The 57671-nt window shown below is 69.9% G+C and carries 51 protein-coding genes and 1 pseudogene (2 of these 52 running past the window's edge); 28 read left to right on the plus strand and 24 right to left on the minus strand.

The features are described 5' to 3' along the window. Positions 1–1330 carry the 5' portion of a peptidylprolyl isomerase gene (locus tag BM145_RS01110; RefSeq protein ID WP_093330198.1) on the minus strand. The gene continues 59 nt to the left of window position 1, outside the view, so 1330 of the gene's 1389 nt are visible here — the first part of the coding sequence; the start codon lies at positions 1328–1330; its stop codon lies beyond the left edge, outside the window. A gap of 40 nt (positions 1331–1370) precedes the next feature. Continuing rightward, a complete protein-coding gene (locus BM145_RS01115; RefSeq protein WP_093330199.1) occupies positions 1371–3599 on the minus strand; it encodes an LPS-assembly protein LptD in 2229 nt (742 codons plus the stop codon). 154 nt (positions 3600–3753) lie between these two features. Here BM145_RS01115 and BM145_RS01120 point away from each other — a divergent pair, with 154 nt between their 5' ends. From BM145_RS01120 to BM145_RS01135, 4 genes are all read left to right on the plus strand, one after another. Next, positions 3754–5223 (plus strand): leucyl aminopeptidase, encoded by a 1470-nt coding sequence (locus tag BM145_RS01120; RefSeq protein WP_093330201.1) that lies wholly within the window; start codon positions 3754–3756, stop codon positions 5221–5223. A 195-nt stretch (positions 5224–5418) separates the two neighbouring features. Beyond that, entirely contained in the window at positions 5419–5859 is a 441-nt protein-coding gene (locus BM145_RS01125; protein ID WP_093330203.1) for a DNA polymerase III subunit chi, read from the plus strand. A gap of 74 nt (positions 5860–5933) precedes the next feature. Next, positions 5934–6356 (plus strand): nucleoside-diphosphate kinase, encoded by a 423-nt coding sequence (gene ndk, locus BM145_RS01130; protein WP_093330206.1) that lies wholly within the window; start codon positions 5934–5936, stop codon positions 6354–6356. Continuing rightward, a complete protein-coding gene (locus BM145_RS01135) occupies positions 6356–6874 on the plus strand; it encodes a GNAT family N-acetyltransferase (RefSeq protein WP_177200041.1) in 519 nt (172 codons plus the stop codon). Before ndk ends, BM145_RS01135 begins: the two co-directional genes overlap by 1 nt. Positions 6875–7024: 150 nt before the next feature. Here the strand turns inward: BM145_RS01135 and BM145_RS01140 are convergent, their stop codons facing one another. The 3 genes from BM145_RS01140 to purM all read right to left on the minus strand — a co-directional run bounded on the left by BM145_RS01140 (position 7025) and on the right by purM (position 9717). Beyond that, positions 7025–7609 (minus strand): hypothetical protein, encoded by a 585-nt coding sequence (locus tag BM145_RS01140; protein ID WP_093330212.1) that lies wholly within the window; start codon positions 7607–7609, stop codon positions 7025–7027. Further along, entirely contained in the window at positions 7606–8400 is a 795-nt protein-coding gene (purN, locus tag BM145_RS16280; RefSeq protein ID WP_425441070.1) for a phosphoribosylglycinamide formyltransferase, read from the minus strand. The genes BM145_RS01140 and purN overlap by 4 nt, the downstream gene beginning before the upstream one ends. 207 nt (positions 8401–8607) lie before the next feature. Further along, complete coding sequence (purM, locus tag BM145_RS01150; RefSeq protein WP_093330216.1) at positions 8608–9717, minus strand: phosphoribosylformylglycinamidine cyclo-ligase; 1110 nt, start codon at positions 9715–9717, stop codon at positions 8608–8610. 61 nt (positions 9718–9778) lie between these two features. Between purM and BM145_RS01155 the strand changes: the two genes are divergently transcribed. From BM145_RS01155 to BM145_RS01230, 16 genes are all read left to right on the plus strand, one after another. Then, a complete protein-coding gene (locus BM145_RS01155; protein WP_093330218.1) occupies positions 9779–10999 on the plus strand; it encodes a hypothetical protein in 1221 nt (406 codons plus the stop codon). Continuing rightward, positions 10999–11619, plus strand: a complete 621-nt coding sequence (locus tag BM145_RS01160; protein WP_093330221.1) for a P-loop NTPase family protein — start codon at positions 10999–11001, stop codon at positions 11617–11619. The genes BM145_RS01155 and BM145_RS01160 overlap by 1 nt, the downstream gene beginning before the upstream one ends. Further along, entirely contained in the window at positions 11616–13772 is a 2157-nt protein-coding gene (locus BM145_RS01165; protein WP_093330224.1) for an RNA degradosome polyphosphate kinase, read from the plus strand. The genes BM145_RS01160 and BM145_RS01165 overlap by 4 nt, the downstream gene beginning before the upstream one ends. A 2-nt stretch (positions 13773–13774) precedes the next feature. Further along, the gene (locus BM145_RS01170; protein WP_093330809.1) at positions 13775–15247 is read left to right on the plus strand and encodes a Ppx/GppA phosphatase family protein; all 1473 of its coding nucleotides are present in this window, start codon (positions 13775–13777) and stop codon (positions 15245–15247) included. A 118-nt stretch (positions 15248–15365) separates the two neighbouring features. Next, positions 15366–15848, plus strand: a complete 483-nt coding sequence (gene smpB / locus BM145_RS01175) for an SsrA-binding protein SmpB (protein WP_093330226.1) — start codon at positions 15366–15368, stop codon at positions 15846–15848. Continuing rightward, positions 15848–16423, plus strand: coding sequence for a DUF2062 domain-containing protein (locus BM145_RS01180; RefSeq protein WP_093330229.1), 576 nt, complete (start codon positions 15848–15850; stop codon positions 16421–16423). The genes smpB and BM145_RS01180 overlap by 1 nt, the downstream gene beginning before the upstream one ends. A 63-nt stretch (positions 16424–16486) precedes the next feature. Then, the gene (locus BM145_RS01185; protein ID WP_093330231.1) at positions 16487–18571 is read left to right on the plus strand and encodes a M13 family metallopeptidase; all 2085 of its coding nucleotides are present in this window, start codon (positions 16487–16489) and stop codon (positions 18569–18571) included. Between the two features lie 65 nt (positions 18572–18636). Further along, positions 18637–20709, plus strand: coding sequence for a M13 family metallopeptidase (locus tag BM145_RS01190; RefSeq protein WP_093330234.1), 2073 nt, complete (start codon positions 18637–18639; stop codon positions 20707–20709). Positions 20710–20960: 251 nt separating this feature from the next. Beyond that, positions 20961–23327, plus strand: coding sequence for a hybrid sensor histidine kinase/response regulator (locus BM145_RS01195; RefSeq protein ID WP_093330811.1), 2367 nt, complete (start codon positions 20961–20963; stop codon positions 23325–23327). Between the two features lie 45 nt (positions 23328–23372). Then, a complete protein-coding gene (locus tag BM145_RS01200) occupies positions 23373–23723 on the plus strand; it encodes a response regulator (RefSeq protein WP_093330237.1) in 351 nt (116 codons plus the stop codon). 26 nt (positions 23724–23749) lie between these two features. Continuing rightward, positions 23750–23983 carry a hypothetical protein gene (locus tag BM145_RS01205; RefSeq protein ID WP_093330239.1) on the plus strand — a complete coding sequence of 78 codons (234 nt, stop codon included), beginning with the start codon at positions 23750–23752 and terminating at the stop codon, positions 23981–23983. A 64-nt stretch (positions 23984–24047) separates the two neighbouring features. Next, on the plus strand, positions 24048–24842 hold the full coding sequence (locus tag BM145_RS01210) for an SDR family NAD(P)-dependent oxidoreductase (RefSeq protein WP_093330812.1): 795 nt from the start codon (positions 24048–24050) through the stop codon (positions 24840–24842). A 9-nt stretch (positions 24843–24851) separates the two neighbouring features. Then, on the plus strand, positions 24852–25766 hold the full coding sequence (locus BM145_RS01215) for a glycoside hydrolase family protein (RefSeq protein ID WP_093330242.1): 915 nt from the start codon (positions 24852–24854) through the stop codon (positions 25764–25766). A 43-nt stretch (positions 25767–25809) separates the two neighbouring features. Continuing rightward, positions 25810–27528, plus strand: a complete 1719-nt coding sequence (ilvD, locus tag BM145_RS01220) for a dihydroxy-acid dehydratase (RefSeq protein WP_093330244.1) — start codon at positions 25810–25812, stop codon at positions 27526–27528. 12 nt (positions 27529–27540) lie between these two features. Continuing rightward, positions 27541–28896 carry an NAD(P)H-hydrate dehydratase gene (locus tag BM145_RS01225; protein WP_093330247.1) on the plus strand — a complete coding sequence of 452 codons (1356 nt, stop codon included), beginning with the start codon at positions 27541–27543 and terminating at the stop codon, positions 28894–28896. Then, positions 28893–30059 carry a class I SAM-dependent RNA methyltransferase gene (locus BM145_RS01230; protein WP_093330249.1) on the plus strand — a complete coding sequence of 389 codons (1167 nt, stop codon included), beginning with the start codon at positions 28893–28895 and terminating at the stop codon, positions 30057–30059. Before BM145_RS01225 ends, BM145_RS01230 begins: the two co-directional genes overlap by 4 nt. 450 nt (positions 30060–30509) lie before the next feature. Here the strand turns inward: BM145_RS01230 and truA are convergent, their stop codons facing one another. Beyond that, positions 30510–31256: a tRNA pseudouridine(38-40) synthase TruA gene (gene truA, locus BM145_RS01235; protein ID WP_093330252.1), complete on the minus strand. Its 747-nt coding sequence runs from the start codon at positions 31254–31256 to the stop codon at positions 30510–30512. Continuing rightward, complete coding sequence (fmt, locus tag BM145_RS01240) at positions 31253–32164, minus strand: methionyl-tRNA formyltransferase (protein ID WP_093330255.1); 912 nt, start codon at positions 32162–32164, stop codon at positions 31253–31255. Before fmt ends, truA begins: the two co-directional genes overlap by 4 nt. Positions 32165–32312: 148 nt before the next feature. Here fmt and recR point away from each other — a divergent pair, with 148 nt between their 5' ends. The 3 genes from recR (at position 32313) to BM145_RS01255 (ending at position 35217) form a co-directional block, all read left to right on the plus strand. Continuing rightward, positions 32313–32909 (plus strand): recombination mediator RecR, encoded by a 597-nt coding sequence (recR, locus tag BM145_RS01245; protein ID WP_093330257.1) that lies wholly within the window; start codon positions 32313–32315, stop codon positions 32907–32909. A 71-nt stretch (positions 32910–32980) separates the two neighbouring features. Next, positions 32981–33505 carry a peptide deformylase gene (def, locus tag BM145_RS01250; protein ID WP_093330260.1) on the plus strand — a complete coding sequence of 175 codons (525 nt, stop codon included), beginning with the start codon at positions 32981–32983 and terminating at the stop codon, positions 33503–33505. A gap of 281 nt (positions 33506–33786) precedes the next feature. Continuing rightward, entirely contained in the window at positions 33787–35217 is a 1431-nt protein-coding gene (locus tag BM145_RS01255; protein WP_093330262.1) for a DNA recombination protein RmuC, read from the plus strand. Positions 35218–35655: 438 nt separating this feature from the next. Here BM145_RS01255 and BM145_RS01260 read toward each other — a convergent pair whose 3' ends face one another. From BM145_RS01260 to BM145_RS01300, 9 genes are all read right to left on the minus strand, one after another. Then, positions 35656–36528 carry a DMT family transporter gene (locus tag BM145_RS01260; protein WP_093330265.1) on the minus strand — a complete coding sequence of 291 codons (873 nt, stop codon included), beginning with the start codon at positions 36526–36528 and terminating at the stop codon, positions 35656–35658. A 375-nt stretch (positions 36529–36903) separates the two neighbouring features. Then, positions 36904–37287 (minus strand): hypothetical protein, encoded by a 384-nt coding sequence (locus BM145_RS01265; RefSeq protein WP_093330268.1) that lies wholly within the window; start codon positions 37285–37287, stop codon positions 36904–36906. 10 nt (positions 37288–37297) lie between these two features. Next, positions 37298–38098 carry a TrmH family RNA methyltransferase gene (locus BM145_RS01270; RefSeq protein WP_093330270.1) on the minus strand — a complete coding sequence of 267 codons (801 nt, stop codon included), beginning with the start codon at positions 38096–38098 and terminating at the stop codon, positions 37298–37300. 4 nt (positions 38099–38102) lie between these two features. Further along, positions 38103–38372 carry an HPr family phosphocarrier protein gene (locus BM145_RS01275; RefSeq protein WP_093330273.1) on the minus strand — a complete coding sequence of 90 codons (270 nt, stop codon included), beginning with the start codon at positions 38370–38372 and terminating at the stop codon, positions 38103–38105. Continuing rightward, positions 38369–38776, minus strand: coding sequence for a PTS sugar transporter subunit IIA (locus tag BM145_RS01280; RefSeq protein WP_093330275.1), 408 nt, complete (start codon positions 38774–38776; stop codon positions 38369–38371). The genes BM145_RS01275 and BM145_RS01280 overlap by 4 nt, the downstream gene beginning before the upstream one ends. Positions 38777–38794: 18 nt before the next feature. Beyond that, positions 38795–39709: an RNase adapter RapZ gene (rapZ, locus tag BM145_RS01285; RefSeq protein ID WP_093330277.1), complete on the minus strand. Its 915-nt coding sequence runs from the start codon at positions 39707–39709 to the stop codon at positions 38795–38797. Next, on the minus strand, positions 39706–40134 hold the full coding sequence (locus tag BM145_RS01290) for an HPr kinase/phosphorylase (RefSeq protein ID WP_093330280.1): 429 nt from the start codon (positions 40132–40134) through the stop codon (positions 39706–39708). Before BM145_RS01290 ends, rapZ begins: the two co-directional genes overlap by 4 nt. After that, a complete protein-coding gene (locus BM145_RS01295) occupies positions 40134–41690 on the minus strand; it encodes a sensor histidine kinase (RefSeq protein ID WP_245738992.1) in 1557 nt (518 codons plus the stop codon). Before BM145_RS01295 ends, BM145_RS01290 begins: the two co-directional genes overlap by 1 nt. A gap of 4 nt (positions 41691–41694) precedes the next feature. Then, the gene (locus tag BM145_RS01300) at positions 41695–42396 is read right to left on the minus strand and encodes a response regulator transcription factor (protein WP_093330284.1); all 702 of its coding nucleotides are present in this window, start codon (positions 42394–42396) and stop codon (positions 41695–41697) included. A gap of 158 nt (positions 42397–42554) precedes the next feature. On the opposite strand from BM145_RS01300, the gene BM145_RS01305 reads away from it, so the two are divergent. Genes BM145_RS01305 through BM145_RS01315 form a run of 3 tightly spaced genes read left to right on the plus strand, consistent with a single transcriptional unit; the run spans position 42555 to position 46825 of the window. Further along, positions 42555–44162: a phosphoenolpyruvate carboxykinase gene (locus BM145_RS01305; protein ID WP_093330287.1), complete on the plus strand. Its 1608-nt coding sequence runs from the start codon at positions 42555–42557 to the stop codon at positions 44160–44162. Between the two features lie 19 nt (positions 44163–44181). Then, on the plus strand, positions 44182–44940 hold the full coding sequence (locus BM145_RS01310; protein ID WP_093330290.1) for an alpha/beta fold hydrolase: 759 nt from the start codon (positions 44182–44184) through the stop codon (positions 44938–44940). Between the two features lie 52 nt (positions 44941–44992). Beyond that, the gene (locus BM145_RS01315) at positions 44993–46825 is read left to right on the plus strand and encodes a M2 family metallopeptidase (RefSeq protein ID WP_093330292.1); all 1833 of its coding nucleotides are present in this window, start codon (positions 44993–44995) and stop codon (positions 46823–46825) included. Between the two features lie 126 nt (positions 46826–46951). Here BM145_RS01315 and BM145_RS01320 read toward each other — a convergent pair whose 3' ends face one another. The 4 genes and pseudogenes from BM145_RS01320 to BM145_RS01335 all read right to left on the minus strand — a co-directional run bounded on the left by BM145_RS01320 (position 46952) and on the right by BM145_RS01335 (position 51149). Further along, entirely contained in the window at positions 46952–47401 is a 450-nt protein-coding gene (locus tag BM145_RS01320; RefSeq protein WP_093330295.1) for a hypothetical protein, read from the minus strand. 59 nt (positions 47402–47460) lie between these two features. After that, complete coding sequence (locus BM145_RS01325) at positions 47461–48291, minus strand: NYN domain-containing protein (protein ID WP_093330297.1); 831 nt, start codon at positions 48289–48291, stop codon at positions 47461–47463. Positions 48292–48639: 348 nt separating this feature from the next. Next, a pseudogene (gene greB, locus BM145_RS01330) lies at positions 48640–49116 on the minus strand (transcription elongation factor GreB); the annotation flags it as partial. Next, the gene (locus tag BM145_RS01335) at positions 49116–51149 is read right to left on the minus strand and encodes a lytic transglycosylase domain-containing protein (protein WP_177200042.1); all 2034 of its coding nucleotides are present in this window, start codon (positions 51147–51149) and stop codon (positions 49116–49118) included. The pseudogene greB and the gene BM145_RS01335, both read right to left, overlap by 1 nt. Positions 51150–51223: 74 nt before the next feature. Between BM145_RS01335 and dapA the strand changes: the two genes are divergently transcribed. Continuing rightward, a complete protein-coding gene (dapA, locus tag BM145_RS01340; protein ID WP_093330299.1) occupies positions 51224–52108 on the plus strand; it encodes a 4-hydroxy-tetrahydrodipicolinate synthase in 885 nt (294 codons plus the stop codon). 113 nt (positions 52109–52221) lie between these two features. After that, the gene (locus BM145_RS01345) at positions 52222–53256 is read left to right on the plus strand and encodes a winged helix-turn-helix domain-containing protein (protein ID WP_281244337.1); all 1035 of its coding nucleotides are present in this window, start codon (positions 52222–52224) and stop codon (positions 53254–53256) included. A 13-nt stretch (positions 53257–53269) separates the two neighbouring features. Here BM145_RS01345 and BM145_RS01350 read toward each other — a convergent pair whose 3' ends face one another. The 4 genes from BM145_RS01350 to BM145_RS01365 form a co-directional block, all read right to left on the minus strand. Further along, entirely contained in the window at positions 53270–54655 is a 1386-nt protein-coding gene (locus BM145_RS01350) for an alpha,alpha-trehalose-phosphate synthase (UDP-forming) (protein ID WP_177200043.1), read from the minus strand. Continuing rightward, positions 54652–56445, minus strand: coding sequence for a glycoside hydrolase family 15 protein (locus BM145_RS01355; RefSeq protein WP_177200044.1), 1794 nt, complete (start codon positions 56443–56445; stop codon positions 54652–54654). The genes BM145_RS01350 and BM145_RS01355 overlap by 4 nt, the downstream gene beginning before the upstream one ends. Further along, the gene (otsB, locus tag BM145_RS01360) at positions 56442–57194 is read right to left on the minus strand and encodes a trehalose-phosphatase (protein WP_093330302.1); all 753 of its coding nucleotides are present in this window, start codon (positions 57192–57194) and stop codon (positions 56442–56444) included. The genes BM145_RS01355 and otsB overlap by 4 nt, the downstream gene beginning before the upstream one ends. Positions 57195–57288: 94 nt before the next feature. Further along, positions 57289–57671: the 3' portion of a Gfo/Idh/MocA family protein gene (locus tag BM145_RS01365; RefSeq protein WP_093330305.1), read on the minus strand. Its footprint extends 895 nt past the window's final position; the window shows 383 of its 1278 coding nt (coding positions 896–1278); its start codon lies off the right edge, out of view — the gene reads right to left on this strand; the stop codon is at positions 57289–57291.

A 57671-nucleotide genomic window follows, 5' to 3' on the forward strand; every position in this document is an offset into this window, starting at 1 on the left:
GGTTGACGCGCTGCTGCTGAAGCTGGTTCTCCACCTGATCGGTGGTCGGCAGCTGCCCCGACTTCGGATCGTCGCGGCCGCACAGCACCAGCGCGCGGACGCCTGAATCGGGCGAGCCAAAGGGCGGCGTCGCCTGACCGACCTGGAGCTGGCCAACGATCTCGGCGAGCGGCCCCGGCAAATCGCGGATGCGCACGGTATCGTTGTCGACCACGTCGGCGCCCAGGCCGGCAGCGACCTTCTCCACCGTGCCGCAGCCCTGGATGCCCTTCACCGCCTCGCCGAACGCGGCGGCGCGGATGTTGGCCTGCGCCTGCGTGGTGCCGGCGGGGAAGCGCAGCGTCAGCTGCTTCAGGCTGAGCCGCGCGTCGCGCGGATCGGCGGTCAGCACCTGGCGCTTGTCGGTGAGGTACAGGATGGAGAAGCCGCCCGACACCGCGATTGGCCCAGCCACCTGCCCGACCTGCATCTGCTGCGCCGCCTCCGCCAGTTCCCCCGGCAGCTGCGCTGCCCGCACCCAGCCGAGGTCGCCGTCGACGCCGCGGGTCGGCGAATCGGAATATTGCCGCGCGAAGAAGCCGAAGGGTTGCTGGCCCTTCTGCAACTCGCCGATGATGCGGCGCGCTTCGGCGACCACCTGTCCCTGCGTCGCGTCGTTCGCCGACAGATAGATCTCGCGCAGGTTGAACTCCTCGGTTCCCTTGGCTGCCTCCAGCCGGTCGAGGATCGCCTTCACCTCGGTGTCGCCGATGTTGACGAAGGGTTCGACGCGCCGGCGCAGGTAACGCTGCCAGGCGAGTTCGCCCTCGATCTGGCGGCGCAGCGACCGCTCCGACGATCCCGACTCGCGCAGGTACGCCGCCATTTGCGCGGGCGATCGGTTGAATTGCTGGGCGACGCGGTTGTAGCTGGCGTTGATCTCGCCCGGCGTGATCGTGATGTCGGCGGTCTTCGCCTCCTGGATCTGCAGCGTCTCGTCGATCAGCTGGCGCAGCACCTGGAGCTTCAGCCGGTCGCGGTCGGCGTCGCTGATCTTCTGCCCGCCGTTCGCCGCGAGGATCAGCGCGACGCGCTGGTCGACGTCGGTGCCGGTCAGCACGGTATCGTTGACGATCGCGGTCGGCTTGCGGACGTTGGGGTCGAGCTTGCCGAAGATCTGGAGGTTGTCGGGCAGGTCCAGCCCGCCGCTATCCGGCACGGCGCGGTCCTCCACCGTCTGCGCGATCCCCGCCGCGACGGGGGCGACACCCGCCGCCGCGAGCGACAGGAGACCGGCAACAGTTCGAAGGTGCTTCACGTATCGGCAATCCCATGACGCGGTGGAAGGCATGCAGGTGCCCGGAGCTACCCCCCGGCAGCTGAACCCGCGCTTAGCGCCCGAGGTTCTTGAACGCCAGCGACAAGAGGAAGTTGTTGCCCTGCCGCGCGTCGCCGATCTGGCGATAGTCGCGCCGCCAAGTCAGCCCCAGGCGAAGGCAGTCGTCCTCATACTGCACGCCCAGCCGGTGGCGGATCGGATCGAAACCGTCGGCGACCGACAACGGGTCCTCGGCCCGGTTGGTGAGGTCGACGACGGTGGAGCCGTACAGCGACCAGAAGCGGGCAAAGGCGACGCGGCCGGCGAGGCGGATCTCCTCGCGGTCGCGCAGATCCTCGACCAGGTCGATGTCGCGGTTGAGCTTCAGATAGCCGATCAACGCATAGGTGCTGCGCGATCCCACCGTGGCGTCGATCTCGTTGCGGCGGATCTGGAAGCTGTCCTTGTCGAGCCGGTAGCGGTGGACCACCGACACGAAGTCGCGGAAACGCAGCTCGGTCCGGCCGACATAATCGGAGAAGCGGTCGGTCAGCCCGGTGCCTTCCGGGAAAATGCCCGGCCGGTCGTCCAGGCGATAGCTCTGGCCGATCACCGCGTTGAGCGCGATCCCCGGCAGGTCGAGCGCCCATTCGGCACCGTAGGTCGCGCGCGATGAATCCTCGAACCGGTCGTAGCCGGAGAAGCGGTTAAGCGCGAACAGGTTGGTGTCGTCCAGGTCGATCGAGCGTGAATCCTCGTTGGGGATCGACAGGTTCTTGATCCGCGGCGCCGCGACCAGCTGCAACCGCGGGGTCAGCCGCTGCGTGCCGCCGAAGATGCCGCCGATCAGCGGCCAGCGCAGCTCCGCCGCCAGCGCGCCGATCGCCCGACCCTGGAACCCCTCGTCGCCGCGATAGCTCGCCACCGCGGTCGCCAGCGTGTCGTTGGTATTGTACACATCGCCGCGCGCGAAGGCGGTGAGGAGCAGCTCCTGCCCCCAGCTGGTGACGCGGCGCAGGTCCCAGCGCGCGCTGGCGAAGGCGCGCTGCGTGTCCTGCCCGTCGCGCCGCGACAGCGCCAGCGAGTTGAGCTGCACCTCCAGCCGGTCGCCGATGCCGAGCAGGTCGGCGACCCGGCGACGATAATCGATCTCGGGCAGGGCGATCGGCTGCATGCCCTGCCGGTCGTTGACGCGCAGCGTCTGCACCGCCCAGCCGGTGATCGCGAAATAGCTGTTCGCGTCGATCCGCTGGAGCTGCGCGGTGTTGCGCAGCCGGTCGTCGCGCGAAATGTCGTAGCGGCGCAGGAAGGTGCGGTCGGTGGTGACCCTGAGCGAGCCGCTGGCGCTCCATTCCGGCGTGAACTGGTAGCGCGCGATCCCGTCCAGGTAGCCGCGCAGCGCCCGGCTGGTGTCGGTCGGGTCCAGCGTGTTGAGGTCGTCCGACCGCCGACTCTCCGTCAGGTAGCCGCGCACGCGAAAGGCGCCGCGCGTGCCGAGTTGCTCGTACTGAGCCTCCGCCATCGGCAGCACGCTGGAATAGACGTGCGGCGTCAGCGTCAGCCCGCGATTGGGCGCGAGCCGCATATAGTAGGGCAGCGCAAATTCGAGCCCGTTGACCCGGCTGTACTGGATGTTCGGGCTGAGGAAGCCTGAATCGCTCGATCCGCCGACCGGGTGGGAGAAGCGCGGCAGCGGCAGCGTCGGCAGGCCGAAGAGGTTGAGGCGCGCCCCGTCGTAATAGACGCGTCCGCGCTCCGGCCGGTAGGTCACCTTGACCGCGGTGATCTTCCAGGTCGGCTCCTTGGGGCAGCCCTCCGCATCGGCGACGGCACACGGCGTGTAGGCGGCGCGGTCAAGCGTCACCGTGCCGTCGGGCAAGCGCGTGCCGCGATCGGCGGCCAGGCGACCGCCCTGTTCCAGCACCACCAGCATATTGTCGACCACGCCGTCCTTCAGCGTATCGGTCAGTTCGATTCGGTCGCCGTACGCCACGTCGCCTTGCGGGTTGGTGACGGCGATATCGCCGGTGGCGACGACCTTGCCGGTCTTGCGGTTCCACTCGACCTTGTCGGCGCGCAGCCGCTCGCCCTCGCGGAACATCCGCACGTCGGTGGTGGCGGTGACGATGTCGGCGTCGCTGTCATATTCCAGCGCGCCGGCGCTGAACCGGATCTGCCCGTCGGCGGGGGGCGCGGCGGGGGCGGCGGGGGGAGCGACCGGACGATCGGCCAGCTCTTGCGCCGCGGCGGGCGCGGCGACCGACAGCAGGGCGCATCCGGCGAGCAGGCGGCAACGCGACACGATGATGCTTCAACCCTTTGCGTCTCGCACGCCGCTTGCCCAGCGGTCGCGCCTTCGATCCCCCGCGCCTATCGCAGCCGGGCTGCGGGAGCAACGGCGCTTGGCGCTCGGTCCCGGCATCCCTAGATGAACCGATCCACAGCAAAGGCGTATCATGCACATCTCCTTCGTCCCCGCCGCAGACGACGCGGCCATCCTGATCCTGCCGGTGGAGAAGGACGGCCTCCCCGGCCTGCGCTGGTCGGACCTCGGCGAGGGCGCGCAGGCGATCGGCACCGCCGCGGCGGACGCGGCGCGCTTCGCGGGTGAGGCCGGGTCGCTGGTCGAGTTGTTCCTGCCCGCCGCCACCGGCACCCGCCGCGTGCTGCTGGTCGGGGTCGGCGCGGGCACGGAGGCGGACTGGACCAAGGCGGGCGGCGCGGTCACCGCCAAGCTGCTCACCTCCGGCGCGACGGAGGCGACCGCCGACCTGTCCGGCGTGGCCGCGACCCCGGCCGCCGCCGCGCGCTTCGCCGCCGCCGCCGTGCAGCGCGCGTGGCGCCACGACGTGTACCGCACCAAGCTGGCCGACACCGCCAAGCCGACCTTCGCCGCGCTGGCGATCGCGGGCGCGCCGGACGGCGCGGAGGCGGCCTGGGCGACGCAGAAGGCGGTGACAGAAGGGCTGGCGCTGACCCGCACGCTGGTCGCCGAGCCCGCCAACATCCTCTACCCCGAGAGTTTCGTGGAGCGCGTCCGCGCCGACGTGGACGGCCTGGGGCTGGAGATCACCGTCCTTGACGAGAACGAGATGCGCGAACTCGGCATGGGATCGCTGCTCGCCGTCAGCCTGGGCTCGGCGCGCGAGGCGCGGCTGCTGGCGCTGCGCTGGCAGGGCGCGGGCGAAGGCGATCCCGCCCTGGCGCTGGTCGGCAAGGGCGTGACCTTCGATACCGGCGGCATCTCGATCAAGCCCGCGGCCGGCATGGAAGACATGAAGTGGGACATGGGCGGCGCTGGCGCCGTCGTCGGCACGATGAAGGCTCTCGCCGGTCGCAAGGCGAAGGCCAACGTCGTCGGCGTGGTGGGCCTCGTCGAGAACATGCCCGACGGCATGGCGACGCGGCCGGGCGACATCGTAACCTCCATGTCCGGCCAGACGATCGAGGTGCTCAACACCGATGCCGAGGGGCGGCTGGTGCTCGCCGACGCGATCACCTGGACGCAGAAGACGTTCCGCCCGGGGACGATCGTCGATCTCGCCACGCTGACCGGCGCGATGATCGTCGCGCTGGGCAACGAGCATGGCGGCCTGTTCTCGAACGACGACGGCCTGGCCGACCAGCTGCTGGCGGCCGGCCTCGCCTCCGACGACAAGTTGTGGCGCTTCCCGCTGTCGGAGACGTACAACAAGCTGATCGATTCGCCGATCGCCGACATGAAGAATGTCGGTCCGCGCGGCGCCGGATCGATCACCGCGGCGCAGTTCCTGCAGCGCTTCGTCGACGACGGCGTGCGCTGGGCGCATCTCGACGTCGCCGGCATGGTCTGGTCCGACAAGGCCGCGGCGACCTACGACAAGGGCGCGACCGGGTACGGCGTCAAGCTGCTCGACCGCTTCGTCGCGGACAATTTCGAGCGGTAGGACGCGAGTGACTGTTACCCCGGCCTTGTGCCGGGGTCGAGGGCCAAGCAGCGGCATCGGTCTTGGCTCTGGATGCCGGGACGAGGCTCTCCTGAGCTTCGCCGAAGGGCCCGGCATGACGGTGTTGCATCGTTCGAAGCCAAGATCTCCGACCACTCGCAGTGACGGTTGGAGGCGAAGGGGAGGGGAGCAGTAATGCAGGTCGACTTCTACCACCTGACCGCCACCCCGCTCGACCGCGCGCTGCCGCAGATTGCCGAGAAGGTGGTGGCCTCCGGCGCCCGCCTGCTGATCGTCAGCGCCGGCGAGGCGCAGCGCGCCACGCTCGACCGGCTGCTCTGGGCCTACGCGCCCGAAAGCTTCCTGCCCCACGCGCAGGCCGGTGCCGGCGACGATGCCTCGCAGCCCATCCTGATCGCGGGCGAGGTCACGGCCGCCAACGCCGCCCGCCACGTCGCGCTGGTCGACGGCGCGTGGCGCGACGAGGCGCTGGGCTTCGACCGCGCCTTCCACTTCTTCGACGACGAGGCGATCCCGGCGGCGCGGCTCGCCTGGAAGGGGCTGGGGGGACAGGACGGCGTCGAGCGCCGCTACTGGAAACAGAACGACGCCGGCCGCTGGGAGCAAGTGGCGTAGTTGCCATCCGACGACGCCGCCTCTAGGGGCGGCGCGACTTCCAACCCCTTCAGAAACAGGAGCCCGTGACCGTCATGGCCGCGACCCGTACCTTCTCGATCATCAAGCCCGACGCGACGCGCCGCAACCTGACCGGCGCCGTCACCAAGATGCTGGAGGATGCGGGGCTCCGCGTCGTCGCCTCCAAGCGCATCCAGATGACGCGCGAGCAGGCCGAGGGCTTCTACGCCGTCCACCGGGAGCGGCCCTTCTTCGGCGAGCTGGTCGATTTCATGATCTCCGGCCCGGTCGTCGTCCAGGTGCTGGAAGGCGAGAACGCCATGCAGCGCAACCGCGACGTGATGGGCGCGACCAACCCGGCCAATGCCGGGCCGGGCACGATCCGCAAGGAACTGGCCGAGTCGATCGAGGCCAACACCGTCCACGGCTCGGATTCCGACGAGAACGCCGCGACCGAGATCGCGTATTTCTTCAAGCCGGAAGAGATCGTCGGCTGATGCAGTTCCGCCTGCGACGGGCAGGGCAGGGCGACGCCCCTGCGGCCTCGCTCGTCGCGGGCGCGACTTTCTTCCAGACTTTCGCCGGCATCCTGGCCGGCGCCGACATCATAGCGCATGTCGCGATCAAGAGCAGCGTCGCCACCTTCGCCGCCTGGATCGCCGATCCGGCTAGTGTCGTGACCCTCGCCGAGCATCCCGACGGCGACGCGCCGATCGGCTACACCGTCCTTACCACCCCCGACGCGGTCGGCACCACTGGACCGGGCGACGTCGAGCTTCGCCGCATCTACACCCTGTCGCTCGCCCGCGGGACCGGCCTCGGCGCCGCGTTGATGGCGCGGGCGATCGACGACGCGCGTGCCCTGGGCGCGCGCCGCCTCGTGCTCGGCGTTTACGCGGGCAACCACGTCGCGCGCGCCTTCTACGAGCGACAGGGTTTCGCCGTCACCGAGAAGCGCCGCTTCAAGGTGGGCGCCACCTGGCACGACGACCGCGTCTACGCGCGGCCGATCTGAGCGGGGTTCAGGGCGGACACCCTGACAACCCGTCACCCCGGACTTGATCCGGGGTCCATGGTTCCGCACACACGCGGGCCGTTGCTCTCGCGGTGGGATCGACCCCGGATCAAGTCCGGGGTGACGAGGAAGGAGAGGACCCGTCCAGCCCTACGCCCCCGGCTTCTCCCGCGCCCAGATCGCGTCCAGCCGCGCCTGACCACCACCGCGCTCGCGCAGGCGCAGGCCCTCCAGGCTCAGCGTCCGTCCGCGCAGCATCCGCCCCTCGGTCCGCCAGATCACGTCGTAGATGCCGGTCGCCGTCCGCGCCGCGTCGCCGTCCCAGTAACGCACTGTCAGCAGCACCGGCAGCCGTCCGGTCCGCGCGTCGGCGCCGCCGTCGGTCAGCTTGAGCAGCGGCGCGGCGATCCAGTCCGCGTCGATCGCCGTCTCCGCCGGCCGCTGCGTCGCCACGCCGAGCGCGCGGGGGAAGGCGACGGTCAGCTCCGACAGGTCGTGCCGTTCGTCGGTCAGCGCCAGCGCGGTGCCGCCGTCCTCCACCGCCGCCTTCAGGTCGACGCGCGACCGGTCGCGCGCGCTGTTCGCCGTCTCCGCTTGGCGGGCGGCCTCGTCCGCGCGGCGGTCCGACCAGCCGAGATAGAGCGTCAGCGCGGCGATCAGCACGCCCGCCACCGCCACCAGCTCGGCCAGCGTGATCCAGCGCCGGCGCGTCGCCTGCTCCGCCGTCTCCTTCACCGGCCGCCCGCCTCCAGCAGCCCGGCGGGCGCGACGAGTTCCCAGCCGCGTGCGACCCGGTCCTCGACCGCCGGCCAGTCGACCTCGCCACCGAGCGCCACGTCGGCCCATCCATCGTCGTCCCGCACGCGCAGCACGTCGCCCTCCACGGCGGCGAAACGCTCGCCCGCCACGAAGAAGCCGTCGGCTCGCTCCTCGGCCTCGGGCAATTGCAGCGCCACGGCGCGCACATGGTCGAGTGGGGTCATCACGAACTCCGCTAAAATCCGGGGGTACAACGCGTGTTCGGCGACCAGGACCCGCGCGGCGAGCGTGTCGGCCGTGTCGCCGGGCTGGACGGCGACGCGCGCCTGGCCGAGCACCGTGCCGCCGTCCAGCTCCTCGGTGACGAGGTGGACCGAGCAGCCGCCGTGCCCGTCGCCCGCCGCGATCGCGCGCGCGTGCGTGTCGAGCCCCTTGTAGAGCGGCAGCAGCGACGGGTGGATGTTGACGATCCGGCCCCGCCACCGGGCGACGAACGCGTCCGACAGCAGCCGCATGTAGCCGGCGAGTGCGATCACCTCCACGCCCGCATCGCGCAGCGCCGCGTCGAGCGCGTCTTCGTAGGCGGCCTTGCCGATCCCCTTGGGCGACAGCGCGAACGTCGCCAGCCCATGCTCCCGCGCCCAGGCGAGCCCGGCGGCGTCCGGCTTGTCGGAGGCGACGAGTGCTACGGTGTAGCCACGCGCCTGCTCGACCAGCGCCATCATGTTCGACCCGCGGCCGGACAAGAGAATGCCGACCTTCCTCAAACGCCGTCGCCCCGGCCTTGAGTGACACCGGGGAACGTCGCGGCGTTTGCACCTTGTTTCGTCATGCCGGGCTCGTCCCGGCATCCAGAGCCACGAACGGCGCGCTGCTTGATCCTGGATGCCGGGACGAGCCCGGCATGACGGTGCTTAGCGAATACCTCGACCAAGGTCGCTGTGACGATGGGAAAAGACGGCGGCTGCCTCACGTCACCCCTCATGCGTCGCCGACCAGTCGTCACGCGCGCTCCACGTCTCCGCCGAGCCGCGCACCGTGCAGCCGCGTGACCCCTTCTCGATCGCGCCGATCCGGAACACCGTCTCGCCAGCCGCCGCCAGCGCCGCCGCCACCGCGTCCGCCTCGTCGGCGGCGACCACCACCGCCATGCCGATGCCGCAGTTGAACGTCCGCGCCAGCTCCTCCGGCTCGATCCGCCCCTGCGCCTGGAGAAACGCCATCAGCCGCGGCAGCGGCCACTCGTCGGCGTCGATCACCGCGTGCGCGTCGTCCGGCAGCACGCGCGGAATGTTCTCCAGCAGGCCGCCGCCGGTGATGTGCGCCAACCCCTTGATCCGCCCCTCGCGCAAGCTCGGCAGCAGGCTGGCGACGTAGATGCGCGTCGGCGCCATCAGCGCGTCGATCAGCAGCCGGTCCTGGTCGAACAGCGCCGGCCGGTCGAGCTTCCATCCCTTGTCGGCGGCGAGCCGGCGGACCAGGCTGAACCCGTTGGAGTGCACGCCCGACGAGGCGAGCCCCAGGATCACGTCGCCCGCGCCGATCCCGCGCCCGGTCAGCAGCCGATCGCGCTCCACCGCGCCGACGCAGAAGCCCGCCAGGTCATAGTCGCCCTCCGCGTACATCCCCGGCATCTCCGCCGTCTCGCCGCCGATCAGCGCGCAGCCCGCCTGGCGGCAACCTTCGGCGATCGAGGCGATCACCCGCTCGGCCACGCCCTCGTCCAGCCGGCCGCTGGCGTAATAGTCGAGGAAGAACAGCGGCTCGGCACCCTGGACGATCAGGTCGTTGACGCACATCGCGACCAGGTCGACGCCGACGCCCTCGTGCCGGTCCCACTCGATCGCCAGTTTCAGCTTGGTGCCGACGCCGTCGTTGGCGGCGACCAGCAGCGGATCGACGAAGCCGGCCGCCTTCAGGTCGAACAGCCCGCCGAACCCGCCCAGGTCGGCGTCCGCCCCCGGACGCCTGGTCGCGCGGGCGAGCGGTGCGATGGCGCGGACCAGCGCGTTGCCCGCGGCGATCGAGACACCCGCATCGGCATAGGTGTAGGAGGCATCGGCGGAGGGCGTCTCGTCGGTCATACCCGCCGCCTAGCCATATCGCGCTTGGATTTCCACGCCCGCTTGTCCAAAAGGCGGGCGCATGCGCCGCCCCGCCATCCTCCTTGCCGCCGCGGCGCTTCTTCTCGGCAGCGCCGTGGTCGCGCAGATCGAGGGGACGCGCGGCCTCGCGCCCGTCGACGCCGGCGGCGCGTTCGAGGTGTCGGGCGTCACTGTCGACGTCGCGGCCCCCAGCGCGGAGGCGGCGCGGCTCGGCGGCTGGCGGCTGGCCCAGCGCAAGGCCTGGGTGCAGCTGTCGCGCCGCCTCGGTGGCGGCGGCGGACTGGTGTCGGACGGCACGCTCGACCAGCTCGTGTCCGGCATCATCGTCGAGAACGAGCAGATCGGGCCCCAGCGCTACATCGCGCGACTGGGCGTGCTGTTCGATCGCGCGCGCGCCGGATCGGTGCTCGGCGTCGCCGTCTACGCCGATCGGTCGACGCCCATGCTGGTGATGCCGGTCGAGTGGTCGGCGGGCGTCGGCCAGGTGTTCGAGGGGCGCTCCGCCTGGCAGGCTGCCTGGGCGCGCTTCCGCACCGGCAACAGCAGCATCGATTACGTCCGCCCGGCCGGCACCGGCCCCGATTCGCTGCTCCTCAACACGGGGCAGGCGGGGCGGCCGGGGCGCGGGTGGTGGCGGACGATCCTCGACCAGTACGGCGCGTCCGACGTATTGATCCCGACCGTCCGGCTTTATCGTCAATGGCCCGGCGGCCCGGTGATCGGCGCGTTCGAGGCGCGGCACGGGCCGGACAACACGCTGATCGGCGCCTTCACCCTGCGCGTCGGCACGGCGGAAGGATTGCCGCGGCTGCTCGATACCGGGGTTCAGCGGCTCGACGCGCTCTATGCCCGCGCACTGCGCGACGGTGCGCTCCGCCCCGACATCGCGCTGCTGCCGCCCCCCACGCCGACGCCCACCGCCACGCCGACGCCGGAGACGCTGGACCAGCTGATCGACAGCCTCGCCCCCGCCAGTGCGGGCACGGCGCTGACGCTCCAGTACGACACGCCCGGCACCGCCAGCGTCGCCAATGTCGAGGCGCTGATCCGCGGCATTCCCGGTGTCCGCTCCGCCGCGACCACCAGCCTGGCGCTCGGCGGCGTGTCGCTGATGCGCGTGGTGGTGGAGGATCAGCCCGCGTTCGTCGCGGCCATGCAGTCGCGCGATTACCAACTGCTGGGGCAGGGGGCGACGCTGCGCCTGCGCCGCGCCGCGCCGCCCGCCTCGCCCGCCTCGCCGGAAAGCCAGACGGGCGGCTGATGACCCAGATGGCGCTGCCGCTGGCCTGGCCGGCGGACCCTCGCGACGACGCGTTCCTGGTCACCCCTTCCAACCAGCAGGCGACGCGGGTGCTGGAGGGCTGGGCGAGTTGGCCCGTCCGCACCGCGATCCTCACCGGCCCGCGCCGTTCCGGCCGCAGCCTGCTCGCCCGCATCTTCGCCGCCAAGAGCGGCGGCGCGATCGTTGACGATGCCGAGCGGCTGGGGGAGGCGGAACTGTTCCACGCCTGGAACCGCGCGCAGGAGGAAGCGCGCCCGCTGGTGATCGTCGCCGACGCCGCGCCGCCCGCCTGGACGGTGCGCCTGCCTGATCTCCGCTCGCGCCTCGCCCTTAGTCCTCACGCTGTCATCGAAATGCCCGATGACGCGCTGGTGCGCGCGCTGCTCGACCATCTCTTCGCCAGGCGCGGCCTCGACGCGCGGCCCGACCTGATCGACTGGATCGCCGCCCGGATCGAGCGCAGCCACCTGTGCGTGGAACGGGCAGTGGACGCCATCGACCAGGCGGCGATGGAACGGCGCGCCCGCCCGACCATTCCGCTGGCACGCACCGTGCTCGCCGCGTCCGCGCTGATCGCCGGCTCTCCGGAGGAACCATGACCCGTCCCGCCCATGTCGCGCACCTGCCGGAGCCGGACGACGATCCGTTCACGCCCGAGCCGAACGACCGTTATTTCAACCGCGAACTCTCCTGGCTCGCCTTCAATCGCCGCGTGCTGGAGGAGGCGTGCAACCCCGCGCACCCGCTGCTGGAGCGGCTGCGCTTCCTGTCGATCTGCGGCTCCAACCTGGACGAATTCTTCATGGTTCGCGTCGCCGGCCTGAAAGGGCAGCAGGCGCAGGCGGTCGAGCGCCGCTCCGCCGACGGCCTGACGCCGGGGCAGCAGCTCGGCGCGATCATCGACGAGGCGGATCGGCTGATGGAGAGCCAGCAGGCGGTGTGGGGCGATCTGCGCACGCTGCTCGACGAGGCGGCCTTCCACATCCTGCGCCGCGACGCGATCGACGGCGAGCACGATGCCTGGCTGGAACAGCATTTTCGCGATCAGGTGTCGCCGATCCTGACCCCGCAGGCGCTCGACCCGGCGCACCCGTTCCCCTTCATCCCCAACCGCGGCCTGTCGGTGATCTTCGACCTGGAGCGCGTGTCCGACGGCGAGCCGATCCGCGAGCTGGTGATGCTGCCCGGCACCATCCCCCGCTTCGTGCGCCTGCCCGGCGACGAGGTCCGCTACCTGTCCGTGGAGGCACTGGTGAAGCGGTTCGCGCCGCTCATCTTCCCCGGCTACATCGTCCACGGCGCCGCCGCCTTTCGGGTGCTGCGCGACAGCGACATCGAGATCGAGGAGGAGGCGGAGGACCTCGTCCGCTACTTCAAGAACGCGATCAAGCGCCGCCGCCGCGGCCGCGTCATCCGGCTGGAGCTGGAGACGGGCATGCCCGACGCGCTCGCCGCCGTCCTCAAGTCCGAACTGGGCGGTGCCGAGACGATCATCACCGAGAGCGGCCACCTCCTCGGCATCACCGACCTCGACAAGCTCACCGACGAGGATCGACCCGACCTCAAATTCGTGCCCTTCACCCCGCGTTTCCCCGAGCGGATCCGCGAGTTCGACGGCGACTGCTTCGCCGCGATCGCCGCCAAGGACATCGTCGTCCACCATCCGTACGAGACGTTCGAGGTGGTGCTTGCCTTCCTGAAACAGGCCGCCGCCGATCCCGACGTGGTGGCGATCAAGCAGACGCTCTACCGTGCCGGCAAACAGTCCGCCGTCATCGCCGCGCTGATCGCCGCGGCGGAAGCGGGCAAGTCCGTCACCGCCGTCGTCGAGCTCAAGGCGCGCTTCGACGAGGAACAGAACCTCCACTGGGCCTCCGCGCTGGAGCGCGCGGGCGTGCAGGTCGTCTACGGCTTCATCGACTGGAAGACGCACGCCAAGATCGCGCTGGTCGTGCGGCGCGAGAATGGCAGTTTCCGCACCTACTGCCATTTCGGCACCGGCAATTACCACCCGGTCACCGCGCGGGTCTATACCGACCTCAGCTACTTCACCGCCGACGCGGCGATCGGGCGCGACGCGGCGCAGCTGTTCAACTACGTCACCGGCTATGTCGAGCCGCACGGGTTGAACTGCATCAGCCTGTCGCCGCTCGACCTGCGCCGGCACCTGACCCGGCTGATCAACGACGAGATCGCTCATGCGCGCGCCGGCCGTCCCGCGGCGATGTGGGCCAAGATGAACAGCTTGGTCGACCCGGCGATCATCGACAAATTGTACGAGGCGTCGGACGCGGGCGTGGAGATCGATCTGGTCATCCGCGGCATCTGCTGCCTGCGCCCGCAGGTGCCCGGCCTGTCGGACAACGTCCGGGTCAAGTCAGTCATCGGCCGTTTCCTGGAACACAGCCGCATCTGGGCGTTCGGCGCGGGCAAGGGGTTGCCGGGCGACGGCGCCAAGGTGTTCATCTCCTCGGCCGACTGGATGCCCCGCAATTTCGACCGCCGGGTCGAATACATGCTGCCGATCACCAATCCCACCGTCCACGACCAGATCCTCGATCAGGTCATGGTCGCCAACCTGCTCGACGACGAGCAGAGCTGGGTGCTCGGTCCCGACGGCCAGTACGACCGCGTCACGCCGGGCGACAAGCCGTTCAACCTCCACCGCTATTTCATGACCAACCCCTCGCTCTCGGGCCGCGGCGCGGCGCTGGAGAAGGTGCCGACGCTGTCGCTCCGGGCCTCGGCGTGAGCATCGCCGACGCGCTGTTCGGGCGCCGCAGGAGCGATGCGGGCCGCCAGGCGATTATCGACATCGGCTCCAACTCGGTCCGCCTCGTCGTCTATCAGGGGCCTGCGCGCATCCCGGCGGTGCTGTTCAACGAGAAGGTGCTCGCCGGTCTCGGTCGCGGCCTCGCCGATACCAGCCGGATGGACGAGGAGGCGCTGGCGCTCGCCCGCACCGCGCTCGCCCGCTTCGCCGCCGTCGCACGCGAGATGGACGCGGAGGTGCGCACCGTCGCCACCGCCGCCGTGCGCGACGCCGCCAACGGCCCGGATTTCATCGCCGCCGCGGCCGCGCTCGGCCTGACGGTCGAACTGCTGACGGGCGAGCAGGAGGCGACCGCCGCCGGCATGGGGGTGCTGTCCGGCATTCCGCAGGCCGACGGTATCGTCGGCGATCTGGGCGGCGGCAGCCTCGAACTGGTCCGCGTCAGGGACGGCGCGGTCGCGGAGCGGGTGTCGTTCCCGCTCGGCGTGCTGCGCATCGCCGGCAAGCGCGGCAAGCCGCTCGACGCGCTGGTCACCCGCCTGATCGAGCAGGCCGGCTGGGCCGGAAAGGGAAAAGGCCTGCCCCTGTACCTGGTCGGCGGATCGTGGCGCGCGCTCGCCCGGCTCGATATGTCGCTGACCGACTATCCGCTGCCGATCGCCCATCAATATTGCATGTCGGCCGAGACGATCGCGCGGATCAGCCGATCGGTGGCGCAGCTCGGCAAGCCGCGGTTGCGCGCGGTACCGGGCCTGTCCTCGGGCCGCAGCGCGACCCTCGCCGATGCCGCCGCGCTGCTCGCGGTGCTGCTGCGCCGGCTCGGCTCGACCACCACGATCGTCTCCGCCTTCGGTCTGCGCGAAGGACTGTTGTTCGGCGAACTGGCGGAGCAGGATCGTGCGCTCGACCCGCTGATCGTCGCCGCGCGCGAGGAGGGCAGGGTGCTCGGCCGCTTTCCGGAACACGGCGACCTGCTCGACCGCTGGATCGCGCCGCTGTTCGCCGACCATCCGGCCGCCGAGGCACGCATCCGCCACGCCGCCTGCCTGCTCGCCGATGTCGGCTGGCGCGCGAACCCCGAGTTCCGGGCGGAACGCGGCCTGGAAACCGCACTGCACGGTGCCTGGGTGGCGATCGAGTCCGCCGAGCGCGCGCAGCTCGCCCAGGCGCTGTTCACCAGCCTGGGCGGCGGCACCGCCATGCCCGATCCGCTGTCGCGCCTCGCCGATGTCGAGCGTCTGCTCCGCGCCACGGTCTGGGGTTTGGCCGCGAGGCTCGGCCAGCGCCTCAGCGGCGGCCTGGCGGGCCCGCTCCAGCGTTCGTCCGTCTCGATCGACGACGGCAAGGTCGTTCTTCACCTCCGCGACGGCGACCGCGCGCTCTACGGCGAGACCGCCGAGAAGCGCCACGCCGCACTGGCGACGGCGCTCGGGCTGAAACCAGCGCTGGCCTAGCCGTCATGCCGGGACGGGGCCCGGCATGACGAAAGAGGATGGGGCGGGAATTACATCCGCCCGCCCGCCACCATCCCCGCTTCCCACGCGCCCCACTCGCGCCTACATCACCGCCACGATGTCCCGCCCCAAACCCGCCACGTTCGACAAGAAGAAGGTCGTCGCCGAGAACCGCCGCGCGCGCTTCGAATACGAGATCGACACCGTCTACGAGGCCGGCATCGCCCTCACCGGCACCGAGGTGAAGTCGCTCCGCTTCGGCGAGGGCTCGATCGCCGAGAGCTACGCCGAGGTGAAGGGCAGCGAGGTCTGGCTCGTCAATTCCAACGTGCCCGAGTTCAGCCACGGCAACCGCTTCAACCACGAGGCGAAGCGCCCGAGGAAGTTGCTGCTGCACGAGCGCGAGATCAACAAGCTTCACGGCGCCGTCGCGCGCGAGGGGATGACGCTGATCGCGCTGTCGGTCTATTTCAACGGTCAGGGCCGCGCCAAGGTCGAACTCGCGCTCGCCAAGGGCCGCAAGGATCATGACAAGCGCGCCCACATCAAGGAACGCGAGTGGAAGCGCGAGGCCGGCCGGATCATGCGCGAACGCGGCTGATGGCCAGCATGCCGCCGACCCTCTGGCAGCGATCGCTGTCCTGGTGCCGGCGCAACATGCCGACCCGCGACTCGATGGAGCGCAGCCGCCTGCTCCGCCCCGTCGCGCACCGCGTGCTCGCGCCCGAGCTGTGGCGCTTCACCCGCCGCTCGGTGCCGCGCGGCGTCGCGCTCGGCATGGTCGCGGGCTTCCTTTTTCCCGTCGCGCAGATCGCCATCGCCGCCATCTTCGCGCTGCCGTTCCGCGCCAACGTGCCGGTAGCGGCGCTGACCACCTTCATCACCAACCCGCTGACGACACCGATCCTGTGGTATCTCGCCTACCGCATCGGCGCGTGGCTGATCCGCACCGACATGGCCGTGGTGACCGCGCCGGTGGCGGAGCAGGCGACCGGCTGGCTGCAATGGGCGACCAGCGGCCTCCACTGGCTGTGGGACAAGGGGCCGGCGTTCGGGCTCGGCCTGCTCGTCCTCACCGGCGGCTGCGCGGTGGTCGGCTACGCGCTCGCCGCCTTGTCATGGCGCGCGTGGATAACCCACAAGTGGCGCAATCGGCATCAGCGACAGCATGATTGACGAACCGCTTTAGTCGGATACAACACGCCGCATCACGTTACTCCTGATACCAAAGGATGATCGATGCGCCTGACGTTCGCCGCCCTTCTGCTCGCCTCCGTCGCGCCCGCCACCGTGGCGGTCGCCGGCCCGGGCCAGGCCAGCCCGCCGGCCAATGCCCGCGCGACCGACGCGGCCGCCGCCGCGGGCAAGCCGAAGCTGGGCGATTTCGGCGTCGCGCTCGACAACATGGACACCTCGGTCAAGCCGGGCGACGACTTCTACAAATACGTCAACGGCAAGTGGCAGGAGCGGACGGAGATCCCCGCCGACCGTGCCAGCTGGGGCGGCTTCGCGATCCTGCGCGACCTGTCCGACCAGCGCACCCGCACGCTGATCGAGCAGGCCGCCGCCAAGCAGAACGCGCCCGGCAGCATCCCCGACAAGATCGGCACCACCTATGCCAGCTTCATGGACGCCGCCGCGATCGAGGCGGCCGGTGCCAAGCCGCTCGCACCCTACATGGCGAAGGTCGCGGCGGTGAAGACCCCCGCCGACCTCGCCCGCTATTTCGCCGACGCGACCAAGCGCGGTATCGACGTGCCGATCGGTCTCGGCGTCCAGCAGGACCTGAAGGACAACAGCCAGTACGCCGTCTACGCGGGGCAGGGCGGCCTCGGCCTGCCCGACCGCGACTATTACCTGGTCGACAATCCCAAATTCGCCGAGGCGCGCACCAAGTACGTCGCGCACATCGCCACCATGCTGCGCCTCGCCAACTATCCCGATCCGCAAGCCGCCGCGCAGCGCATCTTCGACCTGGAGAAGAAGATCGCCGCCGTCCACTGGACCCGCGCCGAGCAGCGCCAGGTGGAAAAGGCGTACAACCCCGTCGCCACCGCACAGCTCGCCGCGCAGATGCCCGGCTTCGACTGGGCGACTACCGTTCAGGAGGCGGGGCTCGCCGGCCAGCCGCGCGTGATCGTCGGCCAGCCGTCGGCGCTCAAGGGCACCGCCGCGATCATCGCCGCCACACCGATGGCGACGTGGCGCGACTATCTCGCCTTCCGCGAGATCAGCCACGCCGCGCGCTTCCTGTCGTCGCCCTTCGTCAACGAGAATTTCGCCTTCTACGGCACCACCCTGTCGGGCACGCCGCAGCTCAAGGACCGGTGGAAACGCGGCGTCGACCTCGTCAACGGCTCGCTGGGCGAGGCGGTGGGCCAAGTCTACGTCCAGCAGTATTTCCCGCCCGAATCGAAGGCGAAGATGGACGAGCTCGTCCGCAACCTGATCGCCGCCTACGACGTGCGTCTGTCCAAGCTCGACTGGATGGCGCCCGAGACCAAGGCGAAGGCCCGCCAGAAGCTCGCCGCCTTCACCCCCAAGATCGGCTATCCCGACAAGTGGAAGGATTATTCGTCGCTCAAGGTGGTGAAGGGCGACGTGCTCGGCAACGCCGATCGCGCCAACCTGTTCGAGTATAACCGCCAGCTCGCCAAGATCGGCAAGCCCGTCGACCGCAGCGAATGGTTCATGACTCCGCAAACGGTCAACGCCTATGCCAACCCGCTGATGAACGAGATCGTGTTCCCGGCCGCGATCCTGCAGCCGCCGTTCTTCGATCCCAACGCCGATCCGGCGGTCAATTACGGCGCGATCGGCGCGGTGATCGGCCATGAGATCAGCCACCATTTCGACGACCAGGGCCGCAAGTTCGACATGCGCGGCAACCTCACCGACTGGTGGACGCCGCAGGACGTCCAGCGCTTCAAGGCCTATACCGACAAGGTCGTCGCGCAGTACGCCGCCTACGAGCCGCTGCCCGGCGCGCACGTCAACGGCGAGCTGACGCTGGGCGAGAACATCGCCGACCTGGCCGGCGCCACCGTCGCCTACGACGCCTATCGCCTGTCGTTGAAGGGCAAGCCCGCGCCGGTCATCGACGGCTTCTCGGGCGACCAGCGCTTCTTCCTCGGCTTCGGCCAGGTCTGGCAGACCAAGGCGCGCGACGCCGCCGTCCGCCAGCAGCTGACCACCGATCCGCACACGCCCGGCAACTGGCGCGCCTACGTCGTCCGCAACCTCGACCCCTGGTACGCGTCGTTCAAGGTCGAGCCGGGCACGAAATACTATCTGGCGCCCGCCGATCGCATCAAGGTCTGGTGATCCCCTCCGCCCGCCGGTCCCAGCGACCGGCGGGTTCTTCTTTCCTCAGCGAACAAGGCCCGTCCATGAAGCTCGTTCATTCCGCCTCGCTCCTCGCCGTCACCGCCGCGATCGCCACGGCCGCCTGGTCGCAGACCGCCGAAACGCGTATCACCCAGGGCCAGGCCGCGGTCGGGCCGGTCGCGCCGCGCAAGGCGGAAGGGCCGCAATACGGCACGTTCGGCTTCGACGAGGCGGGCATGAACCGCCAGGTCGCACCGGGTGACGATTTCTACGCCTTCGTCAACGGCACCTGGGCGAAGAACACGCCGATCCCCAGCGACAAGTCGAGCTACGGCTCGTTCAACATCCTGTCCGACCTGTCGGAAGAGCGCACCCGCGGCATCCTGGAAGAGGCGGCGAAGGACAAGGGCTCCAAGATCGGCCGCGCCTACGCCACCTATGCCGACACCGCCGCGATCGAGGCCAAGGGACTGGCTCCGATCAAGCCCTGGCTCGCGCGGATCAAGGGGCTGAAGGACCGTGCCGCCTATCCCGCGCTGGTTGCCGAGGCGACGCGCGCCGGCATCGGGGGACCCTTCGCGGGCTATGTAGGCCAGGACGACAAGCAGCCCGAGGTCTACGCGCTGACGCTCGCCCAGTCGGGCCTCGGCATGCCCGACCGCGACTATTATCTGAAGCCAGACGCCAAGCTCGCGGAGACCAAGGCCGCCTATCAGGCGCACATCGCGCGCCAGCTGGCGAGCGCGGGGGAGCCCAACGCCGCCGCCCGCGCCGCCGCGCTGGTCGATTACGAGACAAGGATCGCGCAGGTCAGCTGGACGCGCGTCGACAGCCGCGACGCCACCAAGACCTACAACAAGATGTCCGCCGCCGATCTCCAGCGCATGGCCCCCGGCTTCGACTTCTCCACCTATTTCAAGGGTATCGGCGCGCCGGTCGACACGGTGATCGTGTCGCAGCCCACGGCCGTCGCGGGCATCGCCAAGCTGGTCGCCGCGGCCCCGCTCCAGGTCCTGCAGGACCAGTTGCTCGTCCGCTCGCTCGACGGTTACGCCGACGTGCTGCCGAGCGAGTTCGATCGCGAGCAGTTCGCCTTCTACGGCACCGTGCTGTCGGGCACGCCCGAGCAGGAGGCACGGTGGAAGCGTGCCGTCGCCTTCACCTCCGGCGCGCTCGACGACGAGGTGTCGAAGATCTACGTCCAGCGCTATTTCCCGCCGGAAACCAAGGCTGCGGCCGACAAGCTGGTCAGGAACGTCATCGCCGCGATGGACGCGCGCATCGACAAGCTGGAATGGATGACGCCCGCCACCAAGGTGAAGGCGCATGCGAAACTCGCCGCCTTCACGCCCAAGATCGGCTATCCCGATCGCTGGAAGGATTATTCCGGCCTCCAGATCAATTCGGGCGACGCCTTCGGCAACCAGTGGCGCGCCAACAATTGGCAGCAGGCGTATAACGTCCAACATCTCGGCAAGCCGCTCCAGCGCTGGGAGTGGGGCATGACGCCGATGACCATCAACGCCTACGCCAATTTCGGCATGGTCGAGATCGTCTTCCCCGCCGCGATCCTCCAGCCGCCCTTCTTCGATCCCGAGGCGGACCCGGCGGTCAACTATGGCGGCATCGGCGCGGTGATCGGCCACGAACTGAGCCACCATTTCGACGACCAGGGCGCCAAGTACGACGCCAAGGGCGAGTTGACCGACTGGTGGACTCCCGCCGACGTCGCCGCCTTCGCCCAGCGCACCGACGCGCTGGTGGCACAGTACAACGCCTACGAGCCGCTGCCCGGCCTCCACGTCAACGGCAAGCTGACGCTGGGCGAGAACGTCGCCGACCTCGCCGGCCTGACCGTCGCCTACGACGCGTACAGGAAATCGCTCGGCGGCAAGCCCGCGCCGGTGCTCGGCGGCTTCACCGGCGACCAGCGCTTCTACCTCGGCTGGGCACAGGTATGGCGGCGCAACTACCGCGAGGCGAACCTGCGCCAGCGCCTCCTCACCGATCCGCACTCGCCCTCCGAGCAGCGCACCTGGGTCGTCCGCAACCTCGACCCCTGGTACGCCGCCTACAAGCCTTCCCCTGCGCAGAAGCTCTACCTCCAGCCGCAACAGCGCGTCCGCATCTGGTAGGGGAACGCTTTTCCCCATCGTCATACCGGGCGTGATCCGGGGTCCATGGTTCCGCAAACGCTCAGGCCGGTGAACGCGCGGCACCATGGATGCCGGGTCAAGTCCGGCATGACGATGGGCGTTGGCGGTACGTCAATGGTCCTGCCGGCGGTGCGTCCTGCCTCGGCGGCATGACGATGGGAAGGTGGTGGGTGGAGCGCGATCGCTGCTGCGCGCTTGACGCCGCCCGCCGTCCCGGCGACCACCACCGCATGGCCAGCCTCACCCCGACCCGCACCGCCGCGATTGTCGCGACCCTCGCTGGCGCGGTGGCGGGCGGCGTGGTGCTCGCGGTCGCCGGCAGCTGGGTCGCCGCCGCCGGCTTCCTGGCCGCCGCCATCGTTTCCGCGGGCATCGTCGTCGCCTGGCGGCTGCTCGCACCCGTCGCCCCGCCCGGCGCGCGCGCACTCGATTGGTCGGTGACGCGCGAGGTCGCCGATGCGGGCGGCGATCCGATCGCCGTCACCGATCGCACCGGCCTTCTCGTCTGCGCCAACCACGCCTACGAGGCATATTTCTCGGACCTGCCGACGCCGCCCGGCCTGCCGCTCGACGACGACGCGGGTGAGCGGCTCGCCATCGCCGCCAAGGCCGCCTGGCGCGACGGACGTGCCGCCGCCGACCTCGCCCGCGGCGGCATCCCGCTCGCCGTCACCGTCACCCGCACCGGCGACGAGGCGGATCTGCTCGTCTGGCGCTTCGCCGAGCACCGCGAGGAGGACGTCGCTCGCCGCCTGGAGATCGCGCTCTCCACCCAGGTCGGCGAGCGGCTGGGCGAGGTCGGCGTGATGGCCGCGCTGCTCACCGCCGACGGCGAGGTCCGCAACGCCAACCGCGTCCTCTCGGCCCGTGCCCTGGGCGAGCAGGGCAGCCTCGTCGGCCGCGACTTCGCCCGCACCCTCATCACCGACAGCCGCGGCCTGGTTCGGTTCGAGCGCGAGGGGCTGGAGGGCACGCCGCTGCGCCTCGTCCAGCTGCCGCTGCCCGGTGTCGGCGCGGGCATCGGCGACGGGGCGATCCTGGTCGCGCTGCTCGACGACCATGACGACGCGCCCGCCGTCGGGGCGTCGGCGGCCGAGCATGTCCGCAGCCTCGTCTCGCTGATGCCGTTCGGGATCGCGCTGGTCGATCGCGAGGGCCGCTTCATCCAGATGAACGACGCCTTTGCCCGTGCCGCCGGCGTCGCGCCCGCCGAGGCGCCCGTCTATCCCGGCGACTTGGTCGTGCGCGAGGACAAGGCCGCGGTGGCCGACGCGATCCGCCGCTTCGCCGGAGGCGCCACCCACTCCGCCGACATGGCCGTCCGCCTGCGCGATCACCCGGACGAGCCGGTCGCGCTCACCATCGCGGGCGCGCGCGGCCTGGGCGAGGCCGCCGTCCTCCTCAGCCTCAAGGACAATTCGGAGGAGGTCCGCCTGAAGCGCGAGGTCGCGCAGGCGACCAAGATGCAGGCGGTCGGCCAGCTGGCGGGCGGCGTCGCGCACGACTTCAACAACATCCTCACCGGCATCCTTGGCCACTGCGACCTGATGCTGATGCGCCACTCGCCCGGCGACAGCGATTACGACGACATCCAGCAGGTCCGCACCAACGCCAACCGCGCCGCCAGCCTGACGCGCCAGCTCCTCGCCTTCTCGCGCCAGCAGACGCTGCGCCCGCAAATCCTGCAGTTACCCGACGTGGTCTCGGAAGTGTCGTCGCTCCTCCAGCGCGTGATCGGCGAGAAGGTGCGCCTCGACGTCAGCCACGGTCGCGCGCTCGCTCCCGTCCGGGCCGATCCGGGGCAGATGGAACAGGTCGTCGTCAACCTGGCGGTCAACGCGCGCGACGCGATCCTGGCAACGGGCACCAGCGGCACGCTCACCATCAACACCTTCGCCGTGTCCGCCGCCGACGTGCGCGCGATGGGCACCGACATCCTGCCCCCGGCCGACTACACCGCCCTGTCGGTCAGCGACACCGGCACCGGTATCCCTGCCGAGGTGCTGCCCAAGATCTTCGAGCCGTTCTTCACCACCAAGGAACTCGGCAAGGGCACCGGCCTCGGCCTTTCCACCGTCTACGGGATCGTCAAGCAGTCGGGCGGCTGGATCTTCGCCGATTCGAAGCCGGGGCAGGGCGCCACCTTCACCATCTACCTGCCCGTCCACACCGCCGCCGTCGCCGAGCCGCTGCGCACCGCCGCGCGCCCCGCTCCGCGCAGCGGCAGCTGGGGGCAGGGCACGGTGCTGCTCGTCGAGGACGAGGACATGGTGCGCGCCGTCGCCGAGCGCGCGCTGGTGCGCCAGGGCTACACCGTCCTCACCGCCGAGAACGGGGAGGCGGCGCTGGACCTGCTCGCCACCGTCGATCGGCCCGATCTGCTCATCTCCGACGTGATGATGCCGGTGCTCGACGGCCCCACCATGGCGCGCCGGGTGCGGGAGAAATACCCCGACATGCCCGTCCTCTTCATGTCGGGCTATGCCGAGGAGCAGCTGCGCCGCCTGATCGACATCGACCATGTCCGCTTCATGCCCAAACCCTTCTCGGTCCAGCAGCTCGCCGACGCCGCGCGCGACGCACTGGCGACGCGATAAGGCCTTTGTTGCCAAGCCGTTCCGATACCGGCTAGGGCGTGCGTGATGACCGCGCGCAAACAGATCCTGATCGTCGAGGACGAGCCCCTGATCGCCATGATGCTCGAGGATTTCCTCGACGTGCTTGATCAGGACGTCGCCGGCACCGCCGACAGCGTCGCCACCGCGCTTGAACGCGTCGGTGGCGGCGGTATCGACGCCGCGATCCTCGACGTCAACCTGCGCGGCGGCGAGAAGAGCACGCCGATCGCCGAGGCGCTGGCCGACGCCGGCGTTCCCTTCGTCTTCGCCACCGGCGGCGGCGACGAGAGCGTCGACGAACGCTTCCGCTCCCGCCCCGTCCTCCAGAAGCCGTTCACCATGGACGGCGTCGCCCGGGCGCTCGCCTCGCTGTAGCGGCTCGTCGGCCTTTCGCGGCGCCGATGTCCGCGCTTCGCCGCCACGCCCTGCTTCTCTCCGCCGTCGTCGCGGTGGTTCTCGTCGCGACCGCGCTCGGCGGCGGTTTCGCCGTCGCGACCACGCTTGTCGCCCTTCCGCTGGTCGCCCGGCGTTACGACAATCATACCGGCAGCCTGCTGCTCCTCGCCGTCCTGTTCGACCTCGTCGTCCTCGTCATGGTCCTGCTGATCGCGCTCATGGCGATGCACGGGCGGTAGCCGCCGCGCGGATCATAACGCAATCGTCACGGAACTCGGAGTGGGGGCGGCGCGCTTGCGCGATATGACCGACATAGCCCCATCGCCCGTCGCGATCGTCACCGGCGGCGAGTCCGGGATCGGCGCCGCGTGCGTCGTCGCCCTGGCCCGCACCGGCACTCGCGTCGTCTTCACCTATTTCAAGGATGTCGCCGCCGCGGCGCACGTCCGCGACGAGGCCGGTGGCGAGGCGCACGCGCTCCCCGTCCAATGCGACGTCGGCGACGAGCAGCAGGTCGAGGCGCTGTTCGCCGCCGCGGAGAAGGCGTTCGGCCGCGTCACCCGGCTGGTCAACTCGGCCGGGCTCAACATGAGCGGCGTCCGTCTGGTCGACATGCCGCTCGCCCAGTTCGATCGCGTGCTCCACGCCGACCTGATCGGCCCCTTCCTCACCTGCCGCCGCTTTGCCCAGGCGCTGACCAAACTGGGCAAGGGGCAGGGCAACGGGCAGGGTGGCCGCATCGTCAACATCTCGTCGATCCACGAACGCGCGCCGCGCGCCGGCGGCGTCGACTATGACGCGGCCAAGGGCGGCCTCGCGCAGCTCACCGCCACCCTCGCGCTCGAACTCGCGCCGCAGCGGATCGCGGTCAACGGCGTCGCGCCGGGAATGATCCTGACGCCGATGAACCAGCACGCCGTCGACGACGTCGCTTATCGCCGCAAGCTGGAGGCCAACATTCCCTGGGGCCGCGCCGGTACACCGGACGAGGTCGCCGCGCTCGTCGCCTTTCTCCTCTCGCCCGCCGCCGACTATATCACCGGCACCACCGTGACGATCGACGGCGCCCTGTCGCTCACCGTCGCGCAAGGGGCCTGAGAGAGCGTCATGCCGACCTACGCCGTGGAACAGATCGACGCCGTCACCATCGCGCCCGGCTCGCCGCTCGACGGCATGGACCTGATGAGCCCATACGTCTGGCGGGAGGGCGGCCGTTACCGGATGCTCGTGCGCGGCGTGCCCAATCCGATGGGCCCGCACGACCCGACCGGCGTGATCGCCGCGGGATGGAGCGACGACGGCCTCGCCTTCACCCTCGATCCCGATCTCGCCATCACGCCCGGCACCGACCCGGCCGATCCCGACGCGGGCGGGTGCGAGGACCCCACCGTCGTGATCGACGACGACGGCGGCTACGTCATCTATTATACCGGCGTCGATGCCGCCCGCACGCAGGGCGTGATGATCGTCGCCACCGGTTCGTCGCTGGATGCCTTGCGGAAGCGCCGCATCGTCCTCCCCGCCCCGCCGGGGGAGGGAAACATCAAGGAAGCCACCGTCGTCCGCACGCCCGCGGGCGACTGGCGCCTGTTCTACGAATATGCAGCGACCGAGGAGGGCGGCGTCGGCGCCTCCCGTATCGGTCTCGCCGGAGCGACGATGCTCCACGATCGCTGGACCTCCGTCGCCGATCCCTTTCCCATCCGTGCCGATTCCTGGGACAATTGGCACCTGTCGACCGGCCCGATCTGCAGGATGCCGAGCGCCGACCCCGTCATGTTCTACAACGGCGCCACCGTCGACGCGCGCTGGCGGATCGGCTGGATCAGCTTCTCCGACGATTATGCGACGGTGACGGGGCGGGGGCTCGAACCCGTCATCCTGCCGCCGCCACCTGTCGAGCGCGGCAAGACCGACATCGCCTTCGCCGGCTCGACCGTGGTCGAGGACGACATGATCTCGCTCTATTATTCGCTGGAGGACCGCACGCTGCGCCGCGCTCGCATCCGCTACTACGCGTAATAAGCTTGCGCCGAACCGAGGTCCGGCGACATAGGCGTTCGCCATGACCCAGTTCGACAAGTCCCGCCTGCCCAGCCGCCACGTCTCCGTCGGCCCAGAACGCGCGCCCCACCGCAGCTATTACTACGCCATGGGCATCTCGGAGGAGGAGATCGCCCGCCCGTTCGTGGCGCTCGCCTCGGCCGGCAACAACTCCGCGCCGTGCAACACCACGCTCGACGCGCAGGCCGATGCCGCGCAGGCGGGCGTGATCCAGGGCGGCGGCCTGCCGCGCCGCTTCAACACCATCACCGTCACCGACGGCATCGCCATGGGCCACCAGGGCATGAAATCCTCGCTGGTCAGCCGCGAGGTGATCGCCGATTCGGTCGAGTTGTCCGTCCGCGGCCATTGCTACGACGCGCTGGTCGGCTTTGCGGGCTGCGACAAGTCGCTGCCGGGCATGATGATGGCGATGCTGCGCCTCAACGTGCCCTCCGTCTTCGTTTATGGCGGCTCGATCCTCCCCGGCCGCTTCCAGAACCGCGATGTCACCGTGATCGACGTGTTCGAGGTCGTCGGTCGCTACGCCGCCGGCGCCTGCCCGCTGGAGGAGGTGCACGCGCTGGAGAAGGTGGCGTGCCCCGGCCACGGCGCCTGCGGGGGCCAGTTCACCGCCAACACCATGGCCTGCGTCGGCGAGGCGATCGGCCTGTCGCTGCCCAACAGCAACATGGTGCCCGCGCCCTACACCTCGCGCGAGCAGATCGCCGTCGCCGCCGGCGCGCAGGTGATGGAACTGATCGCGCGGCAACTGCGCCCGCGCGACATCTGCACCCGCGCCGCCTTCGTCAACGCCGCCCGCGTCGTCGCCGCCACCGGCGGCTCCACCAACGCCGCGCTCCATCTGCCCGCGATGGCGAGCGAGGCGGGGATCGACTTCGACCTCCACGACGTCGCCGACGCGTTCAAGTCGGCCCCCTACATTGCCGACCTCAAGCCCGGCGGCCGATACGTCGCCAAGGACATGTACGAGGCGGGCGGCGTCTACATGCTGATGAAGACCATGCTCGCCCACGACCTGCTCGACGGCGACTGCCTGACCGTCACCGGCCGCACGCTGGCTGAGAATATCGACCAGGTCACCTGGAACCCCGACCAGAAGGTCATCTACGACGTCGCGACGCCGCTCAGCCCCACCGGCGGCGTCGTCGGCCTGCGCGGCACACTTGCCCCCGACGGCGCGATCGTGAAGGTCGCCGGCATGCACCGCCTCCAGTTCGAGGGGCCGGCGCGCGTCTTCGACTGCGAGGAGGATTGCTTCGCCGCCGTCGAGGCGCGCGCGGTCGCGGAAGGGGAGGTGCTCGTCATCCGCTACGAGGGTCCCAAGGGCGGGCCCGGCATGCGCGAGATGCTGTCCACCACCGCCGCGCTCTACGGCCTGGGAATGGGCGAGAAGGTCGCGCTCATCACCGACGGCCGCTTCTCCGGCGCCACCCGCGGCTTCTGCATCGGCCATGTCGGGCCGGAGGCGGCGGATGGCGGCCCGATCGCGCTGGTCGAGGACGGCGACACCATCCGCATCGACGCGGAGGCGGGCACGATCGACCTCCTCGTCGACGACGCAACGCTCGCCGCCCGCCGCGCCGCCTGGCTCCCCCGCGTCAACGATTACGGCTCGGGCGCCTTGTGGCGCTATGCGCGCACCGTCGGTCCCGCCTGCAAGGGCGCGCTGACCCATCCCGGCGCGCGTGAGGAACGCCATGTCTACGCCGATATCTGAGATGCACCACCGTTGATCCCGCCCGACGGCCAGCCGATCCTCACCGCCGCCGCGATGCGCGCCGCGGAGCAGGCGCACGGCGACCTCTCCGCCCTGATGGACCGCGCCGGCCGGGCCGTGGCGCAGGCGGTGGCCCGGCTGGCGGGCCCGTCCCCCGTGCTGATCCTGTGCGGCCCCGGTAACAACGGCGGCGACGGCTACGTCGCCGCGGCCGCGCTCGCCGCGGCGGGCCACGCCGTCCGCCTCGCCGCCGTGGCGCCACCCACCACCGATCTCGCCCGTGCCGCCGCCGCGCGCTGGACCGGGCGCGTCGAGACGCTCGCCAACGCGCAGCCCGCCCCCGTGCTGGTCGACGCGCTGTTCGGCACCGGCCTCTCGCGCCTGCTTGGGCACGCGATCACGGCGCCCTGGCACCGCCTCGCCGCCGCGGCGCAACTCCACGTCGCCGTCGACCTGCCGAGCGGCATCGCAAGCGACGACGGCGCCGTCCTCTCCACGCCGCCGCCCGCGCAGGTCACGCTTGCCCTCGCCGCGCTCAAGCCTGCCCATCTGCTGCAACCCGCCGCGCGCTACGCCGGCACCGTCCGCCTGCTCGACCTCGGCATCGCCGCACCCTCGTCCTGCCACGCCATCGCCGCCCCGACCTTGCCCGAACCCGGCCCCGACAGCCACAAGTTCACCCGCGGCATGGTCGCGGTGGTCGGCGGCGCGATGGCCGGCGCGGGCGAGCTCGCCGCGCTCGCCGCGATGCGCGCGGGTGCCGGCTACGTCGTCCATCTCGGCGACGGGCAGGGGCCGCCGCACGCGCTGGTCCGCAAGCCCTGGAGCCCCGCCGCGCTCGACGATCCGCGCATCGGCGCCGTGGTGATCGGCCCCGGCCTCGGCCGCGACGCCGCCGCCCATACGCGGCTCGACGCCGCACTCGCCACCGACCGCCCGTTGGTCATCGACGGCGACGCCCTCCACCTGCTCGACCTCGACCGCCTCGCCGACCGCCAAGCCGCCGCGATCCTCACCCCCCATGCTGGCGAGTTCGCCGCGCTGTTCGGAAAAGGGCAGGGGAGCAAGATCGATCGCACCCTCGCCGCGGCCGCCCGCGCCCGCGCGATCGTCGTCCACAAGGGCCCCGACACCGTCATCGCCGCCCCGGACGGCCGCGCCGTGGTCGCTGGCGACGCCGACGATTGGCTCTCGACCGCCGGCAGCGGCGACGTGCTGGCGGGCGCCACCGGCGCGACGCTGGCGAGCGGCGTCGCCGCGCTGGACGCGGCCGCCGCCGCCGTCTGGCTCCACGGCCGGGCCGCGCGCCGCTGCGGTCGATCCTTCATTGCCGACGACCTCGCCGCCGCGCTATCGCGCGTCCGATGAGCCTCATCCTCCGCGTCGCCGCGCGCGGCGACGGCGTCGCCGACGACGGCCGCCACGCGCCTCTCTCCGCCCCCGGCGACACCCTGACCGATGCGGGCGAGGTCGTGCCCGGTCCGCACCACCAGGCGCCGCCGTGCCGTCACTTCCCCGATTGTGGCGGCTGCCAGCTCCAGCATCTCGACGACGAGAGCTACGCCGGCTTCGTCGCCGACCGCATCGCCGGCGCCCTCGACGCGCAAGGGTTGTCCGCCCCGCTCCGCCCGACGCTGCTCTCGCCCCCGCGCACCCGCCGTCGCGCGACCCTTCACGCCGAGCGTGGCCTGCTCGGCTTCACCGCCGAGGCAAGCCACCGCATCGTCGACATGCGCGAGTGCCACATCCTCGCGCCCCCGCTGTTCGCGCTCGTCGCGCCCCTGCGCGCGCTGTTCCAGAAGCTCGGGCTCAAGCGCCGCGCTGACGTCCATCTCGCGCTAGCCGACCAGGGCCCCGACATCCTCGTCACCGGCTTCGCGCCGGAAGGTCTCGCCGCCGCCGAGGCGATCACCGCCTTCTGCGAGCGTCACGCCGTCGCACGCCTCTCGCTCGACGACGGTCTCGGCCCGGAAACCCGCTGGGAACCGCAGCCCGTTACGATCACCCTCAGCGGCATCCCCGTCGCCTTCCCCCCCGGCGGCTTCCTCCAGGCGACCAGCCAAGGCGAGGACGCCCTCGTCGCCGCCGTTCGCGAGGCGGTGGGCGATGCGCGCACCGTCGCCGACCTGTTCGCCGGTCTCGGCACCTTCGCGCTCGCCCTGCCGGCCCGCGTCTACGCCGCCGAGGGTGCGCGCGACGCCATCACCGCGCTGAAGTCCGCCGCCGCGATGCGCGCCCGCCCGATCTTCACCGAGCATCGCGACCTGTTCCGCCGCCCGCTCACCGTCGCCGAGCTCGACCGCTTCGACGCGATCGTCCTCGATCCCCCGCGCGCCGGCGCCCGCGAACAGGCCGCGGCGCTCGCCGACTGCACGGTCGCGAGCATCGCCTACGTCTCGTGCAACCCCAGCAGCTTCGCCCGCGACGCCAAGGCGATGGTGGCGGGCGGCTGGCGCATCGACTGGATTCAACCCGTCGGCCAGTTCCGCTGGTCCACCCACGTCGAACTCGCCGCCCGCTTCGTCCGCTAGGCGCGGAGAGGCCCTCCATGAAAACGGCTGATCGAGAGTGCCGCTAGGGCGGATCGACATTCAACGCTTCGCCTCATCATCCACCCCGGCGAAGGCCGGGGTCCAGCTGGGAGACGCAAACGGTCGGTCGTCGCACCTCTTCCACGACCTTCCCGACTGGACCCCGGCCTTCGCCGGGGTGGAAAAATGCCGAATGTCGATCCGTCCTAAGAGGGTGATGACGCTAGGTTGACCCAGCACCGTTCGCCCTGAGCGACGTCGAAGGGCAGGTTACGAGCGCATCGCCTCGGGCCTGTGCTTCGACTTCGCTCAGCACAAACGAATCAGGGGGGGGGGGGCGTCATCGTGCCGCTAGCGCCGGCTCTGGATATCGAAACGACCACAACCCTCCGCGTCTCCGCGTCTCCGCGTGAACCAACCTTCTCCTCGCGTCCTCGCGCGAACACGCCGTCACCCCTCCGGATACACCGCCCCGGTGAAGAACAACCCATCCGGCGGCGCATTCAATCCCAGCCGCCCCCGATCCCGCGCCGCCAGTGCGTCGGCCACGTCGGACGGCGCCCACCGCCCCATGCCAACCAGCGCCAAGCACCCCACCATCGATCGCACCTGATGATGGAGGAACGACCGCGCCGCCGCCCGCACCGCCACCCGCTCGCCGACCCGCTCCACCGACAGCAGGTCCAGCGTCCGCACCGGACTGTCCGCCTGGCAATGCGCCGAGCGGAAGGTCGTGAAGTCGTGCCGCCCCACCAGCATCGCCGCCGCCGCCGCCATCGCTTCCTCGTCGAGCGGCTGCGGCACCTGCCACGCCAGCCCTGCCTCCCAGGTCAGCGGAGCTCGACGGTTGTAAATCCGATACTCGTACGCCCGGCCCAGGCACGAGAAGCGCGCGTGCCAGTCGTCCGCCACCGTCTCGCAACGGAGCACCGCCACCGGATGCGGCCGCAGCCGCGCGTTCAGCGCCTCCATCAACCGGAACGAGCCGATCGGCTTGGCGATGTCGCAGTGCGCCCGCATCGCCAGCGCGTGCACGCCCGCGTCGGTCCGCCCCGCCGCGTGCATCCCCACCGTCTCGCCGGTGATCGCCAGCGCCGCCGCCTCCAGCGCGCCCTGCACCGAAGGCCCGTGCGCCTGTCGCTGCCAGCCCATGAACGGCCGGCCGTCATATTCCACCGTCAGCGCGAACCGCGTCAAAGCTTCGTGCCCGACGCCACTGGAAAGCCCCGCAACATCTCCTCCGCCGACGATACGCCGCGCCCCGCGCGCTGCACCAGCGTCGGTCGGATCGCCCCGTCGCCGCAGGCAATCGTCAGTTGCTCGTCCACCGTCGTGCCCTCGCCGCCGGGAAAGCTGAACGGCAGCACGTCCGCCGCGAGCAGCTTCACCCGCTCGCCCGCCACCTCGAACCACGCGCCCGGCGCCGGGTTCATCGCGCGCACCAGCCGCTCGATCTCCACCGCGCTCCGCGTCCAGTCGATCCGCGCCTCCGCCTTGTCGATTTTGGCGGCATAGGTCACGCCCTCGTCCGGCTGCGGTGCGGCGGAGTGGCGATCGAGGTCGCCCAGCACCTCCACCATCAACCGCGCGCCCATCGCGGCCAGCTCCTCGGTCAGCGCACCGGCGGTCTTGCCTCCGATCGCCGTCCGCCCCTCCAGCCGCACCGGCCCGGTGTCGAGCCCCGCCTCCATCTGCATGATCCCGACCCCGGTCTCGGCGTCACCCGCCAGGATCGCCCGCTGCACCGGCGCCGCCCCGCGCCAGCGCGGCAGCAGCGACCCGTGCACGTTCAGGCAGCCGTGCCGCGGCGCCGCCAGCACCGCCCGCGGCAGGATCAGCCCGTACGCCGCCACCACGCCCGCGTCCGCGCCCAGCGCCGCGAACGCCGCCTGCTCGTCCGCCCCCTTCAGCGACACCGGCGTCCGCACCGCCAGCCCCAGCGCCTCGGCCCGGCGCTGGACGGGGGAGGGGGTCAGTTCGCGCCCCCGCCGCCCGCCCGGCCGCGGCGGCTGCGAGTAGACGGCGACGATCTCATGCCCGGCCGCGACCAGCGCGTCGAGCGTCGGCACCGCGAAATCGGGCGTTCCCATGAAGACGATCCGCATGGCCCGCCTTCACCACATCCGCGCCCGCGCGTCACCCCGAAGCCGTTGCCCGACCCGCGAAGATTCCGTCCTGCGGGCTCGTCGCGGCATGACGAAGCAACGTTGACCCGGCTGGCGTCCCGCCCGCCAAGTCGCCATATGATCGACCATGGCCTCTCCCGAGATCGAAGCGCTGACCCAGGCTCTCGCCCGGCTGCCCGGCCTCGGCCCCCGGTCCGCCCGCCGCGCCGTGCTCCATCTCCTCAAGAAGCGCGAGGCCGCGCTCGGCCCCCTGCGCCACGCGCTCGAACAGGTCGACGAGCGGCTGGAGACCTGTGCCACCTGCGGCAACGTCGACACCGCCAACCCGTGCGCGATCTGCGCCGATCCCCGCCGCGACGCGCGCGCGCTGTGCGTGGTGGAGGAGGTCGCCGACCTCTGGGCGCTGGAACGCTCGCGCCTCTTTCCCGGCCGCTTCCACGTGCTGGGCGGCCGCCTGTCGGCGCTCGAAGGCGTCCGCCCCGAGGACCTGTCGATCGACACGCTGGTCCGCCGGATCGAGGCGGGGGGCATCGACGAGGTCGTCCTCGCCATGAACGCCACGCTGGAGGGGCAGACCACCGCCCATTATCTCGCCGAGCGGATCGAGCGTTTCCCCGTCCGCGTCACCCAGCTCGCCCATGGCCTGCCCGTCGGCGGCGAACTCGACTATCTGGACGAGGGCACGCTCGCCCAGGCCCTCCGCGCCAGGCGACCGGTGGCCTGACCCGCTCCGTCCGGCAGACGGAAGCGGACTCCACCTTGACCGGCCAACCTCACCCGCATAGCGCCCCGCGCATGGCCGTCCTCCCCATCGTCGAGATTCCCGACCCGCGTCTCCGCCTCGTCTCCGCCCCCGTTGAGGCGATCGACGACGAGGTCCGCACCCTCGTTTCTGACATGACGGAGACGATGTACGCCGCCAGCGGCATCGGCCTCGCCGCCATCCAGGTCGGCATCGCCCGCCGCGTGGTGGTGATCGACCTCCAGGCGGAGGAGGACGCCGACGGCAAGCCGGTCCGCAACCCCGCCGCCTATATTAACCCTGAGATCGTGTCGGTGTCCGACGACCTGTCCACCTACAACGAGGGTTGCCTGTCGATCCCCGACCAATATGCCGAGGTGAAGCGCCCCACCCGCGCCGTCGTCCGCTGGCTCGACGAGACCGGCGCCCGGCACGAGGAGGAACTGGACGGCCTGCTCGCCACCTGCATGCAGCACGAGATCGATCACTGCGACGGCGTGCTCTTCATCGACCACGTGTCCCGCCTGAAACGCGACATGCTGCTCAAGAAGCTCGCCAAGCAACGCCGCCTCGCTTGACCAACGGCCCACCGTCACCCCGGACGGGGGCCCTCGCGTAACCCCTCCCGTCATGCCGGGCTTGTCCCGGCATCCAGAGCCACGAACGCCCACCCTGCTTGACCCTGGATGCCGGGACGAGCCCGGCATGACGGAACAAGACACCGGCACGACGACCCAGAATCGGGGCTGTCCCATCGCCGACGTTCGATCTATGTTCGCGCCATGACCCGCCTCCGCTCCTCCCTTCACCGCGCCGCAGCGACGCCCGCAGCCCACCGCATCACCTCCGGGACACGCGCATGACCGAGATCGCCGTCGTCGGCCTGCTCGCCCTAGTCGCCGGCCTCGCGCTCGGCTGGCTCCTCGCCGGCCGCCGCACCGGCACCCTCGCCAGCGACCTGGCGGTGGCCAAGGAACGCGCCGCCGACGCCGACCTCGTCCGCCAGGCCCGCGACGCGGTGGAGCGCGAGCGCAACCAGGCGATGCAGGACCTCGCCACCCACCGCGCGCAGGCGGTCGAGCGCCAGACCGCGCACGAGGCCGCCCTGCGCGAGGTCGGCGAACTCAGGGCCGCCGCGCACGACCTCGCCGCCCTCCGCGCCCAGTCCGCCGAGCGGGAGGCCGCACACGCCCAGGCGCTGCGCCAACTCCACGACGCGCGCGAGGCGATGACCCAGCATTTCGGCGCCGCCGCCACCAAGGCGCTGGAAGCCGCCCAGGCGCAGTTCCTCGACCGCGCGCAGCAGCGTTTCGCCGAGTCGGAGGCGGCGCAGGGCCAGCGCCTCGCCGCGCTCCTCCAGCCCGTCGGCGAGCGCCTCCAGCGCTACGAGGAAGGCGTCGCCAAGGTCGAGGCGGAGCGCCGCGACGCGTTCGGCGAACTGAAGGGCCAGATCGAGGCGATGCGCGTCGGCCAGGAGCGCGTGTCGGGCGAGGCCGCCAAGCTCGTCAACGCGCTCCGCAACGCGCCCAAGGCGCGCGGCCGCTGGGGCGAACAGCAGCTCCGCAACGTTCTCGAATCCTGCGGCTTGGCCGAGCACACCGACTTCCAGATGGAGGTCAGCGTCGCCGACGGGGAAGGGGGCCGCCTGCGCCCCGACGCCATCGTCCGCGTGCCCGGCGGCAAGTCGCTCATCATCGACGCCAAAGTGTCCCTGAACGCCTATCAGGACGCGTTCGGCGCGGTCGACGAGCGCGAGCGCCACGTCGGCCTGACCGCTCACGCCGCCTCCATGCGCGCCCATGTCAACGGCCTCGGCAACAAATCCTACTGGGCGCAGTTCGCCGACGCGCCCGAATACGTCGTCATGTTCGTCCCCGGCGAGCATTTCCTGTCCGCCGCGCTGGAGCACGACCCGACGCTGTGGGATTTCGCCTTTGACAAGCGCGTGCTGCTCGCCACGCCCACCAACCTCATCGCCATCGCCCGCACCGTTTCCGCCGTCTGGCGGCAGGAGAAACTGGCGCGCGAGGCGCAGGAGATCGGCTCGCTGGGCAAGGAACTCTACCAGCGGCTCGCGGTGATGGGCGGCCACGTCGCCCGGCTCGGCAAGAACCTCGACACGGCGATGGGCGCCTACAACGCCTTCGTCGGCAGCCTGGAGAGCCAGGTGCTGACCAGCGCCCGGCGGTTCGAGACGCTCAACATCGATCGCGGCGGCAAGTCGATCGACCCGCTGCCAATCGGTGAACAGGCGGTGCGCCCGCTGACCAAGCTGACGGTGGTGGACTAGATTCGATATCGATCAGGTGTATTCACTTTCGTTCGCGCTGAGCGAAGTCGAAGGGCACGCCTCCACAAAGTGCTTCGACTGCGCTCAGCACGAGGGTTATTAAAGCTGATCGAACCCGGCTTGAACCATCGAACCCTCGCCGCAGCCCCGCACTGTCCACTGGCTGACGGTGTTGGTGTCGATGGCGGTGTCGGGGAAAGGCCGATCGCTCATTACGTCATCGCACGGTCAATGCTGAATACGCCGCAGGTGCTTTCGTTTCGGCGTCGTAATCAACAGCCATTCGCGGAGTGTCTCGTTTCTCCATATTCATCGGGCAATTTCGCGAGAACCCACTCGGCAACGCCTTATGGGAAAGCCGGTCGGGCGCGATCCGCGCGATCGGCCGGGACCACTCGGCAGTTCCCCTAAATCTTCGCTTCCGAGGAAGCGATCTTCTCACGCGCCTGCAAGGGCGACTACGCCCGCGATGAGAACGCCGCATCCGGCCAAGCGCCAGAAGCCTGCAGACTCCCGCAGGATTGCCATTGCCAGCAAGGTACCCACCATCATCGACATCTCGCGCATTGGTGCCACGAGGCTGAGCGGCGCGCCGCTCCGCAGGGCGGCAAGGACAAGAATGTACGATAATGGCGACAGCAGCCCCACGCCGATCGCCAGCCACCAATGACCTTTCATGGCGATGAGCACCCGACGCGGGTTCGCGCCGACGAGCGGGGCCAACAGGAAGAAGCGCAGCAGGTTGGAGAACCAGTCGAGGATCACCGGCGTGATGCCGAGGACCTTCACCGCATAGGCGTCCACTACCGTGTAGGACGCGATCAGTCCGCCGGTTGCCGTGCCCCATCGGACACCGGCCTGGCCGCCGGGTCGCCGGAATGCAGATAGGTCGCCCCGGGTCGCTATCAGGCCGATCCCAACCACCACGAGCGCCAGCCCCCCGAGGCTGCGGCCAGTCGGCGCCTCACCGAGCAGCAGGATCGCGCCGATTGTCGACAGCATCGGTCCGGTGCCCCGCGCTACGGGATAGACAACCGACAGGTCCGCGATCTGATAGCCGCGCTGGAGGCACAGGCTGTAGGCAAGGTGGATCACGCCGCTGAGCAGCACGAACCCAATGCCTTCCGCGGTCCAAGCAACCGTACCGCGCCAGAGAAGGTACATCACCCATGGCGCATATCCGACGCAAGCGACCAGATTATAGGCGAAAACAAAGACCGGCCCCACCGAAGCAGCCTTCTTCGCGAGCAGGTTCCATGTCGCATGGATTACAGACGCGAAGATGATGAGAAAAAGTGAAGCAAGCGTCACGAGACCTCCCTTGGCGCGGCAGCGCCAGTTAATCTGGACGTCTCCTCACTTGGGCTTTTATCCCTTGGGTGCAGCCGCAGGATGCCCGCGGTCTCTGCAACGCTCGGTCCAGCGGCGATGCCAGTCCGGAACCCTAGTGCTACTTCGTCGATCCGACACAGCTATCGCAAGCTGACCCCGCCGATCAAGGCACGCCTCCATGGTTTCCCGAAACTCGATCTCAATCGGGACGGCTTCCGACGTCAGGCGGCATCCCGCCATCAGCCGGAACAGACCCTCATCATACGGTTTATACCGCCGGATTCCGACCGGAACGGCTCGGCGCGCCGCCGGCGCGATACCGGTCCGCCATGGCCGCGCTCGGCAGCGCGGCGCTCAGCATCGGGTGATCGCGAGCGGCGGCAGGTTCACCCCCGCCGCGGTCCGGCTCTCCAGCCGCACGCTGCCCTTCGCCTTCACCAGCGCGTCCACGCCCGGCTCGAAACAGACCGCCCGGCTCATCGTCGTCGCCATCGCCGCATCGCTGTAATCGCCGCGCCAGTCGGTCATGCCGGAGAGCGCCATCACCAGCACGCGCCCGTCCGCCTTGGCGCCGGTGATCGTCACCCCGCCGCCCAGCGACTTGGGCGCGCTCGCCAGGATGCGCTGCGCCGCCGTCGTCGCCAGCGTCTCGGGCGAGGCGGTCGCCGCCGCGTCCTCCTCGGCATGTCGGTTCGAACATCCCGCCAGCACCAGCGCCGCCACGATCATCCACCGCATGTCCGTCTCCTCAACCGCGCTGCTGCGCCAGCACCTCGTACGCCATCACCGCCGTCGCCACCGCCGCGTTCAGGCTGTCCGCCTTGCCCAGCATCGGCAGCTTGACCAGCGTGTCGCAGGCCGCGGCGTAGCCGGCGGGCATCCCCTGCGCCTCGTTGCCGGTCAGCAGGAACGTCGGCGCGGCGTAGTGCGGCGCACGGTAATCGTGATCGGTGTCCAGGCTCAAGCCCACCAGCTGTCCCGGCCCCTGGCGCAGCCACACCAAGAAGTCGCCCCAGGCGCACCGCACCACCGGCACCGTGAACAGCGCCCCCATGCTCGCCCGCACCGCCTCGACCGAGAAAGGGTCGACGCAGTCGCCGATCAGGATCAGCCCGCCCGCGCCCACCGCGTCGCCCGTCCGCAGGATGGTGCCGAGATTGCCCGGATCGCGCAGCCGCTCGGCGACCAGCCAGATGCCCGCCGCCTCGCGATCGAGCGCGTCCAGCGTCGTCTCGAACTCCTCGAACACGCCGACCACGGCTTGCGGATTGTCCTTGCCCGACAGTTTGGACAGAATGTCGGGCGTCGTCTCGATCGCGTCGCCGCCCGCCGCCTCCACCTCGTCCACCAGCGTCCGGACCAGCGGGTGCGCCGCGCTGGCCGCGGCGAAGAACAGCAGGGTCGGCAACCGCCCGCTCTCGCGCGCCTCGGTCAGGATGCGCAGGCCCTCGGCCAGGAAGCGCCGCTGCTCGCGCCGGTGGCGCTTGTCGCGCAGGTCGCGGACGCTCTTGACCAAGGGGTTGGAGTAAGCGGTGATCTCGCGCGGCACGGCGTCAGTCCTCGCCGAACTTGGCCTCGACCAGCTCCACCAGCGATGCCACCGCCTGTTCGGCCCCGTCGCCCGCGGCCGAGATGGTGATCGAATCGCCCATCGCCGCGCCCAGCATCATCAGCCCCATGATCGACGTGCCGGTGACGCTGCCGTCGTCCTTGCGGACGTGCACCTCACACGGCAGGCCGGAGGCGATCGTCACGAACTTGGCCGAGGCGCGCGCGTGCAGGCCGCGACGGTTGGTGATGAGCACGGTGCGCGAGACGCTCACGCCGCCGCCTCGCCCAGCACCTCGGACGCGACCGAGATGTATTTCCGTCCCGCCTCGCGCGCCGCGGCGACCGCCTCGACGACCTTCATCGACTTGCGCGCCGATCCCAGCCGGATCAGCATGGGCAGGTTCATGCCCGCGATCACCTCGACGCGTCCACGCTCCATCAGCGAGATGGCGAGGTTGGAGGGCGTGCCCCCGAACAGGTCGGTCAGTACGATCACGCCGCGGCCGGTGTCGACGGAGGCGATCGCGTCGGCGATGTCGGCGCGGCGCCCCTCCATGTCGTCCTCCGGGCCGATCGCGATGGTCGCGACGTGATCCTGGGGACCCACCACGTGTACCATTGCGGTCACGAACTCGTCGGCGAGTCGCCCGTGGGTCACCAGAACCAGACCGATCATAAAACGGATGCGCTACCCTCAGGAGGTGGCCGGCGGCCCTTCCAACGGGTCTTGCGGCGTCGCCCTCAAATCTCGATGCGAGACCGTGGGCGAAAAACCGCGCGCGCGCAAGAAGCTGCCGATCCGCTCGGCGACGTGGACCGACCGGTGTCTCCCCCCGGTACAACCGATCGCCACCGACACGTACGCCTTGCCCTCCGCCCGGTAGCGCGGGATCAGCAGCGCCAGCAGCTCTTCGATCCGCGACACCGCGGGCTCGTAGGCCGGGTCCGCCGCGACATAGGCGGCGACCTCGGGGTCGAGGCCGGTGCCGGGTTTCAGCGCGGGCACCCAGTGCGGATTGCGCAGGAAACGCATGTCGAACACCAGGTCCGCGTCGCGCGGCAGGCCGCGCGCGAAGCCGAAGGACGACAGGCTCAGCACCGGCTCCGCCGCGTCGTTCCTCGCGAAACTCGTCCGGATCAAGGCGGCCAGTTCGTTCGCGGACATGCTAGTCGTATCGACCAACTGGTCCGCGACGTCGCGCAACGGCCGCAAAAACCCCCTCTCCCGCGCAATCCCGTCGCTTGCCGGGCGGTCGACGGCGAGGGGGTGTCGCCGGCGGGTCTCGGCGTAGCGCCGCTCCAGCTCGCTACCGGCACAGTCGAGGAACAGCGTGGCGATCGCCTCGTCGTGCGCCTGCTGCCAGGCGGTGAGCCGCGTGGCGACGGCGCCAGGATCGAAGTCTCGCGTCCGGCTGCCGAGCCCCAGTGCCAGCGGCTGCGAGCCCCCTACCGCGGCTGCCGGCGGTGGCGCATCCAGTAATCGGTCGAGCAGCATCAGTGGCAGGTTGTCGACCACTTCCCAGCCGATATCCTCCAACGTCTTGAGGACGGTGGACTTGCCGGCTCCAGACAGGCCGGTGACGAGCAGGATGTCGCGCGATGCTTTCATGCCTCGGTATCCTGTCTCAGCGCGAGTTCGACTTTCAGCGGCGTGGAAGCCTCGAATGGATCGAGCGCGATCTCGCGAACAGAAATGCCCATGATCCAACGCATACGAGGATCGGGCATGCGGGGCACCGTCTCGTCCAGGCACACGCTCAGCGCGACGGGCACGCCGTCTACCGCCGGCATGGTGACGATGCCGATGCCGCGCACCTCCATCTTGCCGGCGATCGTCGACGGCGCGCTGGCCACCAATAGGCCATCGTGCCGAGCGACCAGCGTGTAATCGTCGCTGACCAGCGTCGCACCGCGATCGATCAGGCGAAGCGCGAGATCGGACTTGCCGGAGCCCGAGCGCCCCCGGATCAGCACCGCTCGGTCGTCGATCGCAACGGTGGAGGCGTGGATCGTCTCCGAACTCTGGTCGGCCATCAGTCATCCAACTCCGGTTCGGCGGCCGGCAGCCGGATCGCGAAGCGCGCGCCCGTCTCGTCGTTCGATCGCCCCTCCGCTACGATGCTACCGCCATGCGCCTCGACGATGGTCCGCGCGATCGCGAGACCCAGGCCCGAGTGCCGGCCGAACGCCTCGCCATCGGGACGTATCGAGTGGAAGCGCCGAAAGATCGCTTCGCGAGCGTGCGCCGGTACGCCGGGCCCCTGGTCCTCGACCAGCACGAGCACCGCATCGCCCCGCCGCCGTACGGCGACCTCGATCATACTGTTATCCGGCGAGAAGGAGAACGCGTTGGCGACGACGTTCTCGATCACCCGTTCCAGCCGCGCCCCTTCGCCCAGCACGATCGCCGGTGCCGTCGGCCCATCGTACCGGAAGTGGACGCCCCGCTCCACACCTCGTGCCTGACGATGGGCGAGCAGCGCCTCCACCATCGCGGCCATATCGACCATCTCGAACTTGGCGCGGCTCAACTGCGCGTCGAGCCGCGACGCTTCCGAGATATCGGTGATCAGCCGGTCGAGCCGATGCACGTCGTCCTGCACGATCGCCAGCAACCGTTCGCGAAGTTCCGGATCGCGTACCCGTTCCAGCCCGTCGACGGCCGAGCGCAGGGAGGCGAGGGGGTTCTTCATCTCGTGCGTCACGTCGGCGGCGAAAGCCTCGGTGGCGTCGATGCGGTCGCGCAGGGCCAAGCTCATGTCGGAGAGCGCGCGCGCGAGCATGCCCAGCTCGTCACGGCGCGACGGCAGACGCGGCACCACCACCTCGCGCGCACGCCCCAGGCGAACCCGCACGGCCGCGCGGGCGAGGCGCCGGAGCGGACGGACGATGGTGCGCGCCAGGAATAGCGACAGCAGGACGGAGAAGGCGGTAACGAGCAGCAACACGACCGACAGGCGAAAGCGCTCGATCCGCACCGTCCGCGTGATGTCGCGTGCGTTCACCGCCGTCAGGACCACCGTTCCGCCAGGCAGCGGGGCGGCGGCGGTGATGACCGGGGTGCGATCGGGAGCGCGCCACACGGTCGCGGCGATGCCGCGCTCCTCCCTAGCAACGCGCACTTCCGGCCAGCGCATCGGGTCGGTCCGGTCGCGATACAGCGGCGCGCGGGGGGCCTTCACCACCGTATCGATGACGCCGTCGAGGAAGCGTGCGACGCGCTGATCCCACCCCTCGCGATCGGGATCGATCAGGCCGAAGTTGCGAACGCCGAGTGCCCGGCTGTCCAGCTCCTTCCCGTCCGGCATTCTGACCCTGATCCGCGCGTCGGTGTCTCGCGCGAGCCGCCGGACGATCGTCGGGCGATCGGCGGGCGTCGCCACCGCGATCGCCTCGGCGATCAGCCTTGCCTCCCGCGTGGCCTGCAGCACGCGACCATCGACGATCCTGCTCCGGTACGAGTCGAGATAGAAGAAGCCGCCGGCGAGGAGCAGGAGGGCGAGGAGGTTGACGAGGAGGATGCGCTGCGTGAGCGAGATTTGCCCCGACCAGCGCAGGGCCAAGTCGCGCGGCTCCTCCTCGACGGTCACGTGCTCATTCTTCGGAGAAGCGGTAGCCCGCACCGTACAGCGTCTCGATCGAGTCGAACGCCGGATCGACCTCGCGAAATTTGCGGCGGACCCGCTTGATGTGGCTGTCGATGGTGCGGTCGTCGACGTAGATGTCGTCCTGGTACGCCGCATCCATCAGCTGGTTGCGCGTCTTCACCACGCCCGGCCGCTGGGCGAGCGCCTCCAGGATCAGGAACTCGGTCACCGTCAGCGTGACTGCGGCGCCCGCCCATTGGGTGCGGTGGCGCGCCGGGTCCATCGTCAGCCGTCCGCGTTCTAGCACTGCCGTCGATTGCCGCTCGTCGTCGCGCGCGACCGACGGCTCGGCGCGGCGCAGGATCGCGCGCACACGGGCGATCAGCAGCCGCTGGCTGAACGGCTTGGCGATATAGTCGTCCGCCCCCAGCGCCAGGCCCAGCGCCTCGTCCAGCTCGTCGTCCTTGCTGGTCAGGAAGATCACGGGCGTGTCGCGACGCTCGCGCAGGCGCCGAAGCAGTTCCAGCCCGTCCATCCGCGGCATCTTGATGTCGAAGATCGCGAGATCGGGAGGATTCTCGATCAGCGCCTTCAACGCGGCGTCGCCGTCCGAGTAGACGCGGGTGAGGAAACCTTCGGTCTGCAAGGCGATCGACACCGAGGTCAGGATGTTCCGGTCGTCGTCGACCAGCGCGATCGTTGCGGTCATGCCGCTCCGCTAGTCCAATCGCCTGCGCCGCTCAACCGGTGGGGCAGGAGTGTTGTCAGGTGATTGACCCGAATAGGGTGGCATCCTAAGGGCTCTGCCATGCTGTTGCATACGTATGCGACGCCAGATCGCGACGGATTGGGAAAAGGAAGCCTCCAGTGAACGAACGCATCCCCGAAGCGGGCCTCGAAGCACAGGGCATCGAGACGCGAGCGGACCTTCACTGGAACCTCGTGACCGCGCGCCTCGTCGAGGCCGCGGTCGCGGGCAAGGAGGGGAAGCTCTCCGCCGACGGTCCTTTGGTCGTCGAGACGGGCGCGCATACCGGCCGTTCCGCGCAGGACAAGTTCATCGTCCGCGATGCCGAAACCGACGCGACCGTGTGGTGGGGGAAGTCGAACAAGGCGATGGAGCCGGCGCATTTCGCCGCGCTCAAGGCCGACTTCTTCACGGCGCTGAAGGACAAGGAGGACCTGTATGTTCAGGACCTCTACGGCGGGTCGCAGCCGGAGCATCGCGTCCGCGTACGCGTCATCAACGAGCTCGCCTGGCACAACCTGTTCATCCGCACGATGCTGGTCCGGCCGCCCGAGCACGAATTGCGGACGTTCCAGGCCGATTACACGATCATCGATCTGCCCAGCTTCCGCGCCGATCCCGAGCGGCACGGCACCCGGTCGGAGACGGTGATCGCCGTCAACTTCACCGAGAAGCTCGTGCTGATCGGCGGCACCCGCTACGCCGGCGAGATGAAGAAGTCGGTATTCGGCATCCTCAACTATCTGCTTCCCCCCACCGGCGTGATGCCGATGCACTGTTCGGCCAATATGGGCCCGAACGGCGACACCGCGGTGTTCTTCGGCCTGTCGGGCACCGGCAAGACGACGCTGTCCGCCGATCCTGCCCGCGCGCTGATCGGCGACGATGAGCATGGCTGGTCCGACACCGCCGTGTTCAACTTCGAGGGCGGTTGCTACGCCAAGATGATCCGCCTGTCGGCCGATGCCGAGCCCGCGATCTTCGCCACCACCAAGCGGTTCGGCACGGTGCTCGAGAATGTGGTGATGGACAAGCTGACCCGGCAGCTCGATCTGGACGACAACAGTCTGGCCGAGAATAGTCGCGGCGCCTATCCGATCGACTTCATTCCCAACGCGTCCGACGAGAATATGGGCAGCGTGCCCAGCAACATCGTCATGTTGACTGCCGACGCGTACGGCGTGTTACCGCCGATCGCCAAGCTGACGCCCGACCAGGCAATGTATCATTTCCTGTCCGGTTACACCGCGCGCGTCGCGGGGACCGAAATCGGCGTGACCGAACCGGACGCTACCTTCTCGACCTGTTTCGGCGCGCCGTTTATGCCGCGCCACCCCTCAATCTACGGCAATCTGCTGAAGGAGCGGATCGCGCGCGGCAACGTCGATTGCTGGCTGGTCAACACGGGCTGGACCGGCGGCAAGTACGGCACCGGCCACCGCATGCCGATCAAGGCGACGCGCGCGCTACTCAATGCGGCGCTCGACGGCAGCCTCAACGACGCGGAATTCCGCACCGATTCCAATTTCGGCTTCAAGGTGCCGGTATCGGTGCCGGGCGTCGACCCGGCGATCCTCGATCCGCGCGCTACCTGGGCCGACAAGGAGGCGTACGACGCCACCGCGGCGAAGCTGGTCGACCTGTTCGTCGAGAATTTCGCGCAGTTCGAGAGCCATGTCGACGAAGGTGTGCGCCAGTCCGCACCGGGGCTCGCGCAGGCGGCGTGACGGGGGTAACGGGAGCGGCATGAACACCGCTCCCGATCCGCAATTCTTCTCATCCTTCGACGGCACGCGCCTGGCCTGGTACGAGCTCGGCAACGGCCGTCCCGTGGTGCTGATCCACGGCTATTTCTCCGACGCGTTCACCAATTGGATCCGGTACGGCCATGCCGCGGCCATCGCGGCGGAGGGATGCCGGGTCATCATGCCCGACCTGCGCGGGCATGGTGCGAGCGATCGACCGCATGATGCGGCGGCCTACTCGCCGGACGCATTGACCCGTGACGGGCATGCGCTGATCGCCCATCTGGGGTTGAGCGACTATGATCTCGGCGGCTACTCGCTCGGTGCACGAACGACGTCGCGGATGCTGGTCACCGGCGCCACGCCCAAGCGGATCGTGTTCGCCGGCATGGGGCTGGAAGGGCTGACGCACACGGATCGGCGCGTGGCGCATTTCCGCAATATCCTGACCCAACTGGGCAAACACGAGCGCGGCAGCCCGGAGTGGCTGGCGGAGGCGTTCCTGAAGACGACCAAGGGCGATCCGCAGGCGCTGCTCGGCGTGCTGGACACCTTCGTCGACACTGCGCCGGACGACGTCGCGCGCTTCGCGCAACCGACGCTTGTCGTCGCGGGGGACGAGGATGGGGACAATGGATCGGCGCCCGCCCTTGCCGCAGCTTTGCCCAACGGCCGCTACGTGGAGGTGCCCGGCGGCCATATGAGCTCGGTCGCGAAGACGGAACTGGGCCAAGCGATTGCCGCATTCCTGGCGGCTTGACCCGTTACCGCGCCAGCGCGATGGAATCCCCATAATATATCGAGAGGATGGCATGAACCGTACCACCACGACGCTCGGCATGGTCGCTGCGCTGCTGTGCACCGCCGCTGCACCGCCGCCTGCACCGGCGCCGCAGCAGGCCGCGGGCACGACGTCGGCGCAGGCCGATGCCTTCGTCGCCGAGGCGGAGAAGCAACTCGCCGCCGCGTCGGTGCCGAACAATCAGGTGAACTGGGTCAACGCGACCTACATCACCGACGACACCGACGCGCTCGCCGCCTCGTCGAATGCCGCGCTAACCGAGCTGCAGGTCAAGCTCGCCAACCAGGCCGCGACCTTCGCGAAGACGCCGGGTCTGTCGTATGACACGAAGCGCAAGCTCGACCTGCTGCGCGGCGGTATCGTCCTGCCCGCACCCGATCGCCCCGGTGCTGCCGACCAGCTCGCGACGCTGACCACCAAGATGTCGTCCGCCTACGGCAAGGGTCGTGGTACGCTCGACGGCAAGCCGATCAACGGCTCCGATATCGAGGCGGCGATGGGGACGACACGCGATCCCGCCAAGCTGCAGGAGATGTGGACCAGCTGGCACGACAATGTCGGCGCGCCGATGCGGGCGGATTACCGGCAGATGGCGACCCTGGCCAATGAAGGGGCGAGAGGGCTCGGCTATTCCGATGTCGGCGCGATGTGGCGCTCCGGTTACGACATGCCCCCCGAGCAGTTCGCCGCCACGACCGACAAGATCTGGAACGAGGTCAAACCGCTCTACCTCGCGCTCCACACCTATGTCCGGTGGAAGCTCAACGAGAAATACGGCAACGCCGTGCAGCCAAAGACCGGGCCGATCCGCGCCGACCTGCTCGGCAACATGTGGGCGCAGGAATGGGGCAACATCTACGACGTCGTCGCACCGAAAGGTGCCGGCGACCTCGGCTACGACGTCGGCGACCTGCTCGTCGCCAAACAATATGATCCAACGCGGATGGTCAAGCAGGGCGAGAGCTTCTACTCGTCGCTAGGCTTCCAGCCCCTGCCTAATACCTTCTGGCAGCGCTCGCAGATCGTGAAGCCCGCCGATCGGGAGGTGATCTGCCACGCCTCGGCCTGGGACATCGACAATCAGGACGATATCCGGATCAAGATGTGCACCAAGGTAAACGGCGACGACTTCGTCACCATCCACCACGAGCTCGGCCACAACTACTATCAGCGCGCGTACAAGGCGCAGCCGTTCCTCTACAAGAACGGCGCCAACGACGGCTTCCACGAGGCAATCGGCGACACGATCGCGCTGTCGATCACACCCGACTATCTGGTGAAGATCGGCCTGCTCGACCAAGCCAAGGTATCGGGCGCCGATAAGGACACGGGGCTGCTGCTCCGCCAGGCCATGGACAAGGTCGCCTTTCTGCCGTTCGGCCTGTTGATCGACAAATGGCGTTGGCAGGTGTTCTCGGGTCAGGTGACGCCGGCCAATTATCAGGCGGGCTGGGACGCGCTGCGCCTCCAATATCAGGGCGTGAAGCCGCCGGTCGCGCGGGACGAGAGCAAGTTCGATCCGGGTGCCAAGTACCACGTCCCCGCAGGCGTCCCCTACACGCGTTACTTCCTGGCGCGGGTTCTCCAGTTCCAATTCTACGAGGCGGCTTGCCGTCAGGCCGGATGGAAGGGACCGCTGCACCGCTGCTCGTTCTTCGGCAACAAGGAAGTCGGCCAACGTCTGAATGCGATGCTGGCGATGGGGCAGTCGAAGCCGTGGCCCGATGCGTTGCAAGTGTTCACCGGCAGCCGCGAGATGTCGGGCAAGGCACTGATCGCCTATTTCGCGCCGCTGAAAACCTGGCTCGACCAACAGAACCGCGGCAAGCCGCAAGGCTGGTAAGATGTGAGCCGTGTGCCGCCGGATAGCGGCGGCGCACGGTTGAGTAGCTCCTCAGCCCGTTCACGTGAAACTTCTCGCAGGCCGTGCCGCGCTGTCCGCAGCGACCGCCATGCAACCAGCTTCTCGCTATGCCTTGTCGGGAACGGTATTCTCGTCCGCGATACCGGCCCGGAACGAGGCGCTTGAGTCTTTGCCGTCAGGTTGATGTGCCTTGCCATCCTTCGGCGTCGCCGGATCGGATGGTTTGGCGCTGCTTCCGCGCAGGGTAAGCAGGGCGGCCGCCGCCGCACCGGCTGCGGCCAGTCCGCCTGCGATCGCCGCTGCACCCCACTTGCCGCCGACCCTGTCCGTCGCGCTCTTGGCGGCGGTCACCGCCTTCGACTTGCGCGCAGCGGGGCTCGCCTGCCGCTTGGTCGAGCGGGGTTTGGCAGGTGCCTTCGCCTTCTTGACAGGAGCATCGGCGGCCTTCGCGGCGGTGCTGCGCGGCTGGGCCGACTTGGCGGGAGTGGTGGACCGACGACGAGCCGGCTTCTTGGCGGGCGGCGTGTCGGTGCCGGGGGTGTCGGTATCGGCCATCGACGGCTCTCCTCTGGAATGGATCGAACCGTAACGCTAGCGTCATGGAATGGTTGCGGTCAGCGCAGCCGTCGCACGAACGATCGCCCCCCCTCGCGCTGCTCGATCTGGAAATTGGGAACCGAGGCGATCAGGTCGGACAGGCGGCGGTAGCCGTAGTTTCGGACGTCGAAGCTCGAGCGATTGGCGGCGAGCTGCCCCATCGCCGCGAGGCTGACGAACCCTTTCTCGTCGCGCTTCGAGGCATCGTAGGCGTCGATCAGCAGCTGGAGCAATTCGGTATCGACGGGCGATTTCCGCGTCGGCCGCGACACGGCGATCGGCGGCGGCAGCGATTCGGCGATCGGCACGTCGGTGGTGACGGGTTTGGCCGGTTGGGAGACGGGGGCGGGGGAGGGTGCCGCAGCGGCAGGTGCCGTGGCGTCCGTCGGCGTCTCTTGCTCGGCCGCGCTAGGCAGTGCGGCAACGTCGATGAAGCGGGTGCAGGCGCGGCGAAATGCCTCGGGCGTGCGCATCGTGCCGAAGCCGTAGACGGGAATTCCCTCCTGCCGAATACGCATGGCCAGCGGCATGAAATCGCTGTCGGACGACATGATCCCGAACCCTTCCACCTTGCCGCGGAAGAGCAGATCCATCGCGTCGATGGTCATCTTCATGTCGGTGGCGTTCTTGCCCTTAGTGATGTCGAATTGCTGCTGCGGCTCGATACCATGGCGCACGGTCATGTCGCGCCAGCTCTTCAGTTCCGACTTCATCCAGTTGCCGTAGACGCGGCGGACGTTGACCGTGCCGAGTTCGGCCAGAACGGTCAGCACCGGGTCGAGCGTCGACGCCTGCGCATTGTCGGCGTCGATCAGGAGGGCGATGTTGCGGGTGGGAGTCTCGTCCATGGCGCCCTTGTCGCTGGTCCGGCGCCCACCCGCAAGGCGTCACCCGTTCTGGCCGCGGCGATCGCTGTCGTAGGATTGGTTGTTGGCGATGTCGTCGGCCTTCTCGGCGCGGGTAATCGCTTCGGGATCGTCGACGGCGCGAGTGAGATCGGCCTGCGAGCCGATGTCGGTCTGGAGCGCGCCGCCGGCGCTGCCGGCAACGGCATCGGTATCCGCCTCGGCGACGGCGGCGTCGATCATCTTGGAGTCGTCGTGATCGCGAGCGGAGGTGGTGCGGGGGTTCTCGGCCATGGGTACTTCTCCTTCCTCGCCCGAACGGGTGAGGGGAGGCGAGCGTTCCTCGCGGCACGGGTAGCGGAGGGATACCACCTCATACTCGCGGTCACCGGCAGGAAGGGTGACGCGGCGCAGGTCGCCGACGGCGGCGCCGCGCAGCGCGCGGGCGAGGGGAGCGTTCCAGCCGATGCGGCCGGCGCCGGCGTCCGCCTCGTCGTCGCCGACGAGGGTCAGGACGCGTTCATTATCGTCCTCGTCGGCGATGGTGACGGTGGCGCCGAACCAGGCGCGGGTGCGGTCGGGCTGCTGCGCGGGATCGACGACCTTGGCGGCCTTCATCCGCTTGGACAGCCAGCCGAGGCGGCGATCGATCTCGCGCAGGCGCTTGCGCCCGTAGATGTAATCGCCGTTCTCCGAGCGGTCGCCGTTGCCCGCCGCCCAGGCGATCGTCTCGACCAGCGCCGGGCGCTCGGTGGCGAAGAGCCGGTCATATTCCTGGCGCAGTGTCGCGTAGCCGGCGGGGGTGATGTAGTTGGGACGCGGCTCCATCAGCCGGGGCGCGACTTGCCGAGGTACCAGCTGAGCCGGGTCGCGCCCGTGCTCTTGGCGCGAGCCGGGTTCATCAGGTCGTAGACGACGGCGTTCTCCAGCACGCGCTGCACGTAATTGCGCGTCTCCGAATAGGGGATCGCTTCTACCCAATCGACCCAGTCGACCGTGCCGGTGCGCGGATCGCCATTCGCACGCAGCCACTTGTTCACGTTGCCGCCCCCCGCATTGTAGGCGGCGATCGCCAGGGGGTAGCTGCCATAGGTGGCGAAGACGCGCGCGAAATAGCTGGAGCCGAGCATGATCGAGATCGACGGATCGCTCGACAGCTGCTCGGGCGTGAAGCTGAGTCCGATTTTACCGCCCTGCTCTCGCGCGGTGGCGGGCATCAGCTGCATCAGACCGCGCGCGCCCGCGCCGGAGACGGCGGCGCGATCGAACTGGCTTTCCTGCCGGGCGATGGCGTGGATGATCGTCCAGCGATCCTCGTATCCGGCCGGAACCGGCACGGTCGGGAAGCCAAGCGCCGAATAGTCGGTCAGCCCGTTCTGCATCGCGCTGCGGCCGACCATCACGCCCAGATCAGGCCGACCGATGTCGCGCGACAGCTGCTCGGCGAAGAGATGATCGCTCTCCGTGGTGGCATCGGCGGCGATCTGGCGGACGAAAGCGGTCTGGTCCTTCCACTGGCCGATCTGGCCCAGGAAGCGCGCCGCCTGCACCGTCTCACGCGCGTCGAAACGGGCGCGGGCGGCGGGGTCGAGCGCGGCGCGCGAGACGGCGGGCGGTGCGACCAGCGGCCGGCCCGTGCGCTCCAAGGCGAGTTGGCCGTAGAACTGGTCGCGATAGGCCGCGGCCTGGTCATAGAAGGCGGTCGCCTGCGGCGCGAGCCCGGCCGCCTCGGCAGCACGACCCGCCCAGTAGAAGCCTTTGGCGCGCGTTTGCGGCGCCTGGCTGCCGCGAGCGTAGCGTTCGAACAGGGGCATCGCGTCGGCGGGGCGGCCGAGCTTCTTGAGCGCGGCCTGGCCGGCGAGCCAGACCAGCGAGGTATAATCGTCGCGCTCGCCGTACGGCTTCTTCGACACGTCGGTGCCGGCAGGATAGGCGTCGTCGACCTGGCGGCCGATGTCGTAGGCCTGCTGCCAATTGCCATCCGCGGCCGCGCCGCGCGCGTTGACGAGCAGCACCTCGTACCATTCCTCGACGTTGCCGGGGCGGGTGGTGAGGCGGCGCGGCTGCGCCAGCCAGGTGCGCGCGGTGGGCGACAGCGTCTCCCGCAGCCAGGTGGCGCGGTCGGCGACGTAGCCGGGATCGCTCGCGTACAGCGCCTGCGTAGAGGCGGACAGCTCGGCGGCGTTGGACGCCTTGGTGCGGAAGGCGAGCCGGGCCTCGAACACGGGGCGACGCGCGGGGCTGGTGAGGATCAGCTGGCGCTGCGCGGCGCCGAGCGCGCCCTGCCACAGCAGCGCGTCCATGCGCGCGTCCTGATCGTCGGGCGAGAGGGCGCCGGGAAAGCCGCTCAGCACCGCGCTCTCGTCGGCGGAGGAGAGGGTGCCCATCCGCCAGGCGGCGCGCGCCGCGGCGTTGGCGCCGGCGACGTCGCCGGTGGCGAGCAGCGCGCGTGCCTGCGCCACCGTGCCGGCGGCGGTGAGCGGCGGAAAGCGGCGGAAGAAGGCGGCGACGCTCACCGGATTGCCGGTGCCGAGCCCCGCCTGCCGCTCGGCCGCGCGGCGGTTGGCGGTCTCGCCGGGCCAGCCGGGATGCGCGGTGACGAACTGGGCGTAGCTGTCGAACGGCAGCGCGTCGGTCTGCTGGAGTGCCCGCCACTGCGCCAGCGCCGACGCGATGGCGGGTGACACCGGCGGGCGGGCGGTGGCGGAAGGCGTCAGGGCACCGGCGGCTTGGCGGTTCGCCGCCTCGGTCGCGGCGGCGTCGCTCTGGCCCTGTACCAACTGGGGCATCGCGTGCGGCAGCGCGGCGGCGGCGCCCGCGGCGGTGAGGAGCAGGAGCGGCAGCTTGGCGGATGCGATCATGTGGACAGGATAGGGATGCAACCCGTATCTGTCCTGAACGAATTCACGATTTCGGCGCGAAGAGGCCCCCTTCCATGTTCTCCGGTTCCATTCCTGCGCTGGTCACCCCGTTCGACGATGAAGGGCGGTTCGACGAGGCAGCGTTTCGCGACCTGGTCGAGTGGCAGATCGCGGAAGGATCGTCGGCGCTGGTCGCCTGCGGCACCACCGGCGAGGCGGCGACGCTGGACAAGGACGAGCATTTCCGCGTGGTGCGCGTCTGCGTCGAGCAGGCGAGGGGCCGCGTGCCGGTGATCGCGGGTGCGGGATCGAACGACACCGCGGTCGCGGCGGCGAACTTGTGCGCGGCGAAGGAGGCGGGAGCGGCCGCGGCGTTGATGGTGCCGCCTTATTACAACCGGCCGGGGCAGGAAGGCATCTTCCGCCATTTCGAGGCGCTCGCCCCCGCGTCGCCGCTCCCCATCGTGCTGTACAACGTACCCGCACGCACGGTGACGGACATCCTGCCGCAGACCGTGATCCGCATCGTCGAGGCGTTCCCGACCGTCTTCGTAGCGATCAAGGACGCGAGCGGCGCACTGGCGCGGGTGACGCAGCATCGACTGGCGCTCCGTGACGGCTTCGTCCAGCTGTCGGGCAACGACGACCTGTCGCTCGCGTTCAACGCGATGGGCGGCGTCGGGTGCATCTCCGTCACCGCCAATGCGGCCCCGCGGCTGTGCGCCGAGTTCCAGGCGGCGTGCGCGAGTGGCGACCACGCGGCGGCGCTGGCGCTGCACGAGCGGCTGTACCGGCTGCACGACGCGATGTTCGTCGATGCCTCGCCGGGGCCGGTCAAATACGCGCTGACCCGCGTGCGACCGGGCTTCCCGCCGGCCCTGCGGCTGCCGATGACGCCCGCGAACGAGGCGGCGCGCGCGGCGGTGGACGCCGGATTGAGCGCGGCGGGCCTCGCCTGATCGAGACGCTGTCGCCGGGCGAGGCGCGGCGGATCGCGCTGGCGGCACAAGGGTTCGGACGCGCGCGGCCACCTGTCGTCACCGCCGCCGCGCTCGGCCGGACGATCGAGCGGCTGGGACTGCACCAGATCGACAGCGTCAACGTCGTCGTGCGGGCGCATTATCTGCCCGCCTTCTCGCGCCTCGGCAGTTACGACACGGCGCTGCTCGACCGTACGGCGTGGGGGGAGCGGCGGTCGCGGCGGTTGTTCGAATATTGGGCGCACGAGGCGTCGCTGCTGCCGCTCGATCTGCATCCGCTGCTGCGCTGGCGCATGGCGCGGGCGGACCGGGGCGAGGCGGGATACGCCAGCATGCGTGCCTTCGCGGGCGAGCGGCGGGGCGAGGCGATCGCGCTGCTCGACCGTCTGCGCGGTGAGGGGCCAATGGCCGCGTCGCAGCTGGAAACGGGGCGGCCCGGCTGGTGGGAATGGAGCGGTGCCAAGCGGGCGCTGGAATGGCTGTTCTACGCCGGCCACGTCACCACCGCGACGCGGCGGCGCAATTTTGAACGAGTGTACGACCTGACCGACCGGGTGATCCCGGCGGCGGTGCTCGACCTGCCGACACCCGACGAGACGACGGCGCAGCGGATGCTGGTGGAGCGGGCGGCGCGCGCCATGGGTGTGGCGACGGCGGGGGATCTGCGCGACTATTTCCGGCTCGGCCCCGCCGACGCGCGGGCGGCGGTCGACGCGCTGGTGGAGGAGGGCACGCTGGTGCCGGTGACGGTCGCGGGCTGGCCCGCGGCGTGGCGGCATCGCGACGCGGTGATACCGCGGCGGGTACGGGCGGACGCGCTGCTCGCGCCGTTCGACCCGCTCGTCTGGCGCCGCGAGCGGGCGGAGCGGCTGTTCGGCTTCCGTTACCGGATCGAGATCTACGTGCCGGCGGAGAAGCGGCAGTTCGGCTATTACGTGCTGCCGTTCCTGCACGGGGACCAAATGGCGGCGCGGGTGGACGTGAAGGCGGATCGGCAGGGCGGACGGCTGCTGGTCTACGCGGTGCATCTGGAGGAAGGCGCGGCGTCCGACACGCGCGAAGCGCTGCTGGTCGAGCTCGACCGGATGGCGGCGTGGCTCGGGCTGGACCGGGTGGTGATCGCCTGACCGGCGGTCGCTTTCACACCAGTTCCGGCGTCTTCGCCTCCAACGCGTCGAGGAACAGGCCGCACCACCAAAACACGTCCTCGCGGCGGACGCCTTCGATCAGAGCCTGCCAGCGGCGCAAGCGTTCCTCGCGCGGCATGGCCAGAGCGGTGACGATCGCGTCGGCCATCTCCTCGGCGCTGTAGGGATTGACCAGCACCGCCTCCGTCATCTGCTGCGCGGCGCCGGCAAAGACGGACAGGACGAGCACGCCGGGATCGGTGGGGTCCTGCGCGGCGACGAACTCCTTGGCGACCAGGTTCATGCCGTCGCGCAGCGGGGTGACCAGCGCGATGCGGGCGGAGCGGTAAATGCCGGCCAGTTCCTCGCGCGGGTAGCCGCGGTTGACGTAGCGGATCGGCGTCCAATCGATATCGGCGTACTCGCCGTTGATGCTGCCCGACAGCGCGTCGAGATCGGTGCGGATCGCCTGATAAGTATCGACCTTCTCGCGGCTGGGCGGCGCGATCTGGAGGAAGCTGGTCAGGCCGCGCCGGTCAGGATGGTTGGCGAGGAAACGCTGGTAGCCGAGGAACCGTTCGCGCAGCCCCTTGGAATAATCGAGCCGGTCGACGCCCACGACCAGCGCGCGGCCGGTGGCGGACATGTGCATCCGGTCGCGGGCGAAGCGGGCCTCCGCACTCTCGGCCGCGGCCTCGTACTCGGCGGTGTCGATGCCGATAGGCGCGACGATCGCGCGGATGCTGCGGCCGTCGGCGGTCACCGTCTCGCCATCCACGGTGCCGCCCATCATGCTGGTGACGTAGTGGTGGAAGCTGTCGAGCCAGTCGGCGGTGTGAAAGCCGACCACGTCGTAGGCGAACAGCGACTCGACCAGCTGCCGATGACTGGGCAGTGCGGTGAGCAATCGCGTCGGCGGCCAGGGCGTGTGGAGGAAGAAGCCGATCCGGTTGGAGACGCCGCGTTCGCGCAGTTTCCGCCCGAGCGGGATCAGGTGATAGTCATGGACCCAGACGAGGTCCTCCTCGCCGACCAGCGGCAGCACGGTGTCGGCGAAACGATCGTTGACGCGGGCGTAGCCGCCGGCGAAGTCGCGCTCGAACTCGGTCAGGTCGATCCGGTAGTGGAACAGCGGCCAGAGTGTGCGGTTGGCGAAGCCGTTGTAATATTCGTCGATATCCTGTTCCTCGAGGTCGATGGTCGCGGTGGTGACGCCGGCGCCCTCGTGCCGGTGGATGTTGCCGGTGAAGCTCTCCACCGTGTCGCCCGACCAGCCGAACCACAGGCCGCCATGCTCGCGCAGCGCCGCCTGCAGCGCGACGGCGAGACCGCCCTGGTTGCCGCTCTCGCCGCCCTTGGGCACCGCGACGCGGTTGGAGATGACGATCAAGCGACTCATCGCACCGAACTCCAGGGTTTGCTGAGCAGGCCGGCACAGTTGATGAGGCCGACCAGCGAGTACGTCTGCGGGTAGTTGCCCCACAGCTCGCCCGTCTTCGGGTCGATATCTTCCGACAACAGACCGGCGGGGGTGCGGCGGGCGACCATCTCCTTGAACAGGGCGCGCGCGTCCTCGTCGTCTCCGGTGGCGTGCAGCGCCTCGATCAGCCAGAAGGTGCAGACGTTGAAGGCGGTCTTCGGAAGGCCGAAATCGTCCTCGGTGTCGTAGCGGAGCATGGTGGAGCCCCGCCGAAGCCCCTTCTCCACCGCGTCCAGCGTACCGAGGAAACGGGGGTCGTCGGGCGCGAGGAAGCGCAGGTCGAGCAGCTCGATCAGGCTGGCATCCAGGTCGTCGCCCTCGAAGGTCGCGGACATGCGGTTGGTGTCGGGGCGCCAGGCGGCCTTCTCGATCCGGGCGCGCATGGTGTCGGCGCGGTTGCTCCAGAAGGCGGCGCGCTCGGTCAGGGAGAGCGCGCGGGCGGCGGCGGCGATGCGGTCGCACGCGGCCCAGCACATGGCGGCGGAGTAGGTGTGGACGGCAACGCGGGTGCGCAGTTCCCATAGGCCCGCATCGGGTTGGTCGTAGACCTGCCACGCGCGCTCGCCGATCCGTTCCAGCTCGGCGAACTCGGCGGCGGTGGCCATGCGGTAGAGGCGGGTATCGTGGAACGCCTGCACGGCCGACAGGACGATCTGGCCATAGGCGTCGTGCTGCACCTGGACCGCAGCCTCGTTGCCGATGCGGACCGGGCCCATGCCGCGATAGCCGGGCAGCCGCTCGGCGATCCGCTCGGGCAGGCGCTTCTCGCCCGCAACGCCGTAGAGCGGCTGGATGTGGCCGTCCTTGGCGTCGTCGACGATGTCGGCCAAATAGGCGAGATAGCCTTCGAGCACGTCGAGCGCGCCCAGCCGGTTGAGCGCCTGCACCGTGTAATAAGCGTCCCTGATCCAGCAGTAACGATAATCCCAATTACGCCCCGAATCGGCGTGCTCGGGCAGCGAGGTGGTCAGCGCCGCGACGATCGCGCCGGTCTCCTCGTGCTGGCAGAGTTTCAAGGTGATGGCGGAGCGGATGACGACATCCTGCCATTCAAGCGGGATGGCGAGGCCGCGGACCCAGTGGCGCCACTCGTGCGCGGTCCGCTCCAGCATCACCTCCAGCTCGTCGTTGAGGCGACCCTGGAAACTCTCGTCGGGGCCGAGGAAAAAGTAATGGGGGGCGGTCAGCCGGAAGAACGTCTCCGCCCGCAGCCGGTCGATCGAGGCGAGGGTGGTCAGCCGCAACGTCATGTCGCGCATTAGGTAGCGCACATGGTTGGAGCCGGTGGTGATGCTGGTCGGCTCGCCCCAATCGGTCGCGACGCGCAGGCGGACGCGGATGCGCGGGCTGCCGGAAACGGGGCGGACGATGCGCGCGAAGGCGGTCGGGCGGTAGGGGCGGCCCATCCGGTCGTAGCGGGGGCAGAAGCTGGTGATCTCCACCGCATTGCCGTCGTCGTCCTCGTGCCGGGTGACGAGAATGGGCGTGTTGCGGACGTAGGACTGGGTGGTGCGCACCGCCCCCTCCATCTCGATCGCCCAGAAGCCGGTTTCCGGCTCCACCCCGTTCTCGCCGCCGTCGAGCAGCGCGGTGAAGGCGGGGTCTCCGTCGACGCGGGGAACGCAGCCCCAGACGAAGCGGCCATTCTTGTCGATCAGCGCCGAGACCTGGCAATTGCCGATCGGCCACAGGTCCATGTCGGCGATCATGCCGCCTGCTCCGCCGCGTCGGCGAGCCGCGCGAGCCAGGCATGGACCGCGGGCACGCCATCGAGCCGGTAGGAGGCGCGCGTCGCCCGTGGCGGATCGACCAACACGCCGGCACCGCCCCGCTCCGCGGCGGCAGCGAACCCGTCCTCGTCGGTAAGGTCGTCGCCCAGGAACCAGGGGATCGTGCCGGCCATCGCCGGCGTCTCGAGCAGCGCGTGGACGGCGGCGCCCTTGTCGCCGGGCAGGCGGACCTCCACCATCATCTTGCCGCGATTGGCGTGGAGCCCGTACTGGGCGGCGACCCGCTCGGCCATCGCCACCGCGTCCGCCTCGCGCTCCGGATGGGCGCGGAAGTGGAGGGTGACGCCCAGCGTCTTGGCCTCGAACAACAGCCCCTCCAGATCGGCATAGGCGGCGAGTTCGGCGGCCGCGTGTTCCAGCGCCTCCGAGCGATCGGGGCGGACATGCCCTTGCGCGGGTGTGCGCCGCTCGGCGCCATGGCTGCCGGCGACCGCGACCTGGTGCAGACAGCCGGAAAGAAAGCCGTCGAGCTGCGCGATCGACCGGCCGCTGACCAGCGCGACGCGGCCGGGCATGGCGGCCGATAGACGGGCGAGCAGCGTGCCGACCACCTCCTCGACGACGATCCCGTCCGGCGTCGCGGCGAGTTCGACGAGGGTGCCGTCGAAATCGAGAAAGAGGCTGGCGGTCGCGGGATCGGGGAGCGGCGGAGGGAGCAGGTCGGTCATTACGGGGGAGAACCGATCGGGGTGCTGGCCTGTTCCCGCGGCCGCGTCGTCGAGGAGTCATGGACTCTGGATCGAGCTCGAACTGACCGGCGCGCTATGCCGGCGGTCCGCGGAACACGTCCTTGCCCGGATATGCTTTCAGCTTGACCGGACGGCCGGTGCGCGCGCTCTCGTAGATCGCCTCCATCACGACATGGTCCTGCAATCCTTCCTCGCCCGGCGTGCGCGGGCGGCGGTCCTGGAGGATGCAGTCGGCCATGTGGTCGATCTCCGCGGCGAATTGGTTCCGCGGCGGGATATTGACCTGTTGCCGCTCGTCCATCTCGCCGACATTCTGCGCGACGAACATCTGCTGCCCCCGGTAGCGATAGGCGCCCGGCATATCGAGCGTTGCCGTCGCGAAATTGAGCTTCTGCGACTTGTCGTCGCGCGCGCCGTAGCTGGTCAGGCACTGGGCGATGAAGTTGGATGGGAAGC

This window comes from Sphingomonas rubra, from assembly GCF_900115745.1.
Classification (GTDB): Bacteria; Pseudomonadota; Alphaproteobacteria; order Sphingomonadales; family Sphingomonadaceae; genus Sphingomonas; species Sphingomonas rubra.

Coding starts and splice junctions, on each gene's coding strand:
- BM145_RS01335 (WP_177200042.1), bottom strand. CDS start 51,149: ATGATCGCATCCGCCAAGCTGCCGCTCCTGCTCCTCACCGCCGCGGGC.
- purM (WP_093330216.1), bottom strand. CDS start 9,717: ATGACCGACGAGACGCCCTCCGCCGATGCCTCCTACACCTATGCCGAT.
- BM145_RS01265 (WP_093330268.1), bottom strand. CDS start 37,287: ATGCGGTGGATGATCGTGGCGGCGCTGGTGCTGGCGGGATGTTCGAAC.
- rapZ (WP_093330277.1), bottom strand. CDS start 39,709: ATGAAAGCATCGCGCGACATCCTGCTCGTCACCGGCCTGTCTGGAGCC.
- BM145_RS01200 (WP_093330237.1), top strand. CDS start 23,373: ATGACCGCGCGCAAACAGATCCTGATCGTCGAGGACGAGCCCCTGATC.
- BM145_RS01350 (WP_177200043.1), bottom strand. CDS start 54,655: ATGAGTCGCTTGATCGTCATCTCCAACCGCGTCGCGGTGCCCAAGGGC.
- BM145_RS01215 (WP_093330242.1), top strand. CDS start 24,852: ATGCCGACCTACGCCGTGGAACAGATCGACGCCGTCACCATCGCGCCC.
- BM145_RS01315 (WP_093330292.1), top strand. CDS start 44,993: ATGAACCGTACCACCACGACGCTCGGCATGGTCGCTGCGCTGCTGTGC.
- BM145_RS01160 (WP_093330221.1), top strand. CDS start 10,999: ATGACCCAGATGGCGCTGCCGCTGGCCTGGCCGGCGGACCCTCGCGAC.
- BM145_RS01190 (WP_093330234.1), top strand. CDS start 18,637: ATGAAGCTCGTTCATTCCGCCTCGCTCCTCGCCGTCACCGCCGCGATC.
- BM145_RS01210 (WP_093330812.1), top strand. CDS start 24,048: ATGACCGACATAGCCCCATCGCCCGTCGCGATCGTCACCGGCGGCGAG.
- BM145_RS01155 (WP_093330218.1), top strand. CDS start 9,779: ATGCGCCGCCCCGCCATCCTCCTTGCCGCCGCGGCGCTTCTTCTCGGC.
- BM145_RS01165 (WP_093330224.1), top strand. CDS start 11,616: ATGACCCGTCCCGCCCATGTCGCGCACCTGCCGGAGCCGGACGACGAT.
- ilvD (WP_093330244.1), top strand. CDS start 25,810: ATGACCCAGTTCGACAAGTCCCGCCTGCCCAGCCGCCACGTCTCCGTC.
- def (WP_093330260.1), top strand. CDS start 32,981: ATGGCCGTCCTCCCCATCGTCGAGATTCCCGACCCGCGTCTCCGCCTC.
- BM145_RS01280 (WP_093330275.1), bottom strand. CDS start 38,776: ATGATCGGTCTGGTTCTGGTGACCCACGGGCGACTCGCCGACGAGTTC.
- smpB (WP_093330226.1), top strand. CDS start 15,366: ATGTCCCGCCCCAAACCCGCCACGTTCGACAAGAAGAAGGTCGTCGCC.
- BM145_RS01230 (WP_093330249.1), top strand. CDS start 28,893: ATGAGCCTCATCCTCCGCGTCGCCGCGCGCGGCGACGGCGTCGCCGAC.
- BM145_RS01125 (WP_093330203.1), top strand. CDS start 5,419: ATGCAGGTCGACTTCTACCACCTGACCGCCACCCCGCTCGACCGCGCG.
- BM145_RS01205 (WP_093330239.1), top strand. CDS start 23,750: ATGTCCGCGCTTCGCCGCCACGCCCTGCTTCTCTCCGCCGTCGTCGCG.
- BM145_RS01195 (WP_093330811.1), top strand. CDS start 20,961: ATGGCCAGCCTCACCCCGACCCGCACCGCCGCGATTGTCGCGACCCTC.
- BM145_RS01355 (WP_177200044.1), bottom strand. CDS start 56,445: ATGATCGCCGACATGGACCTGTGGCCGATCGGCAATTGCCAGGTCTCG.
- fmt (WP_093330255.1), bottom strand. CDS start 32,164: ATGCGGATCGTCTTCATGGGAACGCCCGATTTCGCGGTGCCGACGCTC.
- dapA (WP_093330299.1), top strand. CDS start 51,224: ATGTTCTCCGGTTCCATTCCTGCGCTGGTCACCCCGTTCGACGATGAA.
- BM145_RS01290 (WP_093330280.1), bottom strand. CDS start 40,134: ATGGCCGACCAGAGTTCGGAGACGATCCACGCCTCCACCGTTGCGATC.
- BM145_RS01185 (WP_093330231.1), top strand. CDS start 16,487: ATGCGCCTGACGTTCGCCGCCCTTCTGCTCGCCTCCGTCGCGCCCGCC.
- BM145_RS01310 (WP_093330290.1), top strand. CDS start 44,182: ATGAACACCGCTCCCGATCCGCAATTCTTCTCATCCTTCGACGGCACG.
- BM145_RS01135 (WP_177200041.1), top strand. CDS start 6,356: ATGCAGTTCCGCCTGCGACGGGCAGGGCAGGGCGACGCCCCTGCGGCC.
- otsB (WP_093330302.1), bottom strand. CDS start 57,194: ATGACCGACCTGCTCCCTCCGCCGCTCCCCGATCCCGCGACCGCCAGC.
- recR (WP_093330257.1), top strand. CDS start 32,313: ATGGCCTCTCCCGAGATCGAAGCGCTGACCCAGGCTCTCGCCCGGCTG.
- BM145_RS01120 (WP_093330201.1), top strand. CDS start 3,754: ATGCACATCTCCTTCGTCCCCGCCGCAGACGACGCGGCCATCCTGATC.
- BM145_RS01255 (WP_093330262.1), top strand. CDS start 33,787: ATGACCGAGATCGCCGTCGTCGGCCTGCTCGCCCTAGTCGCCGGCCTC.
- BM145_RS01320 (WP_093330295.1), bottom strand. CDS start 47,401: ATGGCCGATACCGACACCCCCGGCACCGACACGCCGCCCGCCAAGAAG.
- BM145_RS01180 (WP_093330229.1), top strand. CDS start 15,848: ATGGCCAGCATGCCGCCGACCCTCTGGCAGCGATCGCTGTCCTGGTGC.
- BM145_RS01325 (WP_093330297.1), bottom strand. CDS start 48,291: ATGGACGAGACTCCCACCCGCAACATCGCCCTCCTGATCGACGCCGAC.
- ndk (WP_093330206.1), top strand. CDS start 5,934: ATGGCCGCGACCCGTACCTTCTCGATCATCAAGCCCGACGCGACGCGC.
- BM145_RS01300 (WP_093330284.1), bottom strand. CDS start 42,396: ATGACCGCAACGATCGCGCTGGTCGACGACGACCGGAACATCCTGACC.